Here is a 41,519-nt window from a genome sequence, read left to right on the forward strand (position 1 = left end):
ACCCAGCCCACCACCACGTCCTCGTCCGCCAGGTCATCGGCATCGACGTCGACCTCGGCCTCCGCCAAGACCGACCCGTTGCGGCCGCGCAACTCCGGCTGGACCGTGATCAAGAACGACAAGGCACGGCTGATCTACGAGGTACCTCCGGCCTGGCGGGTGGTCGCGAACGGGACGCTGGCCAGCGAGCAGCTGCCGGACGTGAAACTGAGCTCGCCCGCCGACATCGGCTCGTACAAGTGCGAGAACAACAGCTACAGCCGGGGCGGCCTGGGCGCCGGGACCGTGGCCAAGACCGACGCGGCCAAGCAGGCAGGCGACATCGCGAAGGCGTTCGGCGCGCAGTTCTACAGCAGCGGCACCGCCACCGTGCAGGTCGGCGAGCCCAAACAGGTGACGCACAAGGACAGTGACGGCAAGTCGATGAAGGGCGTGCAGGTCGACGCGATCATCACCACCACCGGCAACACCTGCCTGGCCACCAAGGGAAAGGTGTCCGTGCTGGTCTTCGAGTCCGGTACCGACCTGCAGTACTTCGTGGTCAACGGCGACCTGGAGGGCGGCCCGGCCGACCCGCCGCCGCCCACCGAGGCCGACCTGCAGAAGATCGTCGACAGCGCCCGCGGTTAGAGCATGTCCCGTGCATCTCGATCGCGACAGCCGAGCCGAGGCGGCCTGGCGGCACGCTCTAGTCGTCGTGTCGGGCGACGAGGGCGCGTAGGGCGGCGATCTCGTCGGCCAGCGCCTTGCGGCCCGCGTCGGTGATGCTCACCCAGGTCCGCGGCCGTTTGCCCTCGTAGCCCTTGTGCACGTCCACCAGACCCGCCTCGTGCAGCACGGTGACGTGCCGGGAGAGGTTGCCCGCGGTGAGGTCCAGCGCCTCGCGGAGGTAGCCGAACTCGACCTGCTTGGACTCCGCGGCGATGGTGAGGATCCCGAGCCGGTGGCGCTGGTGGACGAGGTCGTTCAGGTCATTGGTCGGATACGCGCTCATGCGAGGGCCCGGCGGGACATCAGCAGCGCGATCACGCCGCCGATGATAAGCACCCCCGCGGGCAACGCCAGATCAGCCAGCACCATCACCCGGCCGTCGTCGGTGTAGGGGACCAGCTGCGCGAACCCCTGCAGGTTGGCGTGGATCGACGCCGCGGTGAATAGCGCGGCGGTCACCGCGACCAGGTGACTGCGCTCCACCCAGGCCAGCACCAGCATGGCCACCGCGATGACCAGCAGGGCGCTGTAGCCGTTGACCAGGTAGACCCCGATCGCGGCAAGCGTGATCATGCCCAGCACGGTCCCGGCCAGGACGGCGACCGGCCGCCAGTGCGCCCGGCGCGTGCCCAGGAAGAACGCGACCACCGACCCGGCCGCCGACCCGAACGCGATGGGCAGGTTGACCTCCGGCGTCGAGTACAGCGAGTTGCTGACCGTGACGGTCTCCGCCAGGACCGGCACGCCGAAGACCACACCCACCAGCCCGGCGCCCGCGGCGGCGAGGTAGCCGCTGAGGTCGGTCTCCACGCCCACCTGCGCGGCCCGGCGGCGGTACCACCACATGGTCGCGCCGAACCCGGCCAGCAGGGCCAGCATCCAGTACCACTGCACGAGCACCTCGTGCTTCAACGGCAGCCAGATGTACCGGAACACCGGGAACGGCCCGGCTGCCCGCTCGTAGACCTGTCCGATCTCCGGCCGGATCGTCTCGTAGCACAGCGGCGCCGCCAGGATCAGCATGCCGAACAGCAGCAACGGGAACGCGCAACCGCTCCGGTCGCGCCGGACCTTGCGGCGCAGCTGCCTGAGGTCGCCGAGCAGGGCGGCCGGGTCGTCGGTCACCGGGTCGTCCGGTACGCGTTGATGATGGTCTGTTCCACTGTGCTGCCGAACCGGTCGGTCGCCTTGGCGCGCAAGGAGACCAGCCTGGTTTTGGCGGGGTGGTGCACGATCGCGACGTTGCCCGCGAGCTGGGCTGGAGTCCACGTGGCGCCCGCGTTGTAGGACACGTCGACCGTCAGGTTCGTTGGCACGCGGTCGGTTTCGCTGTGCTGGTCGCGCAGCCAGACCGGGATCACGAAGTCGCGCCCCGCCCCGGCGGCGTCGTTGTCGTCCAGCTTGGGCGCGAACCGCATGGCGGACAACGCAACCAGGCCGCGCTGGTCGTCGCTGGACCGGAATGTCCAGGCCACGCTGACCTTCGGGCTCAGCTCGGCCACCCCGGTCCGGCTCGCCTCGGTCTCCAGCCGGAAGGTCGCGGGCTTGCCGGTCACCGCGAAGTATCCGGAGCCGGCCTCGGGGTTCTCGCCGACCTTGACGCCGTCCTGGTACAGCGTGGTCCGCTCGCTGTCCATTGTGGAGTATCCCGGATGACCGGCGCCGTCCGCGAACATCGGGACCAGCACCGAAAGCGCGCCCGGCACGCGCTCGATGCCGACACTGAACGGCCACCCCTCGGCCAGCGCGGGCCCGGAAACGGCCGTGTCAAAGGTTTCCTCCTCGTCGGCACCGGCCCGGTGGTGACGGATCGGGCTGGTCAGCATGACCTCGATGTCGCCCGGGTTCGGCGGGTCACTGGGCTGCAGCTGGTACAGGCGGTGCTGCCAGGGCGCCTCGTTGTAGTACGCGATGCGCTCACTGGGCAGCTGGACCGGGACGGCACTGGCGAACCCCTGCAGGTTGCCGCTGACCGGCATGGTCACCGCCCAGCCGAGCTTGCCCTTGGCCGGGGCACCGAACCGTTCGTGCACCTTGGCCAGGTCCTTCGGCCGAACCGCCCGCCGGAACCCGGTGGGGACGCCGCCTTGCTGGAACCAGGCCAGGTCGTAGAGGTTCCGGCCCTGCCATTCGGTGTGCACCATCGACTCCAGCTTCCGGTCGGCCGGAACGCCGCCGAGGTGCGCGGTCGCGACCTTCTCGGTGCCCTCGAAGGTGATCCCGTCAACCAGGTAGTCGTTGCCGAACTCGAGCAGGAAGAACACCTCGCCCGAGGTCAGCCGCACGTCCGGCGCGGGCGGGGCGACGTCCACCGGCTTCGCCAGCCTGGCGTCCAGGTCGACCTCGGTGTCCTTGTCCAGCACGAGATCCGGGTACGACAGGTAGTCCTTGCCGTCCGGGCCGGGAATCGTGGTCTGCAGGATGTACCGGCCCGCAGGCAGCCGGGTCGTCCCCTCCTCGACCCGGCTGCGGTCCCATGTCGCGGTGTTCACCAGGCTCGTGTCGTGCTCGGCCGCCGGGCGCCCATCGCGGCCGATGTGCTTGACCGTCAACGAGAAGGTGTCTTCGGCGGCGGTCGCGGCGGTCCCGCTCAGCAGCAGGACCGCGACGAGCGGCAAGGCTCGCAGCATCTCTGTTCCCCCAGTTTGATTGCAGTGCAATTAGGTTTGCATTGCAAACCTGAAGTGTCAAGTGCATGCGACACGCCGATGACCTCGCCCGATCATGTCACTATGAGCGAGTGGGTAACCGAACGCTCGTACTGTGGGACATCGACCTGACCCTCGTCGACCTGACCGGCATCGGCCGTGAGTGGTACTCGGCTGCCTTGCTGAACGCCACGGGCGTGACGTTGGCGCACCTGCCCGCGTTCCCTGGACGCACCGAACGGGCGATCACCTCGGAGCTGCTGACCGCGCACGGCGCGCAGGTCACCGAGGAGACCATCCAGAGCGTGTTCGCCGAGCTGGTCGCGATCGCGCAGGCCGAGCAGCACCTGCTCGCCGGGCGCGGGCGCGTGCTGCCCGGGGTCGCGGAGATCGTCACCTCGCTCGGCCGGCGCGACGACGTGGTGCAGTCCCTGGTCACCGGCAACCTGCCCGAGGTGGCCGGCGTGAAGCTGGCCCCGTTCGGCCTGCTGGACCACATCGACCTGGAGATCGGCGGGTACGGCTCGCTGTCGGCCGACCGGCACGACCTCGTCGACGCGGCGATCCGGCTGGCGAGCGGCAAACACGGCGTCGAGTTCCACCCGTCGGATGTCGTGGTCATCGGCGACACCCCGCACGACGTCAATGCGGCCCTGCACCACGGGGCGTTCGCGATCGGCGTGGCCACCGGCCGGCACAGCCTCACCCACTTACGCGAGTCCGGTGCGCACGCGGCGTTCCGGGACCTGTCCGACACCGCCGCGGTCCTTTCCGCCGTTCTCGACCGCCGGGCGCCGGACGGCCATTAGTCTGAACGCGTGAGCGCGCCAACTGGGGGATACCAAGGGCTGGGGTTCTACGGCGGCGGGCAAACCCCGCCCCCGCCGAAGAAACGCGGCAACGGCCTGGTCATCGCGGTCGTCCTGGCCGCGGTGGTGCTGATCGGCGTCACCACGACGCTGCTGATCATCTCGCCGAAGACGGTGACCCCCGGCCAGGCGATGCCGGTCGCGAACATCACCACGAAGCCGTCGGGCTCCTCCTCGTCCTCGTCGAAGAAGGGCAACGACCCGCTGTCGCCGCAGGCCACCGGCGCGCCGATGGTGCCGGGCTGGAAGGTCATCCCGATCAACGACGGCGACCAGATCAACTCCACCAAGGCGTTCGACGTGCCGCCGGCCTGGGAACCGGTGGTCGGCCTGGGCAACTCGGTGATCCTCGGCAAGGACGACCACACCGCGCGGATCTACCTGCCGGTGACGTACATGAAGGGCTACTGCCCCGGCTCGGCGACCTCGTTCCGGTCCATGGCCGGGCTGGTGCTGTTGCCCAACAAGGACGACATCGCCACGCAGATGACCACCGTGGCCAAGAAGATCGCGGACGCGGTGTACACCGTCGACGAGGGCACCAAGCCGACGCTCGCCATGGGCACCCAGGAGCCGGTGAGCGTCAACGACGGCAAGAAGGGTTACGTGCTCACCACCAAGGCGACGGTCGCCCAGACCGCGAACAAGTGCGACGGCCCTTCGGGCACGGTGACGATCATGTTGCTGGAGCCCAAGAAAGAGGACCCCAACAGCCTGTTCCTGGTCGCGGTTGCCGATCAGGGGTTCCCCGAGGCCACCGCCGAGGAGGACCTGAAGAAGATCGTCACGAGCATCCACCCAGCCAACTGACATGAAGCCGATCTTCGCCGTCGCGGTCGCCCTCGTCGCGGCCATCGGGGTCGCCGCGACCCTCCTTTTCGTCCGCGTGCCCACCCCGGTCGCCGGCGCGCCGCTGGCTGGGGCCACGTCTTCTTCCGCGAAGGATCCCTTGGCGCCCAAGGCCTCCGGCACACCCCAGGTACCGGGCTGGCAGGTGATCGAGATCAACAACGGCGCCGCCCTCGACACCGACAAGGCCTACGACGTGCCGCCGGCCTGGCGGCCGTTCGGCGGCGGCCTGGTGATGTTCGGTGACCACAACGAAGTGAGCCTCGTGGCGCCCTCGGTGTACAAACAGGGGTACTGCACAGGCGAACCGAAGTCCTGGCGCGCCATGGCAGGCCTGATGGTGGCGCAGAACAAAGGTTCCCTGGAGAACACCGCCGCGGCCACGGCCCAGCTGATCGCCAACACCGTGTTCACCACCAAGGACCGTGTCCAGCCAGAAACGTTCCTCGGCGACCCCCGCCCGGTGACCATGAAGGACAACAAGAAAGGCGTCCTCGTCGTCGCCAAGCTGACCATCCCCGTGACCACAAAGGACACCTGCGGCAGCGCCAAGGTGAGCATCGCCGTCCTGGTCTTCGAGATGAAGAACCCCACCGACGACAACGCAACCCTCATCGCCATGGCCGACCAAGCAGTGCCGGACGCGGTGTCCGAAGAGGACCTCCAGAAAATAGTCACCAGCTTCCACACCGCCACAAGCTAAAAGCGACACCCAGCCACGACACCTCTTGCCCAGACGGGGTTTTGGACCCGGTTGGGGTGCGAATCAAAGGGGGCGCGGATGAGGCTGGCGTGGCCGCCGGGTTGGGGGCGCGACCTGGGAACGGACGAAGGGGATTCGCCCCGCCGCATGCTCAGTTCAGCGCCCGGATCTGCGACGGCCGGAAATCCCGGGGGCGCCGCCTGGGAACGCGGCCGGGCCGGGATTGGTGCGCGGCTCGATTTGTGCGGGGTGGCGGCGCACACAAGCTTTCCGGCGGGGCAGGTCGTCAGACCTGCCCACTTTTTGTGCCTGCCCGTGCGCCGCAGGGGTCCCCGCGCAAAATCGAGCCGCGCACCAAACCCAAAAGCGCCAACACCCACACCACCCCAAGCCACGCCTCGTCCGCGCCCCCTGCCCAAGCCACCCCAAGCGCCGCCGCCCTCAGGCCACGCCGCAACGAGGGTCCCCTCCCGGGGGATCCCCGAATTTCACGCTAGCAGTGGAGGCGGACGATTCCGGGTGCCTGGGGATGAGCTGTCCACAGGGGAGTGCAGCAGACACGGCTCCACTCCCCCAGTAGTTCAGCTGTTGACGAGGGCCTTGAGGTGCTCGACGGCGTCGCCGATCTCCACCTCAGTCCGCTCCCCGCTGCGACGGTCCTTGACCTCGACAACGCCCTTGGCCAAACCCCGCCCCACGACAACGATCGTCGGCACACCGATCAGCTCGGCGTCGGCGAACTTCACGCCCGGCGACGAAGTGCGGTCGTCCAGCAGCACCGAAACGCCGGCCGCGTCGAGGTCCGCCGCCAGTTTCTCGGCGCCCGAGCGGATCGCGTCGTCCTTGCCCGCGATGACCACGTGGAGGTCGAACGGGCTGACCAGGCGGGGCCAGATGATGCCCTGCTCGTCGTGGTTCTGCTCGACCAGCACGGCCACCGCACGCGAAACGCCGATGCCGTACGACCCCATGGTGATCCGGATCGGCTTCGAGTCCGGGCCCAGCGCGTCCAGCGAGAACGCGTCCGCGTACTTGCGGCCCAGCTGGAAGATGTGGCCGATCTCGATGCCGCGCGCGGCCACCAGCGTGCCCGTGCCGTCGGGGGCTGCGTCGCCCTCGCGGACCTCGGCCGCCTCGATGGTGCCGTCCGGCGTGAAGTCGCGGCCCACGACCAGGTCCACGACGTGGTGGTCGGCCTTGTCCGCGCCGGTCACCCAGGCGGTGCCGCGCACGATCCGGGGGTCGACGAGGTAGCGCACACCGTTGGCCGCGAGCGCGCCCGGGCCGATGTATCCCTTGACCAGGAAGGGGTTCGCGGCGAAGTCGCTCTCCTCCAGCAGCGCCACCTCGGCCGGCTCCAGCGAGGCCTCGAGGCGCTTCATGTCCACCTCGCGGTCGCCCGGGATGCCGACGCCCAGCAGCGTCCACTCCTTGGCGCCCGGCTGGCGGGTCTTGAGCAGCACGTTCTTCAACGTGTCCGCCGCGGTGAACTTCCGGCCCAGATCGGCCGCGTTCAAGAAGTCCACAAGGGACTCGATCGTGGGGGTGTTGGGGGTGTGGTGCACCTGCGCGTCGGGCTTGTCCTCAATGGACTGCTCCGGGGGCGCGGGGGTGACCACGGCCTCGACGTTGGCCGCGTAGTCCGAACCGGTGCTGCGGACGTAGGTGTCCTCGCCCGAGGGCGCGACGGCCAGGAACTCCTCCGACGCCGACCCACCCATCGCGCCGGACGTGGCCTTGACGATCACGTACTCCATGCCGAGCCGGTCGAACGTGCTGATGTAGGCCCGGCGGTGCAGCTCGTAGGAGTTCGCCAGACCCTCGTCGTCCAGGTCGAACGAGTACGAGTCCTTCATCACGAACTCGCGGCCGCGCAGGATCCCCGCGCGGGGCCGCGCCTCGTCGCGGTACTTCGTCTGGATCTGGTACAGGATGACCGGGTAGTCCTTGTACGAGCTGAACTCGCCCTTCACCGTGAGGGCGAACAGCTCCTCGTGGGTGGGGCCCAGCAGGTAGTCGGCGCCCTTGCGGTCCTTGAGCCGGAACAGGTTCGGGCCGTACTCGGTCCACCGGCCGGTGGCCTCGTAGGGCTCGCGGGGCAGCAGCGCGGGGAACTGGATCTCCTGCGCGCCGATGGCGTCCATCTCCTCGCGCACCACGTTCTCGACCTTGCGCAGCACCCGCATGCCCAGCGGCAGCCACGAGTAACCGCCCGGGGCCACCCGGCGGACGTAGCCGGCGCGTACCAGCAGCCGGTGGCTGGGTACCTCGGCGTCCGCCGGATCCTCACGCAAGGTGCGCAGGAACAACGACGACATCCTGGTGATCACGGCGTTCACATCCTCATGGCTGGTGTGCCCCAAGAGGGTAGTGAACGCCGTAGGCGCACTTCCAACCGGTTAAACGACCCGCTCGTTGCCGCCGTCGACGGGGACCTGCGCGCCGGTGGTGCAGGCGAACGTTTCCGAGCACAGTTCGGCGACCAGACGGCCGACGGCGGTGCTGGTGACCTCGACGCCCAGCAGGTTGCGGCGCTTGTACTCCCCGATCGGCATGCCGTAGTGCGACGCGCGCTGTTCGAGCAGTTCACGGGTCCACAGGCCGGTGTCGAACACCGCGTCCGGGTGCACCATGTTCACCCGGATGTGGTCCGCGGCCCACTCCAGAGCGGCAACACGAGCCAGTTGGGTGACCGCGGCCTTGGACGCCGAGTAAGCAGCGGCGCCGGGGCCGGGAGCGGGCACGTTCTTCGACGAGATGACGACAACGCGTCCACCCCGCGGCGAGACCTTCAACAAAGGGTGGACCAGCGTGAACAAGGCGGCGACCGCGTCGGTGTTCACCGCCATCGTGCGTCGCCAAGCCGCCGGGTCCAGCTCGGCGATGGGCACACTACCTGGGAAAACACCAGCGGACGGCACCACGATGTCGATACCCCCGAACCGTTCGACACCCTGCTGGATCGCCGATTCCATAGCCTCGGCGTCAGTCACGTCCACCTGCAGGCCCAGGTAGTCGGCGGACGACTCCGAGGCGGTCAGGTCGAGGCCGATCACGCTCGCGCCCTTGGCCCGCAGCGCGTCGGCGCAGGCCTTGCCGATGCCCGAGGCCGCGCCCGTGACCAGCGCGACCTCGCCCGCGAACTCCGGCGGCGAACCGCCGAGCCGGAGTTTGGCCTGCTCCAGCTCCCAGTACTCGACGTCGAACAGGTCCTGCGCGGGCAGCGCCTGGTACGAACCGATCCGCGAGGCCTGTTCGATGATCTTGATGGTGTGCAGGTAGATGTCCCGCGCGATGTCGGCGTCCTTGGCGCGCTTGCCGACGGTGAGCATGCCGAGGTCGGCGTCGAGCAACACGCGTGGCGCCGGATCGAGCATGGTCAGGCCAGGTTTGGCGTGTTCCTCGAAGTACGCACGGTAGGCCGCCAGGTAGTCGCTCACCACGCGACCGATCAACGGCAGCCGCTTGGTCCGGATGACGTGATCGGGCGTTGCCGGGCCACGAGTGGCCACGTCGGCGAGGTCGTCTCGCGCCACGAACGACATCACCGCGGGTGTGGTGGTCCGGCTGACGATCACCGGCCCACCCACAGCGTCGGAGATCTCCGCACGCAGCTCGGCGATCGCCACCGCGGGCACGAACGGCGCCGCCGCGCCCCGCGGCTCGTACCCGCCCAAGTGCTCCTCGGCCAGGCTGACCAGCTCGATGTGCCGGTCGTAGGCCTCCTTGGTGGTCTCGCCGAACGTGAACAGCCCGTGGTTCATCAGCACCATGCCGATGGTGTTGTCGGTGACCAGCTCCGGGAACAGCTCAGCCGCGCGCCGAGCCAGCTGGAATCCCGGCATCACATAAGGAATCACGACGACCTTGTCGCCGAACACCTCCCGCACCACCGGCTTGTCCACATTGGACAGAGCGATCACCGCGTCGGCATGGCTGTGCAGAACCGCCTTGTGCGGCAGGAAAGCGTGCAGCAGCGTCTCCACACTGGGGTCCGGTGCCTTGGCGTCCAGCAGGGCACAGCGCAGCTCGTTCATCATCGCGCTGTCGGTCAGCTCCGGCAGCTGGAGCAGCTCGAGCGACCGGTTCAGCCGCAGCGGGGCGAACCCGGGCCGCTCGATCGACGCCAGATCCCAGCCGCTTCCCTTGACATACAACACTTTCACCGGCGCGCCGGTGATGTCGTCCACAGTCACCTTCACGGACGTGTTGCCACCGCCGTGCAACACCAGATCCGGGTCGGCGCCCAGCAGCCTGGAGCCGTACACGCACTCGTCGAGCGGGTCGGCGACGGTCTCAGCCCAGCGGTTTTCCATGGATAGTCCGTTCGTCGGTGACGATGGCGGTGACCAGATCAGCTGGCGTGACGTCGAAAGCCAGGTTCAGCGCCGGAGTTCCCGCGGGCGCGCCCAGTTCGGCGGGGTCGCGCTGCTCGATGTGCACGCTCGCCCCGTCCGGGGTGGCCAGGTCGATCACCGACTCCGGCACGGCGACCACGAACGGGATCCCGGCCCGGGCGGCGGCCAGGGCCAGCGGATACGTGCCGATCTTGTTGACCACATCGCCGTTGGCCGTGATCCGGTCGGCGCCGACGACCACCGCGTCGGTCAGGCCGCGGGCGATCACCGTGGCGCCCGCCGAGTCAACGATGACCGTGTGTTTCACGCCCATCTGGGCGAGCTCCCACGCGGTCAGCCGGGCGCCCTGCAGCAGCGGGCGCGTCTCGTCCAGGTAGACCTCGCCGAGGGCGTCCCGGTCGCGCAGCACCTGGACCACGCCGAGCGCCATACCCATCTCGACGCAGGCCAGCGCACCCGCGTTGCAATGGGTGTGCACGTTGATCTTCTTGTCCGGCAACCGGGACTGCAGGAAGTCGGCGCCACGCTCGCAGACCGCGCGGTTGCGTCGCACGTCGTCCTCCAGGATGAAGACCGCCTCGTCGACCACCGCTTGAACGCCCTCGTCCAGCTTGGCGAGCACCTTGTCCACGGCCCAGGCCAGGTTCACCGCGGTCGGGCGGGCCGCGCGCAGCTGGGCGGCCTCGGCGCGGACATCACCACCGTTCAGGGCGGCCAGCGCGACGCCAAGCGCCCCGGCCACGCCGATCGCGGACGAGCCACGGATGGACAGCCGTTTGATCGCCAGCACGAGTTCGCCCACGGTATGAATACGGAGAGTGACAAGATCACCCGGCAGCTGGGTCTGGTCGATGGCAGTGATGTGCCCGCCGGTCCAGTCGATGGTCCGCATTCCCCATGTCTAGCGGACGTGACCCGGTTTTGTCGGTGCCTGTCGCTAACGTGCCGGGCATGACACTGACGCACGCCATGACGACCATCGACTCCAAGGACCCGAGGGAGCTGGCCAAGTTCTGGACCGCCGCGCTGAACGCGCAGGTCAAGCAGGATTTCGAGGGCTATTTCGTGATCCTCGACTGGGAGGGCGGCCCGGCCATCGGGCTGCAGAAGGTGCCGGAGGAGCCGGCCGGGAAGAACCGGGTTCACCTCGACCTGCACACCGACGACCGGCACGCCGCGGTCGGCCGGCTGGTCGGACTGGGCGCGGCGATCGTGGACGAGCAGAAGGTGCCCGGGATGAGCTGGACCGTGCTCGCCGACCCCGAAGGCAACCTCTTCTGCGTGGGACAACCCGGGTAAGCTCACCGTCCGTGCTCGTGCTGCTTCCGCCGTCGGAGACCAAGGCCGAGGGCGGTAGCGGCCCGTCGTTCGACCATGGCGCGTTGTCCTTCCCGGAGCTGGAGCCGGTCCGAGAGAAGCTGCTGTCCGCGCTGGTGGACCTGGCCGGCGACGTGCCGGCCAGCCTCGCCGCGCTGGGCCTGTCCGAGCGGCAGTCGGGCGAGGTGCGCCGCAACGCCGAGCTGCGCCTCTCGCCGACCATGCCCGCGCTGACCCGGTACACCGGTGTGCTCTACGACGCGCTGGACGTGGCCGGGATGACCGCTGCCGAACGCCGCCGGGCGACCGGGCGGCTCGCGGTCGCGTCCGCTTTGTTCGGTTTGCTGCGAGCCGGTGACCTCGTGCCGTCCTACCGGCTGTCCGCGTCCAGCGCGGTGCCCGGGATCGGCCCGCTGGGGTCGTTGTGGCGCCCCGCGCTGGAACCGGTACTGGCCTCGCTGGACGATCTGGTGGTGGACCTGCGGTCCGGGCCCTATGCCGGGCTGGCGAGGATTCCCGGCGCGGTGACGGTCAAGGTGGTCAGCGAGGGACCGGGTGGACGGCGGCTCGCGGTGACGCATTTCAACAAGGCGCACAAGGGAAAGCTCGCGCGTGCGCTGGCTTTGGCCTCGCCCGCGCCGGGTTCGCTCGCGGCGATGGTCAAAGTGGCCGCGAAGGCGGATCTTCGCCTGGAGCGGACGGCGGACCGCGGCTTCGAGCTGGTGATCCGATAGTCGGGTTGGTCACAGCCCCGGCCGCGGGTCGAAAGCCGCGTGCACGCATGGGGTAAACTGATCTAGTACCGCAAAGGTTCTCCGGTACTTCCCATCCCAGCGGCACCAGCGAGTGCCGGGCTCGCCCGAAACACCATCCTCGGGACGTGCCAACTTCCGAGAGGTTTTCGTGCTGCCCACGTTCGACCAGCTGGGTCTCCCCCAGCCGCTGATGAATGCTCTGTCCCAGGCCGGAATTCGTGAGCCGTTCCCGATCCAGGCCGCCACCCTGCCCGACGCGCTGGCCGGCAAGGACGTGCTCGGCCGCGCCCAGACCGGGTCCGGCAAGACGCTCGCCTTCGGGCTCGCGCTGCTGGCCCAGCTCGACGGCGGCCGCGCCAAGCCCAAGCGGCCGCGCGCGCTCATCCTCGTGCCCACCCGTGAGCTGGCCATGCAGGTCAGCGACGTGCTCTCGCCGCTGGCCCGCGCGCTCGGCCTGTGGTGCCGCGCCGCGGTCGGCGGGATGTCGTTCGTCAAGCAGGCCGAGGCGCTGCGCCGCGGCGTCGACCTGCTGATCGCCACCCCCGGCCGGCTGTCCGACCACGTCCGCCAGGGCACCGCGATCCTGCACGACATCCAGTACACGGCCATCGACGAGGCCGACCAGATGGCCGACATGGGCTTCCTGCCCCAGGTCCGCGAGATCATGGACCTGACCGACCCGACCGGCCAGCGGCTGCTGTTCTCGGCCACCCTGGACGGCGACGTCGACCAGCTGATCAGGCAGTACATGAAGGACCCGGTCACGCACAGCGTCGCGCCCGCGACCGCCAGTGTGACCACAATGGACCACCACGTGCTGCTGGTGTCCCGTGAGGACAAGCCCGCCGTGATCGCCGAGGTCGCCGCCCGCGAGGGCCGGACCATCATGTTCGTGCGCACCAAGCACCACGTCGACCGGCTGGCCACCCGGCTGCGGTCGATCGGGGTGAACGCCGGTGCGCTGCACGGCGGCAAGGCCCAGGGCGCGCGGACCCGCGTGCTCGCCGAGTTCAAGGACGGCCACACCCCCGTGCTGGTCGCCACCGACGTCGCCGCCCGCGGCATCCACGTGGACGACGTCAGCCTCGTCGTGCACGTCGACCCGCCCGCCGACCCCAAGGACTACCTGCACCGCGCCGGCCGCACGGCCCGCGCGGGCCAGTCCGGCACGGTGATCACCCTGATCACCCACGACCAGCGGCACAGCGTCCGCCGGATGACCGACCGCGCCGGCGTGCGTGCGCACAACGTCCGGGTCCGCCCGGGTGACGCCGAGCTGGTCCGCATCACCGGGGCGCGTGTCCCGAGCGGCGAGCCCGTGCCCGAGCGTCCCGCCCCGGCGCCCTCCACCCGGCCCAAGCGGGCTGCCGGTGGGTTCAAGGGCTCGGGCGGCTTCAAGGGTTCCGGTGGGTTCAAGGGCGGCAACCGCAAGTTCGGCGGCGGCCACCGCTCCGCCGAGGGCACCGGCCGTGACCGGGACCGCGACCGCGAGCACCGTCCATCCGCCGACGGCAAGTTCGCCGGCCCCAAGCGCGACCGCGACCACCGCCCCACCCGCAACAAGCGCCCCCACCACGAACACACCCGCTGAGCAATGACGTGTGGTGACTCCACATCGCTTGGAGTCACCACACGTCTCTCATGTGCTAGCACGTGACTTGCAGTCGCCACTAGGCGGCTGAAGCGACCCGGCAGCCTTCCGGACGGTGGGTGGGCCGGGTATCGCGCTATTTGGGCAAAGTTCGCACTTCCGCGACGAGATCCCGCACTCGCTGCCGCCAGGCGCCGCCGCGTTGCCAGCACCACGCGACCGCATCCGGAATCGCGAGCAGTGGTTCCTCATGAGCGCGCAGATGCTGATACCGCAGTTCGAGGCAGCCATGCTCACGAATCTGTTGGTACAGCACCCGATTGTCCATGTCGGCAATGGAATCGTCGCGCTCCAGCACCAGCATCCGAGCCTCGATCGCCGCCACATCCGCGACCAGCGCACGCAGACACGCTTCGCGCTGTTGCCTGCCTGGCAACGCAGAAGCGCCGTAGACGGTCACCGACGGCTCCAGTTCGGTGACCGCGTCCAGAATCTTCTTCCGGGTCTCGTCAACGAAAACGTGCGCGGACATCCGCCAATTGTGCGCGGCGGCAACGACACTCTCCGATGTGGACTAGAGGTGTTTCTCGGCCAGGGCGGCGACGGGGCCGATGATGATCACGGCGGGTGGGCGGATTCCTTGGGCCGCTATCTCTTCCGCGATGGTGCCGAGGGTGGCGTGCAGGACTCGTTGGGTGCGGGTGGTGCCTTCCTGGACGACGGCCGCTGGGGTGTCGGCGGGGCGGCCGCCTTCCACCAGCGTTGTGGCGAAGGCGGCGATGCGTTCGACGCCCATCATCAGCACGATGGTGCCGCGCAGGCGGGCCAGGGCGTTCCAGTCCACAAGGGACTGTTCGGAGTCGGGGGCGACGTGGCCGGACACGACGACGACCTCATGCGCCACGCCGCGGTGGGTGACCGGGACGCCGGCGACCGCGGGTGCGCCGAAAGCGCTTGTGACACCAGGGACGACGGTCACCGGGACGCCCGCTTCGGCGCAGGCGATCAGCTCCTCGAACCCCCGCCCGAAGACGTAAGGGTCCCCGCCCTTCAACCGCACGACGAACTTCCCGGCCAGCGCCCGCTCCACCAACACGGAGTTGATGAAGTCCTGGCTCGCCGCCCGCCCGTAAGGGATCTTGGCCGCGTCGACGACTTCCACCTGCGGCGCCAACGACTCCAGCAACTCCCGGGGCGCAAGCCGGTCCGCCACAACGACATCAGCCCGCGCCAGCAGCCGCTGCCCGCGAACCGTGATCAACTCGGGGTCACCGGGACCGCCACCGACCAAAGCCACCCCCGGCAACGGTGACACCACCGGCCGGTCGGAGACCCGCCCCTCGCGCAGGGCATCCATGATCTCGTCGCGCACCGCGCCCGACCGGCGGTACTCCCCGCCCGCGAGCACACCAACCAGCAGCCCGTCGTGGTCGCCGACCGCGGGGGTGACCGCGCTGCCCTCCGCGCCGGAGTCCGCGCGCACACAGAACACCCGGGACCGGTCCGCCTCACCGGACACCGCCGCGTTCACGTCGGTGTCCGACGCGCAGCTCACCACGTACCAGGCGTCGGCCAGGTCGCCTTCCTGGTACGGCCGCTGGTGCCAGGTGATCTCCCCGTTGTCGGCCATGGCCTGGACGGCGGGCGTGGCGTGCGGGGCGATGACCTCGACAAGGGCGCCGGCCGCGACCAGGCGGGGCAGGCGGCGCTGGGCGACCGTCCCCGCCCCGACGACGACCACCCGGCGCCCGGCCAGCGACAGCCCGGCCAGGTAGTGGAGCTCTGTCTGCATGCCCGACAGCATGCCTCACCTGGCCTCTTCGACTACGTCACACTCCGGGTTAGTGTGCACGCGTGACCGAATACGACGTGCGGACGCTGGAGCTCGCCGGTGGCAAGGTGGCCACGCTGGTGAAGCTGGCGGCGGAGAACGCGACCAAGGCCATCCTGTACGTGCACGGGTGGTCGGACTACTTCTTCCAGGAGCACGTCGCGGCGCATTTCACCGCGCAGGGCTACGACTTCTACGCGCTGGACCTGCGGGGGTACGGCCGGTCGCTGCGGGACGGCGACCTGCCCAACTTCACGCTCGACATCACCGAGTACTTCGAGGAGCTCGACGCGGCCGCGGCCAAGCTGCACGAGGACGGCCACGAGAGGTTCGTGGTGATGGCGCACTCGACCGGTGGCCTGATCACCCCGTTGTGGCTGAACGAGCGGCCGGACGTGAAGGTCGACGCCCTGGTGCTCAACAGCCCGTGGTTCGAGCTGGCCGAGCCGGGCGTGATGAAGGGCGTCGGCACCTCGGTGGTCAAGCTCGTCGGCCGGATCGCGCCGAAACTGGTGCTGCGCAAGGGACTCGGCCCGGTGTACGGGCAGAGCATCCACCGGGACCACCACGGCGAGTGGGAGTTCGACCTGCGGATGAAGCCGCTGATGGCGTTCCCGGTGCACGCCGGGTGGCTGCGCGCGATCCGGCTCGGGCACGCGCGCCTGCAGCAGGGCCTCGACATCACCGCGCCGGTGCTGATCCTGCACTCCAGCCGCAGCCACCTGCACGCGAAGGCGTGGTCGCAGGACGCCATGGTGGCCGACACCGTGCTGGACGTGGCCGACATGATCAAGTTCGGTCCGGGGCTGGGCAAGAACGTCACGCTCGTGGAGATCACCGACGGCCTGCACGACCTGTTCCTGTCCGCCGAGCCGGTGCGGACCAAGGCGCTGGCCGAGGTGGACGCGTTCCTCGCCAAAGTGTCCTGATCACAACCGATCACATGTTCGCCGCCGAACGCCGCCAGGTCATCCTCGAGCTCGTCCGGTCCAACGGGGCCGTGTCCCTGCGCGAGCTGGCCCGGATCGTGAAGACCAGCGAGGTGACCGTCCGCCGGGACCTGCGTCAGCTCGAGGCCGAGGGGATGCTGGCGCGGCGGCACGGCGGAGCGGTGGCCAACGACCGGACCGCGTACGAACCCAGCTACACGGAGAAGGCCGGGGTGGCCGCCGACGAGAAGGCGGCCATCGCCGACCTGGCCGCGGACCTGGTCAGCCCCGGCGACGCGGTGGTCATCGGCGCCGGGACGACCACCCTCGCGCTGGCCAAACGGCTGGCCCGGATCGCCGAGCTGACCGTGGTCACCAACTCCCTGCTGGTCACGCAAGCGCTTGCGCGCGCGTCCGGGATCGAGGTCCTGGTCACCGGTGGGCTGCTGCGCGGCTCGATCTTCGCCCTCGTCGGGACCGCCGCCGAGGACAGCGTGAAGAGCCTGCGAGTGCGCCGGGCGTTCATGTCCGGCAACGGCCTCACCGCGGCACGCGGAATGTCCACCCCGAACGGAGCCGTCGCCGGGATCGACCGCGCGCTCGCGGCCACCGCCAAGGAAGTGGTGGTCCTGGTGGACAACACCAAGATCGGCGTCGACACCATGTACCAGACAGTGCCCACTCAGGACATCACCCACGTGGTGACCGATACCGGCGCCGATCCCGATGAACTGGCCGCATTCAAGGCCGCCGGCATCCAGGTGCACATCGCCCAATCCGGCGGTTGAGTCGCGTAATAGGGAACAAAACGTCGTTTTCAATGACCATTTCCGGCTCCTGTAACGGTCATTTTCGATCGATCGACGAACACTCTTGACGGCCGGTCCAGCCCCAGTGACTAATAGGACACACGCCGTGACTGAGAGGAGCTACGCCGGCCGGCCCAGTCCGACTGGTCACTGTGGACCTGTCCACCGGCCCCGGGTTTGGACCATTTGCTTCGCCAGAACCATGAAGTTTCTTTGCGTTCGGGCCGGCAGGTGCCACCATCGTCCATATCGGGCAAGCAGGATGCCTGCTGATCGGCCTACTGGGAGGACCTTTTGCTCGAAGCCGCGCGGGTCACCAAACGCTTCGGCGGCGTGCCCGCCTTGCGGGGTGTGGACTTCCTGCTCGAACGCGGGCAGGTGCACGCCCTGGTGGGGGCGAACGGCGCCGGGAAGTCCACTCTGGTCAAGGTGCTCTCCGGGGTCTACTCCCCGGACGAGGGCCTGGTGTTCCACCGCGGCCGCCCGGTGCGGTTCACCGGGCCGCAGGACGCGCAGCAGCGCGGAATCAGCGCGGTATACCAAGAACTCAGCCTGGTCGGCTCGATGTCGGTCAGTGCCAACCTGTATCTCGGCAAGGAGCCACGAAACCGCCTGGGGATGGTGAGTTTCCGCCGGATGCACGCGGATGCCGAGCGGCTGCTGGACTCCCTGGGCATCGAGGTCGACCCGAGGCGTGAACTGCGTTCACTAACCCTTGGGCAGCAACAGATGGTGGCGATCGCGCGGGCGGCGAACACGGACAGTCGCGTCGTCATCATGGACGAACCGACGTCCTCATTGGAACCCGACGAGGTCGAGACCCTGTTCGAGGTGATCCGGCGGCTCAGCGAACGTGACGTGTCTATTGTCTACATCAGTCACCGGCTGCTGGAACTGTTTCAGATCTGCAATACAGTGACGGTGCTGCGCGACGGCCAGGTCGTCCACACTGGACGGATGTGCGACATCGGGCCGGTCGAGCTGGTCTCCAGCATGCTCGGCCGGGATGCCGCGGACATCCGCCGCACCGGCACAACGGCGTTCACGCACGAGCACACCCCTGCGGCGCAAGAGGTTCTCAGCGCGCGGCAGCTCGGCGGCAGTTCGCATGCCGACAACGTCGCCATCGATGTGCACGCCGGCGAGGTCGTGGGTCTGGGCGGGCTGGCCGGCTCCGGCCGCACCGAGACGGTGCGGGCGCCGGCCGGTCTGCGGCACCCCGGCCGGGGCACGGTGGAGGTCCAAGGTAGACAGGTCCGGACCGGATCACCTTCGGCCGCAATAGAAGCGGGCATCGTGCTGGTACCGGAGGACCGAACCGGGCAGGGACTGGTGCCGCACCTGTCGGTCCGGGACAACATCGTGCTGGCCGCTCTGCCGCGGCTGTCCCGGTTCGGCCTGGTGTCACAGTCCAAACAGGACGGACTGGTGCACACCCTGATGCGGCGGCTCGGAATCCAGGCGACCGGGCCGGACCAGCGGGTGAGCGAGCTGTCCGGCGTCAACCAGCAGAAGGTGATGCTGGCCAGGTGGCTGGCGCTGAGCCCGAAGGTGCTGCTGCTGGACGAACCGACGCGGGGAATGGATCTCGATGCCAAGGCCCAAGTGCAGGCGCTGGTGGAGGAGCTGGCCGGCCAGGGCCTGGGGATCGTCCTGGCGTCCGGCGATCTGGCCGAGCTGGTCGAGGGGGCCGACCGGGTGATCGTGTTGCGGGAGGGTGCCGCGGTGGCGGAGTTGCAGGGCGACCAGGTGACGGCGGACGCGGTGCGGGCGGCGATAGCGGAGCGCGGGACATGACCCGCGGGCCGGTGCGCCGGAAAGGCGGCGCATGACCATCACCCAGTCCCGGCTGAGTGCGTTCACCCGTGACTATGGGGTCTATGCGGCTCTTGTGCTCCTGGCTCTGTCGAATGTTCTTGTCACGCGGGACTTCCTCACCGTGGAGACCTTGCGCGAGCAGGTGATCCTGCTGGTTCCGGTGCTGATCGTGGCGCTGGGCATGGCTTTGGTGATCGGCACCGGCGGCGTCGACCTGTCGGTCGGGGCGGTCATGGCGCTCTCGGCGGCCGTGCTACCCCTGTCGCTGGACTATGGCGTGGTTCCGGCGGTCATGGCCGGTGTGCTGACCGGTGTCCTCACCGGGATGCTGAGTGGTTCGCTGGTCGCTTTCCTCAAGGTGCAACCGATTGTGGCCACGCTTGCGGTTCTTGTGGTCGGGCGTGGGATCGCGTTGGTGATCGCCGACGGCGAGACTCCGGGCACGGGACTGGGCGTGGACGTGCCGACTCTCGTGCTGGTCGCGGTGGCGTTGATCGTCGTGGTGTCGGTGCTGGCCGGCCAGACGACCTTCGGCCGCCAGCTGGTCGCGATCGGCGGGAACCGCACCGCCGCCCGGTATTCGGGTCTCCCGGTGAACCGGGTGCTGCTGACCAGCTATGTCCTTTGTGGATCTTTCGCCGCGGTCGCCGGGATGTTCACCCGGCTGACCACGAGCGACCCGTCGCGGACCGGCGAGCTGATCGGGCTGTCCGCGATCACCGCCGTCGTCGCGGGCGGGACACCGTTGTCCGGCGGCCGGATCCGGGTGCTGGGCACGGTCGCGGGCGCCGTGCTGATCCAGCTGGTCACGGCGACTTTGCTGGAGAACGGCGCGCCCGCGTCGGTGGCCCAGATGGTCCAGGCGGTGATCATCATCGCCGCGGTGGTGGTTCAGCGAGGCACGCGATGAGGGCACGCAGACTGGCCGCGTTCGCCCAGCGGCACGGCGCGCTGCTGATGGTCATGGTGCTGCTGACGTTCGGCGGCGCCCAGGTCACCGGTTTCCTCACCGGCGAGAACCTCGGCGCGATGGCGGTGCGGGCGTCGTTCCTGGCGATCGTGGCGCTGGGCCTGACGTTCGTCATCGTCAGCGGCGGCATCGACCTGTCGATCGGCGCGGTGTACTCGCTTTGCGGTGTGCTGGCGGCGTATTCGTCCCGCTGGGGCTCGGCCGCGGCGCTGGCGGTGCCGGTGGCCGTGGGTCTGGCGTTCGGCCTGGTTCAGGGCTGGCTGATCGGCAAGCTGCGGCTGGCGTCGTTCATCGTGACCGCGGGCGGGTTGTTGTTCGCGCACGGCCTGGTGCTGTTCATCACCGCCGAAGGCCAGGAAACCTTTACCGTGCCCAAGGGTTCGACGTTCCTGGAACTCGGGCACGGCGCCGTGCCGGTGGTCGTGACGATCGTGCTGTACCTGCTCGGCGGCGTGCTGTTGCAGCGGACACCTTTCGGGCTGCGGCTGTTCGCGATCGGCAGCAGCGAGGACGCGAGCAGGCTGATGGGCTTGCCGGTGGCGGGCACGAAGATCGCGGTCTACGCCGTGTCCGGACTGCTCGCCGGGCTGACCGGCGCCCTGTCCACCGCCCAGGCCGGCACCGGCGTGACCACGATCGGCCTCGGCGTCGAGCTGGCCGCGATCGCCGCCGTCGTGCTGGGCGGGACCGTGCTCGCCGGCGGCTCGGGCGCGGTCAGCGGCACCCTCGCCGGCGTGGTCCTGCTGGGCCTCGTCCACGGCTTGCTGACCCACACGCGCGACCTCTCCACCAGCATGCACGCCCTGGTCAGCGGCACCACCCTGCTCGTGGTCCTGGTCGTCCAGGCCCTGCTCTCCCGCGCCCGCAACACCGACTAGCCCGATCAGACGAGCAGCTATCTCAGCGTTTGCGCAGGCGCAGGGAGTTCCAGCTGCCGTCGGCGGTCCAGCCGCCGTCGACCGGGAGGGCCACGCCGTTGACGAAGCCGGAGGCCTCGGGGTCGGCGAGGAAGGCGACGGCGGCGGCGATGTCACCCGGGAAGGCGAACCGGCCCATCGGGTTGACGCTGGTGATGTCCTCGTCGGTGTAGCCGCCGCTGGCCTGGTCGGCCACGTCCATCTCGGTCTTCACCCAGCCGGGGCACACCGCGTTGACCCGCACGCCCCGGCCGCCCCACTCGGCCGCCAGGGTGCGGGTGAGGCCGATCAGCCCGTGTTTGCTGGCGTTGTAGGCCGCGCGGTCGGCGATCCCCTGCAGACCCGCGATCGAGGCGATGTTCACGATCGAGCCGGTGCCCGCGGCGAGCATGTCCTGGCCGAACTCCTGGCACAGCAGGAAAGGACCGGTCAGGTTCACGTCGAGGACCCGCCGCCACTGGTCGGCCGTCGTGGTCTCGGCGGGTTGCAGCAAGGAGATGCCCGCGTTGTTGACCAGCACGTCCACCAGGCCGAACTTGGCCCGCACGCGTTCGCCCAGCGCGGCGACGTCTTCCGCCGAGGACACGTCCGCGACGAACGCGTTCTCCCCCGGAAGTTCTTGCAGGTCAACGAGAACCGTCGAGTACCCACGGGTGGCGAGGAGTTCGGCGACCGACCGGCCGATGCCCTGGGCGGCACCGGTGACCACCGCGACCGGGGCGGTCATCCTTCGAAGGCGAACGGGATGAGCTGGAACGCGATCGCGGGCTTGCCGCCGAAGCGCTCGCCGTTCTCGACCGCGAACCGCCGGATGAACGACGGGTCGGACATCGGGCCCGGCCCGAGCCCCTCGAGGTAGGCCTTGTGCGCGGCCAGCGACGCCATGCCAAGGTCCAAAGTGGACTCAACGGCCACCGCGTGGGTTGCGTTCGGCGAACCGGACACCGCGACCCAGCGCACGCCGTTCCACGGCTCCAGGCCGAGCTCCGGGAAGATCCACCGGTTGCCCGCGTCGCCGACCGCGTCCATCAACGCCTGCGCGACATTGCGGTGGTCCGGCGAGTTCGGCCGCCCACCGGGCCAGGGATCGCCGTTCAGCGTCACGATGAGCTCGGGACGGTGCCGCCGGATCGCGGCCGCCAGGTCCCGGCGCAGCGGCAGGCCGTACTCGATCACGCCGTCGTGGTGGTCCAGGAACTCCACAGTGGACACACCAACGACCCGCGCGGCCTCGATCTGCTCGCGTTCCCGCAGCGGGCCGCACTCCTCGGGCGGGATGCCGTCGATCCCGGCCTCACCGCGCGTGGCCAGCACGTACGCCACCGACTTGCCCGCCTCGGTCCAGGCCGCGATCGCCGCGGAGGCACCGTATTCCAGGTCGTCCGGGTGGGCGACGACGCCGAGGGCACGCTCCCAATCGGACGGCATGGGATCGAAGTCGGTCACACCCGCCTCCCCCGCTGCGGCTGCGCCTGTCCGGTCGCCTTCTTCACGGGCGTCTTGGCTTGGGTCTTCGCCGGTTGCTTGGCCGCGGCGGCTTTCGCGGCAGCGGCCGTCTTCGCGGCGTTGGTCCGCGGGACGGGCTTCTTCGCCTGTGCCGTCACGGTTTTCGTCGCGGTGCTGGCGGCGGCCGCCTTCGCCGGAGCCGGTTTCCTGGCCGGAGCCTCGGCCTCGGCCGGGGCGGCGGGCTCGGGAACCTCGATCGGCTCCGCGACAACGGTCACCCGCTGCGGCTTCGCCACCGGCTCCGGTTCGGGGGTGACCTCGGGCTCCGGCGCGGGAGTCGCGCGCTTGGTCCAGCTGGACCGGTTGCGGGACCAGCGAACCACGCCATCACCGCTCGACGACCGGCGCGAAGCGTCGCCCGCGGACCGGGTCTTGCCGGCGCGGACAGCCCCGCCGACAAGGAAAAGCGTGTGCCGCCACAACCGGTGCTGCTTCACGGTCACCAGCAGCTCGCCGATGGTGGTCCGCGCGACGATCTCGTCCGGCCAGCTCACCTTGTAGGCCGCGACGACCGGGGTGCTGTCGTCGAAACCCCCGGCGCGCAAGGCATCCGCGAGCTCACCGGCACGCGCGGCCGGGACGACGACGGCCATCGTCGTGCCGAACTGGGCGTACTGCCGGATCTGCTCCAGATCGGGCATGCCATTCGTCTCCTGGCCCGCGGTGATCACCGAGTCGGCGAAGTCGGGCTCGGTGAGCGAAACGCCCACAGACGCGGCCGTGGCGGACATCGGCGACACACCGGGCACGACCTCGGCGGGCAGCTGCAGCCGCGCGCACAGCTCGAGCTGCGCCCGCAGACCGCCCCACGACGCCAGGTCACCCGCGTGCATCCGCACCACGCGCAGCTTGTCCCGGACCGCGCGCCGGTAGATCTCGGTGATCTCGTCCTCGCCCAGCCGGGCCAGGTCGACCAGGTCCGCGTCCGGTCTGGTGTTCTGGCGGACCCACCCGGCGTCCACGATGCTCGGCGTCCACAGCACCACGTCGGCCTCACCGATGTGGCGCGCGCCTCGCAGCGTGATCAGGTCCGAAGCCCCGGGACCGGCGCCGACAAAGCTGATTCCTGCGCTCACGCGGCGACCGTACCGTGGCGCCCGGCACGCCCCGATCGCGGCCCCGGGGCCCAACTGTCACCCCCGCCACACTCCACAACGGCCGCGCGATGCGACACTCGCGGGCGTGACTTCCACTGGCGAGCAGGTCTTCGACTGGATCGACGCACGGGCTGAGGACCGCCGCAAGGCGGGACTGACCAGGCAGTTGCGTCCGCGCCGGGCCGACAGCACGCTGCTCGACCTGGCCGGCAACGACTATCTCGGGCTGTCCAGGGACAAGCGGGTCAGCGGCGCGGCGGCCGCGGCGGCGTTGCGCTGGGGCGCGGGCTCGACCGGATCGCGGTTGGTCACCGGCACCACCGAGCTGCACTCCGAACTGGAGCACGCGCTCGCCGCTTTCTGTGGCACACAAGCGGCTTTGGTGTTCTCGTCGGGCTTCGCGGCCAACCTCGGGGCGATCACCGCCCTGTCCGGAAAAGGTTCTGCGATCGTTACCGACGCCTACATCCACGCCTCGCTGATCGACGGTTGCCGCCTGTCGCGCGCGGATATCGCTGTGATGAACCACAACGACGCGCCCGCGATCAAGCGCGCGCTGGCCACCCGGCGCACCGAACACGCCCTGGTGGTGACCGATTCGGTGTTCTCAGTGGACGGAGACCTCGCGCCGCTCGGCGAGTTGGCGGAAGCCTGCCGCGAGCACAACGCGGGCCTGGTGATCGACGACGCGCACGGGTTCGGCGTGCTCGGCGAGGGCGGCCGGGGCGCGGTGCACGAGGCCGGGCTGATCAAGGACCCGAACGTGGTCACCACCGTCACGTTGTCGAAATCCCTTGGCGCGCAAGGCGGAGCAGTCCTCGGGCCGCGCCGGGTGATCCGGCACCTGCTGGAGACCGCGCGCACGTTCATCTTCGACACCGGTTTGGCGCCCGCGAGCGCCGCCGCGGCGCTGACCGCGTTGACCGTGCTCAAGGAGGAGCCGGAACGCGCCGAGCGGGTGCGTGAGGTGGCGATGAACCTGTCCATGTCGCTCAAGGCGGCCGGGTTCCAGGTGACCGTGCCGGACGCGGCGGTGATCGCGGTCCGCGCCCCGTCCCCGGAGACCGCGCTGGCGTGGGCGGACGACTGCCGCGCGGCGGGCGTGTGGGTGGGCTGCTTCCGGCCGCCTTCGGTGCCGGACAAGGTCTCCCGCCTGCGGCTCACTGTTCGGGCCGACCTCACCGACGGCGACGTCGAGAAGGCGGTCGAGGTGATCACCCGGTGTGCGCCGCGCGGCGCATCGTGATGTGCGGGATGCCGTCCTCGATGTACTCCTCGCCCTCGGCTACATACCCGAACCGCGCGTAGAACCCCTGCGCGTACGTCTGCGCCTCCAGCACGCTGCGGGCGTCACCCAGGTCAGTGACAGCGGCGGCCATGACCTTCTCGCCCAGACCCGAGCCGCGGGCGTCCTTGGCGGTCACCACCCGGCCGATCCGCCGCTCGCCGTCCGGTTCGGTGAGGGTGCGGGCGTAGGCGAGCAGGGCGCCATCCTCGATCAGGTAATGCGTCGTGCCCGGCTCCAGGTCGCGGCCGTCCACGTCGAGGTACGGGCTCTGCTGTTCGACGACGAACACCTCGGCCCGGAGCCGCAGGATGGTCTGGAGATCGACCGCCGACAGTTCCGGGCCGCGAATCGTGCGAAGGTTCACCCGATCAAGCTACGGCGTGACCGGGTTGACCTGCAGGGCCAGGTCCGGGGCGTACGTGGACACCCGCGTGTACACGCCGGGCTTGTTCGGCAGGCCGCAGCCCTCGCCCCACGAGGAGATGCCGATCAGCCGGTCCTTGACCACCATCGGGCCGCCGGAGTCGCCCTGGCAGCCGTCGATCCCTCCTTGGGGGTAACCCGCGCAGACCATCGCGTCCGGGTTGTACTTGCCGAACGCGGTCTTGCAGTCGGCGTCGCTGACCACCGGGACGTCCGCCTTGAGCAGGTACTGCGAGGTCGGGCCGCCGGACGCGGTGCGCCCCCAGCCCAGGATCGTGGCCATCGTGTTGGTCTCGTACAGGTCCTCGTCGGCCGAGGTCGCGAACGGCAGCGGCGGGTAGCCGGTGATCCGCTTGCCCAGGGTGAGCACGGCGACGTCGTTGCCGACCAGGGCGTCGGTGTACTTGGGGTGGATCCAGATCTTCTTCACCGGCACCCGCACGCCCGCGGTCGTGGCGTTCTTGTCATCCCGCCCGGCCACGACGTACATGTCCTCCGGCAGCTGGCCCTTGGCGCAGTGCGCGGCCGTGATCACCTTGTCGGGGGTGGTCAGGGTGCCGCCGCAGAACTGGAAGTCGTCCGGGGTGGTCAGGAACACCGCGTACGGGTACTGCTGGGTGCTGGCTCTCGTGCCACCCACGATGCGTGCCGACGACTCCGACGACGAGGCCGGGACGGCGACGGCCGTGATGACCACCGCCAGACTCAGCGCAGCGCCCACCAGCCATCCGAGCTTGGACCTCATCACCGGCTCCTCTTTTCCGCGGCGTCCCCATGTATGACTCCGCCTACGTTAGGTCAGGAACCATCGACGCGCTGTCACTGAACCGGGTGGTCTTCGGACATGATTAGCTAGACCTGTGCGGCCATGGTTGGTGATCTTGCTGGTGGTGGCGGGGTGTGGTGCGCCATCGCCGTCCAACCCTGCCCCGGCGACCTCCGAGACCGCCCCACCACCAGCGGCAACGCCCCAGTCGTCGGCCGCGGCGGCACCGCCCGGCGCCCCCGCGGGCCGGAAGGTCTGGCAGGTCGGCAAGGACCCGTTGCCGCTGCGCCCGGATGGGTTCGGCAAGGTGCTGCCCACCCCACCCGAACTGGTGAATCGGTCATTGCCGACAAAGGACACGTTGCCCCCACCCGCCGACGGGAAATACGCCTCCCGGGTCGTGCCGATCCCACCGGACGTGCTGGCGCGCAGCACCTGGCAGGCCGCCTGCCCGGTCGGCAAGGACGACCTGCGCTACCTGACGATGTCGTTCTGGGGCTTCGACAACAAGCCGCACACCGGCGAGATGATCGTCAACAAGTCGGTGGCCACCGCGGTCACGCAGGTGTTCGGCAAGCTGTTCCAGGCGAAGTTCCCGATCGAGGAGATGCGGGTCACCGACAAGTCCGAACTGGACGCCGCACCGACCGGCGACGGCAACGCCACGGCCGCCTTCGTCTGCCGCCCAACCCGTGGCGCCACAACATGGTCAGCCCACGCCTACGGCCTCGCGGTCGACATCGACCCGTTCTGCAACCCGTATCGCAAGGGCGATCTGGTCCTGCCGGAGCTGGCTTCGTCCTATCTGGACAGAAGTACGCCCCGGCCCGGGATGATCCGGGCCGGGGACGTGGTGGAGCGTGCCTTCACGGCGATCGGCTGGACCTGGGGCGGCACCTGGACCTCCCCCAAGGACCTGATGCACTTCTCCCAGACCGGCAAGTAGCTAGCTCTTGTCGCCGCCGCCGGTGCCGCCGTTGTTCTGGTCGTTGTTGTTGTCCTCATCGGACGGACGGCGGCGGAACCCGCTGAAGACCTTGTCCGCCGCGCCGGACAGCGCGCCGCCGACATCGCTGAGCACCTTGATCAGCGGGTCGGTGGAGTTGGTGAACGACTCCTTGTAGGACTTGCCCGCGTCGGCGAAGTCCTCCTTGAGCGGGTTGGCCTGCGGGTCCTGCGCGTCCCGGCGCTTGTAGTCACCGGCCAGGATGGCCCGGTACTCCTCGGTGGCCGCCCAGCGCTGCAGCTGCGAGGCGCGCACGACGGCGAACGGGTGCGGCCGGTCCTCGGTCTCCAGCAGCTTGATGATGCTGTCCCGGATGTCCTCGACCTCCTCGTACTCCTTGGCCTGCTCGAGGAACGAGGGGATGTCGATCTGCGACAGGTCGGTGGCCCCGGCCAGGTACATGTGCGCCCGCAGCGAGGCCGACGGGTCCTGGCAGACCAGCAGGCCGGCCCGGTCACAGCTCAGCTCGGCCTTGCGGCGCCACTCGTACAGCGCGGCGATCACGGCCCGCAGCCCGAGCGCGCCCAGCGGCACCCACTGGATGTTGCGCTGCAGGTTGAGCAGGCGGCGCAGCAGGGTGAGCAGAACCGCGTGCCCGGACAGCACGTGCCCCAGCTCGTGGCCGATCACGAACCGCAGCGCCTCCGGGTCCAGTGCCTCGACCAGGCCCGAGGTGAGCACGATGAACGGCTCGTCGATGCCGATGGTGTACGCGTTGGCCTCGGCCGAGCGGGCGACGTACAGCTTGGGCACCTTCGGCAGGTCGAGGACCTCGGTCGCTTCCTTGTGGATCCGGTTGATCACGGGGTACTGCGTCTCGCTCACCCGCACGAACGACGCGACGGCGAGCAGCCGCTCGGTGCGTTCGTTCCACAGCGAGTTCAAGGTCTTCAGGACATCGCTGATCCCTGGGACGGCGCGCAGCGTGGCCATCGCGCCCTTGTCGGCGGGGTGTTCGTAGGCGCGCGGGCTGATGCCCGGGAACCGGACGCGCGGCGCCGACTGCTGGACGTCTGTTTCAGTCACGGCTGGATACCTCTCCCTGTGGTTACGGCCCAACGTACGCCGAAACGGACACCTTGGGTGCCGGCTGGACCGCAGACCCGGGAGAGACCAGGGTTGTCCCTGAGCGGAGACTAGGGCCGTCCACTGACTGTGGTCCACTCCGGCCCCTCGCGGGGCTCGTCAACCCAGACCGCTGGAGGTTTTCGATCATGAGCCTGGAGCGTCCCGTCGCACCCGACCCCTATGAGCTGCTGCCGGCGGTCGGGTCGTTCACGGTGACTTCCACTGACGTGACCAACGGTGAGCAGCTCCCCAGCGCGCAGGTCTACGAGGCCGGCAACACCTCGCCCCAGCTGAGCTGGTCGGGTTTCCCCGCGGAGACCAAGAGCTTCGTGGTCACCTGCTACGACCCGGACGCGCCGACCCCGTCCGGCTTCTGGCACTGGCTGGCCGTCGACATCCCGGCGTCGGTCACCTCGCTGGACACCGGCGCCGGGGCGAGTGACGAGTCGCTGCCCGAGGGCGCGTTCCACACCCGCAACGACTTCGGCGCGTTCAAGTTCGACGGGGCCGCGCCGCCACAGGGCGACCAGGTGCACCGGTACTACTTCGTGGTGCACGCGGTGGACCAGGAGAAGCTGGGCGTGGACGAGAACGCCTCGGCCGCGTTCGTCAGCTTCAACCTGGTGTTCCACACGCTGGCCAGGGCCATCATCACACCCACGTACGCGCACTAGTCAGGAACATTGCCGGAGCCGGTGCCGTTAGATGTACCTGTGCGGAACTTCGACCTGGTCATCATCGGCACCGGCTCCGGCAACTCCATCCTCGACGCGCGGTTCCGCGACTGGGATGTGGCGATCGTCGAGAAGGGCGTGTTCGGCGGCACGTGCCTGAACGTCGGCTGCATCCCGACGAAGATGTTCGTGCACACCGCGGACCTCGCCGCCACGCCGGGGCACAGCTACCGGCTGGGTGTGGACGAGACGCTGAACGGGGTGCGCTGGCCGGAGATCCGGGACCGCATCTTCGGGCGGATCGACCCGATCGCCGCGGGCGGCCGGGAGTACCGGGTCAGCCACGAGGACAACAAGAACGTCACCGTGTACGAGGGCACGGGCCGGTTCACCGCGCCGAAGACCCTTGAGGTGACGCTGCCCGACGGCACCACCGAGACCATCACGGCGGACAAGTTCGTGCTCGCCGCGGGTGGGCGCGTGGTCGTGCCTGACGTGCCGGGGCTGGCCGATGCCGGGTTCCACACCAGCGACACGATCATGCGGCTGGACGACCTGCCGCGCCGGATGACCATCCTGGGCAGCGGGTTCGTCGCCGCCGAGTTCGCGCACGTGTTCTCGTCGTTCGGCGTCGAGGTGACGGTCGTGGCGCGGTTCGGCGCGCTGCTGCGGTACGAGGACGACGACATCAGCCAGCGGTTCACCGAGCTCGCCAAGGACAAGTGGGATGTCCGGCTGGACCGCAAGGCGGTGCGGGCCGAGCGCGACGGTGACACGGTCAAGCTGTACCTCGAAGGCCCGCGCGGCGCCGAGGTGCTCGAGTCCGACGTGCTGCTGGTCGCCGTGGGCCGGACCCCCAACTCCGACATCCTCGACGTGGCCGCGGGCGGTATCGCGGTCGCGGCCACCGGGCACGTGGTGGTCGACGAGTACCAGGAGACCAACGTCCCGGGCGTGTACGCGTTGGGCGACATGAGTTCCCCGTACGAGCTCAAGCACGTCGCCAACCACGAGTCCCGCATCGTCCAGCACAACCTCCTGCACCCCGACGCCCGCGAGAAGGCCGACCACCGGTTCGTCCCGCACGCGGTGTTCACCTCCCCGCAGATCGCCGCCGTCGGCGCCACCGAGCGGCAACTGCAGCTGCGCGGCGAGCGCTACGTCAAGGCGGTCCAGAAGTACGCGGACATCGCCTACGGCTGGGCCATGGAGGACACCACCGGCTTCGTGAAACTCCTCGCCGACCCCAGCACCGGCAAACTCCTGGGCGCCCACATCATCGGCCCCCAGGCGCCGACCGTGATCCAGCCGCTGATCCAGGCGATGAGCTTCGGCCTCGACGTCCGGAGCATGGCCCGCGGCCAGTACTGGATCCACCCCGCCATGCCCGAGGTCATCGAAAACGCCCTCCTCAACCTCGAAATCGACTGAAGCCTGTCCTTTTTTTGCCCACCAAACAATTCACGAATTAGTACTTCTGGCTGCTTCCGACCGGCCTCATCCTGGGTGTTGTCGGGCTGATTGCCGGATTTTCCTGCATGGCAAGAACGCCCCGCAGGTCGATTCGTGCGGCACCAAGCTGGGCCTGGCCCATCAATTGGTGTCCGGCACGTATCGGACGACCTGTGCGTCCGCGAAGGCCATGATGACCACCGGAAACGTGCTGATGATCGCGGGTGGGCTGATCAGCGCGGTCATTGTGATCCTCGGTATCGCGTACTTCGTCACCAGGACGTCGGCGCAGCCGGCGACCTGAATCAGCGGGTCGACGGAATGGGTCTGGCGGCGGGGGTGGGGGTGTTCGGGGCGTTGTAGGCCTCCATCACCGCGCGCCAGATCGCCGCGGGTTCGGCGAAGGGGGTGATGTCCGCGCCGGATTTGTTCTTGATCGCCTTGAGCTGGTCGGAACCCATCCACACGACGGTCGCGAGGTCGTGGGTGTAGCCGGTCATCCAGGCCTTGGCGACGGCGCCGTTCTCGCCGAACGGACGCACCCCGGGCCGGATCGCCCCGACGAGACCCTTGGGCGAATTCATCGCCTCGGTGACCTGGCGGGCGACCCGCGGCGGAACCACCTGCTGCGACGTCAAAGTGGCGCGGTACCGGATGTTGCCGGAGCTGTATTCGACGCGGTCGACGAAATGCGGGTTCGTGCGGACACCGTCGGCGGCGAGGGTCGCGTAGGCGGTGGACATGTCGATCGGGCGGGCGATGGTCGAGCCCATGCCGATCGCGATCCGGGTGTCGGGTTTCTCGCCCAGCGTGGGTTTTCCACGCAGTTCCCGCGGGATCCCCAGCTGGTAGGCGATCTCCGCGACGAAGTCCGGGCCGATCTTGTTGGCGAGCCCCGCGATGGCGGTGTTCACCGGTTGCTGCAGCGCTCGGCGCAGGGTGCACGGCGAACAGTCGGCGCCGGGCGGGTTCGTCATCGGGATGCCGCCGATTGTGCGCGGCGAACTCCCCTCGAGCGGGCTGTCCAGCCGGAACCCCTGGGTCAGCGCCGCGGCGCCGGTGAACGGCCCGAACGCGGTCCCGGGCTCCTGCCAGGTCTGCGCGTAGTCGAGGCCCTTTCCGTTGCCACCGCCGTGATACGCGATGATCCCGCCGGTGTTCGGGTCGATGGACACCACCGCGGCCCGCAGGTAGTCCGGCTGACCGTCCATTGTGGTCTTGACGGCCTGCTCGGCGGCCTGCTGGGCGGCCCGGTCGATGGTCGTGATCACGCGCAGCCCCTTGGCGTGCGCCTCATCGCGCGGCAGGTCGGCGCGTTCCTCCAGCTCGGCCAACACCTGGTTCTGGATCTGCAGCTCGGCGCTGCTCGTCCCGGCGTCGCGCGGCAGCGTCGCCGGGAACGCAAGACCGTCCTTGCTGGGCAACCACTTCTGGTTCACCATCTGGTCCAGCACGAAGTTCCACCGGCGCTCGGCGTTCTCCCGGTCCACGTCCGGGTCCCAGAACGTCGGCCGCTGGATCACGCCCGCGAGCAGCGCCGCCTCGGACACATTGACCTGCTGGATGTCCTTGCCGAAGTAGGCCCGCGCCGCGGCCTGGATCCCGTTCGCTCCGCGTCCGAAGTAGACGGTGTTCAGGTACGCGGTGAGCAGGTTCTCCTTGCTGTAGGTGTCGGTGATCTTCTTGGCCAGCACCAGTTCCCGCCACTTGCGGGAGAACGAGTGGTCCTCGTTGCCGGTGGCCTTCTTGATGTACTGCTGGGTGATGGTCGAGCCACCGCCGGACGCGCCGATGAGGTTGTTGAACGCGGCCCGCATGATCCCGGTGACGTCGAACCCCGAATTGGTCCAGAACGAGTTGTCCTCGGCCGCCAGCACCGCGTTCTGCACGTGCTGCGGGATCTGGTCGAACCGCACCAGGGTCCGGTTCCCGCCACCGCCCGGCGGCAGGATCCGGCCCAGCTCGGTCTTGCCGTCCGAGTAGTACAGCGTGATCGTCTGGTTCTGCGCCAGCGTGACCTGCATCGGGTCCGGCACGTCGAACATCTGGTAGCAGATGTAGAACGCCGTCACCGGGGTCGCGACCGCCAGGAACAGCAGCACGTAGCAGGTTCTACGGACCCGGCGCCAGATCCGCTTGCGACGCGGTTTTCGCTGGTCAGGAACGGCAAAAGGCTCGGTTGCTGGTTCATCGGCGGTCACCCGCGGTCGCTCCCCGGCGTAGATCGACTCCATTTCGTGACCTACACGCGCCAGGTCACGAAAAGGTTGAGCCGATCCGCCGGGGTTTGCCTATGCCGAGGTCAGCGCGTCGATCGCCCGGTAGATGCGCTTGTCCGACACCGGGTACGCGGTCTTGATCGACTGCGCGAACAGGCTCAGCCGCAGCTCCTCGATCATCCACCGGATCTTGCGCGTCTCCGGGCCTACCGGCAGCTGCCGGTAGGCGTCCCAGACCTCCTGCACGTCCTGCGTCCACTCGAAGTCGCGGTCCGGCCGCTCGGGCAGCTTGTCCAGCCGCAGCTCGATGCCCTGCAGGTAGCGGACGAGGCTGGGCAGCTGGTCGTACCCGGTGGCAGTGACGAAACCGCGGTACACCAGCCTGCCCAGCTGCGCCCGGATGTCCTGCAACGAAGGTTCCAGCCTCGGACTGTTCATTGTGGACAGCCGGGCCCGCACGCTGTTCGACGCGGTCAGCGCCTTCTGGACGTGGTTCACCACTTCCAGCGTGGTCGGGTTCAGCCGGGCCCGTACGTCGTCGCGCAGCTTGGTGAACGCGGCCTCGTCCCAGGCCGGTCCGCCGTTGTCGATGATGATCTTGTCCACCGCGCAGTTGACGCAGTCGTCGAACAGGTCCTGCATGTCGCGATGCGGATTTGTCGACAAGGCGAGCTTGGCCGCGTTCGGCATCCGGCCGAGCACGTACTTCAACGGCGACGGCACGCCGATCAGCAGCAGCCTGCGGGTGCCCTTCCACATCGAGACCCGTTGCTCCCCAGCGGTTTCGAACATCCGCACGGCCACGGTCTCGCCCTCGTCGACCAACGCCGGATACGCGGTGACCACGAACCCGTGCTGTTGCTCACGCAGTGTCTTCGGCAGCGTGCCGATCTCCCAGGCGCGCAAACCTTTGCGCTCGATCTGACCAGCGGCCTCGGACAACGTCTCGCGCATCTTGGGCTGCAACTGGCGTTTGAGGTCGGTGAGGTCCTTGCCGGTGGCCAGCACCTTCCGGCTCTCGTCCTCGATCCGGTAGGTGACCTTCAAATGATCGGGGATCTTGGTCAGATCCCAGTCCTCACGCGTGATCACGACACCTGACAACGCCTTGATCTCCGCGGACACGACGTCCAGCAGCGACCGTTCCCCCAGGTCGCCGACCCGGTGCAGGATCGCCTTGGCCCAGTCCGGCGTCGGCACGAAGTTGCGGCGAAGCTGCTTGGGCAACGACTTCAGCAGCGCGGTGACGATCTCCTCGCGCAGACCCGGGACCTGCCAGGCGAAGTTGTCCGCGGTGACCTGGTTGAGCACCGGCAGCGGGATGTGCGCGGTGACACCGTCATCCGTGCGCCCGGGCTCGAACTGGTACGTCAGCCGCATGGTCAGCCCGTCGCGCCGCCAGTCGTCCGGATAGGCCTGCTCGGTGACCGTGGACGCGTTGGCGTTGACCAACATCTCGCTGGTGAACGTGAGCAGCTCCGGCTCGGTGTGCCGGGTCTTGCGCCACCAGGTGTCGAAGTGCCGCGCGGACACGACCTCGGCCGGGACGCGCTTGTCGTAGAAGTCGTACAGGGTCTGGTCGTCCACCAGGAGATCCCGGCGGCGGGCGCGGTTCTCCAGCTCCTCGACCTCGGTGAGCAGCTTCCGGTTGTCGTGGAAGAACTTGTGCCGGGTCTCCCAGTCGCCCTCGACCAGCGCGTGCCGGATGAACTCCTCGCGAGACAGCTCCGGGTCGATCCGGCCGAAGTTCACCCGGCGCTGGGTGACGATCGGGATCCCGTACAGGGTCACGCGTTCGGTCGCCATCACGGCGCCTTGCTTGCGTTCCCAATGGGGTTCGCTGTACGTGCGCTTGACCAGGTGTTCCGCCAACGGTTCGACCCACTCGGGGTCGATCCGCCCGGCGATCCGGCCCCACAGCCGGGTGGTCTCGACCAGTTCGGCGGCCATCACCCACTGCGGCGGCTTCTTGAACAGCGCCGATCCCGGGAAGACCGAGAACCGCGCACCCCTCGCGCCGATGTAGTCCTGCTTCTGCGGGTCACGCAAACCGATGTGCGACAACAAACCCGCGAGCAGCGACTGGTGTACCCGCACCGAGTCGACCTCGCCGGGCTCGTTCAGCGTGACGCCCAGGGTCTTGGAGATCTGGCGGAGCTGCGAGTAGATGTCCTGCCATTCGCGGACCCGCAGGTAGTTCAGGTACTCGGCCTTGCACAGCTTGCGGAACCGGTTGCCGGAGAGCTCCTTCTGCTTCTCCCGCAGGTACTCCCAGAGGTTGAGGTAGGACAGGAAGTCCGAGGTCTTGTCGGCGAACCGGGCGTGCGACTGCTGGGCCTGTTCCTGCTTGTCCTGCGGGCGTTCCCGGGGGTCCTGAATGGACAGTGCGGCCGCGATCACCATGACCTCGCGGACGCAGCCGTTGCGGTCGGCGGCCAGCACCATCCGGGCCAGCCTCGGGTCGACCGGGAGCTGCGCGAGCTTGCGGCCCAGCGAGGTCAGGCCGCCCTCACCGAGCGCGCCCAGTTCCTGCAGCAGGTTCACGCCGTCGGCGATGTTGCGGCGGTCCGGCGGGTCGATGAACGGGAACGCGGCGATGTCGCCCAGCCCGGCGGCCGTCATCTGCAGGATCACCGACGCCAGGTTGGTGCGCAGGATCTCCGGATCGGTGAACTCCGGGCGCGCGTCGAAGTCGTCCTCGGTGTAGAGCCGGATGCAGATGCCCTCGGAGACGCGGCCGCAGCGGCCCTTGCGCTGGTTGGCCGAGGCCTGCGAGATCGCCTCGATCGGCAGCCGCTGGACCTTGAGCCGGTTGGAGTACCGGGAGATCCGCGCCATGCCGGGATCGATCACATATTTGATACCGGGAACGGTGAGCGAGGTCTCGGCGACGTTCGTGGCCAGCACGATCCGCCGGCCGCGGTGGGACTGGAACACCCGGTGCTGCTCGGCGAACGACAGCCGTGCGTACAGCGGCAGGATCTCGGTGCCCTTGAAGTCCTCTTTGGACAGTGCGTCCGCGGTGTCCCGGATCTCCCGCTCACCGGACAGGAACACCAGGATGTCGCCGGGGCCCTCGGCCATCAGCTCACGGGCCGCGTCGATGATCGCCTGGGTCTGGTCGCGGTCCTCGTCGGCGTCCGGGTCGTCCGGGTCGACGACCGGCCGGTAGCGGACCTCCACGGGGTACGTGCGCCCGGAGACCTCGACGATCGGTGCGTCGCCGAAGTGCCGGGAGAACCGCTCCGGGTCGATGGTGGCCGAGGTGATGATCACCTTGAGGTCCGGCCGGCGCGGCAGCAGCTGCTTGACGTACCCGAGGATGAAGTCGATGTTGAGGCTGCGCTCGTGCGCCTCGTCGATGATCAGCGTGTCGTACTGGCTCAGCGAGCGGTCGGACTGGATCTCGGCGAGCAGGATCCCGTCGGTCATCAGCTTGACGAGCGTGTCGTCGGAGACCTGGTCGGAGAACCGGACCTTGTAGCCGATCGCGTCGCCCAGCTCGGTGCCCAGCTCCTCGGCGATCCGCTCGGCGACCGTGCGGGCCGCGAGTCTTCGCGGCTGCGTGTGGCCGATCGTGCCGCGGATGCCGCGGCCGAGCTCCAGGCAGATCTTGGGCAGCTGGGTCGTCTTGCCCGACCCGGTCTCCCCGGCGACGATCACGACCTGGTGGTCGCGGATGGCCGCCAGGATGTCCTGGCGGCGCTGGCTGACCGGCAGCTCGTCCGGATAGCGGAGTGCGGGCACGGCGGCCCGCCGCGCGCCGACCCTGCGTTCGGCGGCGGTGATCTCGGCGTCGATCCTCGCGGCGACTGCCTGCTGTTGCGCGGGCTTGCGGACCTTTCGCGCGCCGTCGATCCGGCGGCGCAAGCGGCGCTCGTCGCGCAGGGTCAGCGCGGGCAGGCGGTCCGCTAGACCATTCAGTGGCGTTCCCATCTCACCTACAAGGATAGGCAACACCTGTGATCAGGGCGCATGGAATTAAAACCGGGAGGCTCTACGCGAAACCAGTCGTGGGATGGCACTCTGTTCTCCTCGACGATTCCACGTTCCGGACATCGTCACGACTACTGAAACAGACGTAGGGTGTTCGGTTGTCTGAACATCCACGTGGGGAGGATGACACCGTGCCGTTGGCCACGACCCGGCGTGCCGGCCTTGTCGACCAGGTGATCGACCAGATGCGATCGGCGATCACCACAGGAGAATGGCGGGTTGGCGAGCGAATCCCCACCGAACCAGAGCTTGTCACCGCGTTGGGGGTGGGTCGCAACACCGTCCGCGAGGCGGTACGCGCCCTCGCCCACGCCGGGCTGCTGGAGGTTCGCCAAGGTGACGGCACGTTCGTGCGCGCCACGAGCGAACTCTCCGGTGCCGTCCGCCGGTTGTGCGGGCCAGAGCTGCGCGACGTCCTCGAGGTCCGCCGGACCCTCGAGGTCGAGGGCGCCCGGCTGGCCGCGGCCAACCGGACGGAGGCGCAGCTGGAGCAGCTCACGGCGTTGCTCGCCGCCCGCGACGACGCCAACGCCGGCAAGCAATGGGCTCGGTTCATCGACGTCGACGCCGACTTCCACCACCTGGTCGTTGTCGCGTCGAACAACACGCTGCTCGCCGAGCTGCACGCTGGGCTCACCGAAGTGATCAAGGCCAGCATCGAGGCGCTGGACAGCTCACAGCCGGACACCCGCAAGATCGACCACCGGGGTCTGCTGTTCGCCATCCGCGACCGCGACCCCGAGCGGGCCGTCCAGGAGGCGGGCGGCTTCCTGGCCGAGGCGCTGACCTACCTGGCCGAGAACCCAGCGTGACCGTCCCGGCCCGGCACTCAGGCGGGTGGCGGACCTGAATCCGAGCCGAACGGTCTAATTCGAATACTGCGTATGAGCCGGCATAGCGTCGGCTCATACGCATGTCCGGGGGACCTCCGCGGGAAAGATAATCGCCTTCTCCCCCGCGAGGGTGATTCTCGCCAAATGGCAATCGAATGCATTCCCCCTAAAAGCCTTAAGAAACGTCAGCCGTTCGTCGAATGAAATCGTTTCAGCAAGTCGAGTCATCCGAGCTTTACCCCGCGTGACCGGTCACGATCCGAACCTGACACCCGGCCGACGCCCGGAAGGCGACTCAGCCGAACGGCCGATCACCGCCGCCCCAGGGCGCTCCGAGGTGAGGGCCGCGCCCGCTGACCCGCTACGGCAGCGTGAGGATCTCCGCGCCGGACTCGGTGACGACGATGGTGTGCTCGAACTGGGCGGTCCAGCTCTTGTCCTTGGTGGTGACGGTCCAGCCGTCGTCCCAGATGTCGTAGTCGATGCCGCCGAGGGTGATCATCGGCTCGATGGTGAAGGTCATGCCGGTCTCGATCTCGGTGCTGACCGACGGCTCCTCGTAGTGCAGGATCACCAGCCCGCTGTGGAACGAGCGGCCGATGCCGTGCCCGGTGAAGTCGCGGACCACGCCGTAGTCGAACCGCTTGGCGTAGGACTCGATGACGCGGCCGATGACGTTCAGCGCCCGCCCCGGCCGCACCGCCTTGATCGCCCGCATGGTGGCCTCGTGGGTCCGCTCGACCAGCAGCCGCGCCTCCTCGGACACCTCACCGGCCAGGAAGGTCGCGTTGCAGTCGCCGTGCACGCCGCCGATGAACGCGGTCACGTCGATGTTCACGATGTCCCCGTCCTCGATCACGGTCGAGTCGGGGATGCCGTGGCAGATCACCTCGTTCAGCGACGTGCAGCAGGACTTGGGGAAGTTCCGGTACCCCAGCGTGGACGGGTAGGCCCCGTGGTCGAGCAGGAACTCGTGCACCACCGCGTCCACGTCGTCGGTGGTCGCGCCCGGTTTGACCGCCTTGCCGCCCTCCTGGAGGGCCTGCGCGGCGATCCGGCCGGCCACGCGCATGGCCTCGATCACCTCGGGCGTCTGCACGTACGTCGGCTCGGTGTTGCGCGCCGGAGCGGGCTTGTCGACGTACTCGGGACGGGCGATGGTGACGGGGACCTGGCGGCGCGGCGACTGCTCACCGGGTGTCAGAGGGGCACGCATATCCCCAGATTACGTCTCACCCCAGACCGCGCAGGAACCTGTCGGCCGCTTCGACCGCCGGGGCAGACGCGCCCGCGTCGGTGATGAGCAACGAGAACGCCAGATCGCCCTGGTACCCGGCGAACCAGCCGTGTGCGTGGGTGCCGTCGCCGAACTGCGCGGTCCCGGTCTTGCCCCGCACGTCGTTGAGTTTGCCCAGCGTGTTGGCCGCGTTGGTGGTGACGACTTCGCGCATCATGCCTTGCAGCGCGGTGGTCACGCCGGGCGGCAGCGGCGGCGGGGACGCGTTGACCTTGGTCTCCTGGCCGCGCACGAGCACCGGGATCGGCATTGTGCCTCTCGCCACAGTCGATGCCATCAATGCGAGTCCGAACGGCGACGCGAGAACCTTGCCCTGCCCGAACCCGTCCTCCGCGCGTTCGGTGAGGTCGTTGGCGGGCGGCACGGATCCGCTGACCGTGGTGACGTCCGGGATCACGAAGTCCACGCCCAGCCCGAACTGCTTGGCGGTGGTGGTCAACGCGTCCGGCTGCAGACCCGAGGCCAGCTTGGCGAAACTGGTGTTGCAGGAGAACGCATAGGCCGCGTGCAACGGGATCGTGCCCTTGTCGAACTGGTTGGCGTTCGGGATCACCCGTGGGCCAACGGTGATCGTGCCCGGGCATGGCACCGGCGAGTCCGCGTTCACCGCGCCTGCCTGCAATCCCGCGGCGGCGGTCACGGTCTTGAACGTCGACCCTGGCGGAAACCTGCCAGTCAGCGCGATGGCGCCCTGCGCGTCCGCGGGTGCGTTCTGCGCCACGGCAAGGATCTCACCGGTCGACGGCTGGATCGCCACCAGCGCGGAAGCCTGTGGGATGGAGTCGATCGCGGCCTCGGCGGCGCTCTGTACCTTGCGGCTCAACGTGACGCTCGCGGTAGTGCCCGCTTCCGCGTCCTTCGCGAACAGTTCGGCAACCTCACCACCGGCGGCGTTCAACGTGACGATCCGGAACCCTGGTTTGCCGGCGGTCTGCGCCTCGAACATCTTGCGCACCGCGGGCAGGATCTGCGATCCGAGGTTCTTCACCGCCGGCAGCATCCGGGTCGCCCCGGCGAACCGGACACCGGGCAGCTCGTAGATCGCGGCCTTGGCGGCCTGATAGTCCGCGTCCCGCAAGGAGACCACGGTGTAGGGCTGGTTGTTCGCCTTGGCGACACCGTCCACGATGGACTGCTGGGTGATCGTCGGGTCGTACTTGTTCACCGCTGCGGCAAGGGCTCCGGCGACCTGGGGAACGTTGCCCGCCTTGGCCGGGTCGATGATGACCGAGACCACCCGATCGGGTGCCAGCAACGGCGCTCCGTCCCGGTCCAGCACCGGCGCCATCGACGGTTCGGTGTCGCGCAGGCCAATGGTCTGCTGCGCGCCGAGTTTCGTGTGCACAGCGGTGGGCGACCAGTGCACCTTCCAGGAGTCGTTGTCCTTGCGCAGCTCCACTTCGCCCTGGTAGTTCCAGTGCCGGTCGCGGCCGAGGTCCCAGTCTGCGGTGAACCGGACGACGGTGGTGGTGTCGTCCTTCTTCACCGAGCTGTCCACGTGCATGGCCACACCGGCCGGCTTCAACGCGCCACGAACGTTGTCCAGCAACGTCTTGGCCGAGTCGGCGGAGTCGGTCCTCCCCGCCGCGCCCGCGGTGTCCCCGCTGGCGAAGGCGTTGAGGAACTGCCCGGCGAACTCCTCGGCGCTCGGCCCGGAGGAGAACAGCCCGCACCCGGCGAGGGGCAGGACCAGCAGAACCGCGGCGATGATCCCTTTTCGGCTCACTCGGCGCAGTCTGTCAGAACAACACCGTCGCGTACCTGCCTACTTGCGTGAAACCAATCTTTTGGTACGCGGCCCTGGCCGGGGCGTTGTAGGAGTTCACGTACAGGCTCGCGGTCCGGCCCATGCCCTTGACCAGCCGGTCCACCACGGCGGCGGTGCCCGCGGCGCCCAGGCCGCTGCCCCTCCGGTCGGGATGCACCCACACACCCTGGATCTGCCCCACCGACCGGGACAGTGCCCCGATCTCGGCCTTGAACACCACGTCGCCGCCCTCGAACCGGGCGAACGCGCGGCCGCCCGCGATCAGCTCGGCGACCCGGGCGCGGTAGCCCGCCCCGCCGTCCCCGATCCGCGGGTCCACGCCGACCTCCTCGATGAACATCGAGATGGCCGCGGGCAGGTAGCGCTCCAGTTCGTCCGGCCGCACCGGGCGGACCAGCGGGTCCGGCTTGACCTTGGCCGTACTGGTGATCGCCATCAGCGGCTGGTCGGCCCGGATCTCCCGGGGCGGCCCCCACTCCGACTCCAGCTCGGCCCACATGCCCAGCACCTGGTCGGCCGGGCCGACCAGGCTGGAGCAGGTCCGGCGGCGGCGCAGCGCGCGGTCGGCGAAGCAGCGCAGCGCCGCCCGGTTGCCGCGCAGCGGGATCAGGTTCGGCCCGACGTAGCAGAGCCCGTCGAGCCGCCCGTTGCGCATCGGCCGCACGTCGGCGCCCCACAGCTCGCCACCGAGCCGCCACGCGTCGACCCCCACGGCTTCCACCCTGGCGGCGACCATGCAGCAGGCCACGGGGTCGGCGGCCAGCACAGCCCGCACCGCCATCCCGTCCCGTTCGTCGAGTAACCGCGCGGAAGCCATCCGGAGCACCTAGTAAGCGTGCCAGATGAACCGGCGAATCGAGGAGTGCAACTCGTCAGCAGGCGTGCGGTAGGGGTCAGGAGACGGACACGACCGGGGTGCCCCCGGCCTCCTGCGGGTCCATGTCCTCGGCGATCCGCATGGCCTCCTCGATCAGCGTCTCCACGATCTGGTGCTCGGGCACGGTCTTGATGACCTTGCCCTTGACGAAGATCTGGCCCTTGCCGTTGCCGG

The 41,519-nt window shown here is 69.0% G+C and carries 36 protein-coding genes and 1 pseudogene (1 of these 37 running past the window's edge); 17 read left to right on the forward strand and 20 right to left on the reverse strand.

Annotated elements, in window-relative coordinates:
* A protein-coding gene (locus tag AB0J95_RS49200) for a hypothetical protein (protein ID WP_364773485.1) crosses the window boundary here: on the forward strand, positions 1–630 show its 3' portion. 195 nt of this gene lie to the left of the window's left edge; 630 of the gene's 825 nt are visible here — the last part of the coding sequence; the start codon falls outside the window, past its left edge; the stop codon is at positions 628–630.
* Between the two features lie 58 nt (positions 631–688).
* On the opposite strand, the gene AB0J95_RS49205 is transcribed toward AB0J95_RS49200, so the two are convergent.
* The 3 genes from AB0J95_RS49205 to AB0J95_RS49215 are packed head-to-tail and all read right to left on the reverse strand — an operon-like array spanning position 689 to position 3,341.
* Positions 689–994: a transcriptional regulator gene (locus tag AB0J95_RS49205; protein ID WP_364773486.1), complete on the reverse strand. Its 306-nt coding sequence runs from the start codon at positions 992–994 to the stop codon at positions 689–691.
* The gene (locus AB0J95_RS49210; RefSeq protein WP_364773487.1) at positions 991–1,836 is read right to left on the reverse strand and encodes a hypothetical protein; all 846 of its coding nucleotides are present in this window, start codon (positions 1,834–1,836) and stop codon (positions 991–993) included. Before AB0J95_RS49210 ends, AB0J95_RS49205 begins: the two co-directional genes overlap by 4 nt.
* Complete coding sequence (locus tag AB0J95_RS49215; RefSeq protein WP_364773489.1) at positions 1,833–3,341, reverse strand: hypothetical protein; 1,509 nt, start codon at positions 3,339–3,341, stop codon at positions 1,833–1,835. The genes AB0J95_RS49210 and AB0J95_RS49215 overlap by 4 nt, the downstream gene beginning before the upstream one ends.
* 110 nt (positions 3,342–3,451) lie before the next feature.
* Between AB0J95_RS49215 and AB0J95_RS49220 the strand changes: the two genes are divergently transcribed.
* Genes AB0J95_RS49220 through AB0J95_RS49230 form a run of 3 tightly spaced genes read left to right on the forward strand, consistent with a single transcriptional unit; the run spans position 3,452 to position 5,780 of the window.
* On the forward strand, positions 3,452–4,168 hold the full coding sequence (locus AB0J95_RS49220; protein ID WP_364773491.1) for a haloacid dehalogenase-like hydrolase: 717 nt from the start codon (positions 3,452–3,454) through the stop codon (positions 4,166–4,168).
* 9 nt (positions 4,169–4,177) lie between these two features.
* Positions 4,178–5,038, forward strand: a complete 861-nt coding sequence (locus tag AB0J95_RS49225) for a hypothetical protein (RefSeq protein WP_364773493.1) — start codon at positions 4,178–4,180, stop codon at positions 5,036–5,038.
* 1 nt (position 5,039) lies between these two features.
* Positions 5,040–5,780, forward strand: a complete 741-nt coding sequence (locus tag AB0J95_RS49230) for a hypothetical protein (protein ID WP_364773494.1) — start codon at positions 5,040–5,042, stop codon at positions 5,778–5,780.
* A 581-nt stretch (positions 5,781–6,361) separates the two neighbouring features.
* Here the strand turns inward: AB0J95_RS49230 and AB0J95_RS49235 are convergent.
* The 3 genes from AB0J95_RS49235 to mtnA all read right to left on the reverse strand — a co-directional run bounded on the left by AB0J95_RS49235 (position 6,362) and on the right by mtnA (position 11,030).
* A complete protein-coding gene (locus AB0J95_RS49235; RefSeq protein ID WP_364773496.1) occupies positions 6,362–8,110 on the reverse strand; it encodes a proline--tRNA ligase in 1,749 nt (582 codons plus the stop codon).
* Between the two features lie 69 nt (positions 8,111–8,179).
* Entirely contained in the window at positions 8,180–10,096 is a 1,917-nt protein-coding gene (locus tag AB0J95_RS49240; protein WP_364773498.1) for a bifunctional aldolase/short-chain dehydrogenase, read from the reverse strand.
* Positions 10,077–11,030 (reverse strand): S-methyl-5-thioribose-1-phosphate isomerase, encoded by a 954-nt coding sequence (gene mtnA / locus AB0J95_RS49245; protein WP_364773499.1) that lies wholly within the window; start codon positions 11,028–11,030, stop codon positions 10,077–10,079. Before mtnA ends, AB0J95_RS49240 begins: the two co-directional genes overlap by 20 nt.
* 59 nt (positions 11,031–11,089) lie before the next feature.
* Between mtnA and AB0J95_RS49250 the strand changes: the two genes are divergently transcribed.
* The 3 genes from AB0J95_RS49250 (at position 11,090) to AB0J95_RS49260 (ending at position 13,801) form a co-directional block, all read left to right on the forward strand.
* Positions 11,090–11,437, forward strand: a complete 348-nt coding sequence (locus tag AB0J95_RS49250) for a VOC family protein (RefSeq protein WP_364773501.1) — start codon at positions 11,090–11,092, stop codon at positions 11,435–11,437.
* Positions 11,438–11,448: 11 nt separating this feature from the next.
* Positions 11,449–12,189, forward strand: a complete 741-nt coding sequence (yaaA, locus tag AB0J95_RS49255) for a peroxide stress protein YaaA (protein ID WP_364773502.1) — start codon at positions 11,449–11,451, stop codon at positions 12,187–12,189.
* A gap of 211 nt (positions 12,190–12,400) precedes the next feature.
* Positions 12,401–13,801 carry a DEAD/DEAH box helicase gene (locus AB0J95_RS49260; RefSeq protein WP_364773537.1) on the forward strand — a complete coding sequence of 467 codons (1,401 nt, stop codon included), beginning with the start codon at positions 12,401–12,403 and terminating at the stop codon, positions 13,799–13,801.
* A 136-nt stretch (positions 13,802–13,937) separates the two neighbouring features.
* Here AB0J95_RS49260 and AB0J95_RS49265 read toward each other — a convergent pair whose 3' ends face one another.
* Together AB0J95_RS49265 and cobA are read right to left on the reverse strand one after the other, a co-directional pair.
* Positions 13,938–14,333, reverse strand: coding sequence for a hypothetical protein (locus AB0J95_RS49265; RefSeq protein WP_364773504.1), 396 nt, complete (start codon positions 14,331–14,333; stop codon positions 13,938–13,940).
* A gap of 42 nt (positions 14,334–14,375) precedes the next feature.
* Complete coding sequence (cobA, locus tag AB0J95_RS49270; RefSeq protein WP_364773505.1) at positions 14,376–15,593, reverse strand: uroporphyrinogen-III C-methyltransferase; 1,218 nt, start codon at positions 15,591–15,593, stop codon at positions 14,376–14,378.
* A gap of 62 nt (positions 15,594–15,655) precedes the next feature.
* On the opposite strand from cobA, the gene AB0J95_RS49275 reads away from it, so the two are divergent.
* The 5 genes from AB0J95_RS49275 to AB0J95_RS49295 all read left to right on the forward strand — a co-directional run bounded on the left by AB0J95_RS49275 (position 15,656) and on the right by AB0J95_RS49295 (position 21,036).
* On the forward strand, positions 15,656–16,561 hold the full coding sequence (locus AB0J95_RS49275) for an alpha/beta hydrolase (RefSeq protein ID WP_364773507.1): 906 nt from the start codon (positions 15,656–15,658) through the stop codon (positions 16,559–16,561).
* A gap of 14 nt (positions 16,562–16,575) precedes the next feature.
* A complete protein-coding gene (locus AB0J95_RS49280; protein WP_364773508.1) occupies positions 16,576–17,349 on the forward strand; it encodes a DeoR/GlpR family DNA-binding transcription regulator in 774 nt (257 codons plus the stop codon).
* A 315-nt stretch (positions 17,350–17,664) separates the two neighbouring features.
* On the forward strand, positions 17,665–19,167 hold the full coding sequence (locus AB0J95_RS49285) for a sugar ABC transporter ATP-binding protein (protein ID WP_364773510.1): 1,503 nt from the start codon (positions 17,665–17,667) through the stop codon (positions 19,165–19,167).
* Positions 19,168–19,198: 31 nt separating this feature from the next.
* Positions 19,199–20,098 carry an ABC transporter permease gene (locus tag AB0J95_RS49290; protein ID WP_364773512.1) on the forward strand — a complete coding sequence of 300 codons (900 nt, stop codon included), beginning with the start codon at positions 19,199–19,201 and terminating at the stop codon, positions 20,096–20,098.
* Positions 20,095–21,036 carry an ABC transporter permease gene (locus AB0J95_RS49295; protein ID WP_364773514.1) on the forward strand — a complete coding sequence of 314 codons (942 nt, stop codon included), beginning with the start codon at positions 20,095–20,097 and terminating at the stop codon, positions 21,034–21,036. The genes AB0J95_RS49290 and AB0J95_RS49295 overlap by 4 nt, the downstream gene beginning before the upstream one ends.
* A 22-nt stretch (positions 21,037–21,058) precedes the next feature.
* On the opposite strand, the gene AB0J95_RS49300 is transcribed toward AB0J95_RS49295, so the two are convergent.
* Genes AB0J95_RS49300 through AB0J95_RS49310 form a run of 3 tightly spaced genes read right to left on the reverse strand, consistent with a single transcriptional unit; the run spans position 21,059 to position 23,657 of the window.
* Positions 21,059–21,802: an SDR family oxidoreductase gene (locus AB0J95_RS49300; RefSeq protein ID WP_364773515.1), complete on the reverse strand. Its 744-nt coding sequence runs from the start codon at positions 21,800–21,802 to the stop codon at positions 21,059–21,061.
* Positions 21,799–22,521: a PIG-L deacetylase family protein gene (locus AB0J95_RS49305; RefSeq protein WP_364773516.1), complete on the reverse strand. Its 723-nt coding sequence runs from the start codon at positions 22,519–22,521 to the stop codon at positions 21,799–21,801. The genes AB0J95_RS49300 and AB0J95_RS49305 overlap by 4 nt, the downstream gene beginning before the upstream one ends.
* On the reverse strand, positions 22,518–23,657 hold the full coding sequence (locus tag AB0J95_RS49310) for a cobalt-precorrin-4/precorrin-4 C(11)-methyltransferase (RefSeq protein ID WP_364773517.1): 1,140 nt from the start codon (positions 23,655–23,657) through the stop codon (positions 22,518–22,520). Before AB0J95_RS49310 ends, AB0J95_RS49305 begins: the two co-directional genes overlap by 4 nt.
* Positions 23,658–23,763: 106 nt before the next feature.
* Here AB0J95_RS49310 and AB0J95_RS49315 point away from each other — a divergent pair, with 106 nt between their 5' ends.
* Positions 23,764–24,924, forward strand: a complete 1,161-nt coding sequence (locus AB0J95_RS49315) for an 8-amino-7-oxononanoate synthase (RefSeq protein ID WP_364773518.1) — start codon at positions 23,764–23,766, stop codon at positions 24,922–24,924.
* On the opposite strand, the gene AB0J95_RS49320 is transcribed toward AB0J95_RS49315, so the two are convergent.
* A complete protein-coding gene (locus AB0J95_RS49320; protein WP_364773519.1) occupies positions 24,893–25,330 on the reverse strand; it encodes a GNAT family N-acetyltransferase in 438 nt (145 codons plus the stop codon). The genes AB0J95_RS49315 and AB0J95_RS49320 overlap by 32 nt on opposite strands.
* 9 nt (positions 25,331–25,339) lie before the next feature.
* Positions 25,340–26,134, reverse strand: coding sequence for a serine protease (locus tag AB0J95_RS49325; RefSeq protein ID WP_364773520.1), 795 nt, complete (start codon positions 26,132–26,134; stop codon positions 25,340–25,342).
* 115 nt (positions 26,135–26,249) lie between these two features.
* Here AB0J95_RS49325 and AB0J95_RS49330 point away from each other — a divergent pair, with 115 nt between their 5' ends.
* Complete coding sequence (locus tag AB0J95_RS49330; RefSeq protein WP_364773521.1) at positions 26,250–27,101, forward strand: M15 family metallopeptidase; 852 nt, start codon at positions 26,250–26,252, stop codon at positions 27,099–27,101.
* Here the strand turns inward: AB0J95_RS49330 and AB0J95_RS49335 are convergent, their stop codons facing one another.
* The gene (locus tag AB0J95_RS49335) at positions 27,102–28,187 is read right to left on the reverse strand and encodes a M48 family metallopeptidase (RefSeq protein WP_364773522.1); all 1,086 of its coding nucleotides are present in this window, start codon (positions 28,185–28,187) and stop codon (positions 27,102–27,104) included.
* A 188-nt stretch (positions 28,188–28,375) separates the two neighbouring features.
* Between AB0J95_RS49335 and AB0J95_RS49340 the strand changes: the two genes are divergently transcribed.
* Both AB0J95_RS49340 and AB0J95_RS49345 read left to right on the forward strand, forming a co-directional pair.
* Entirely contained in the window at positions 28,376–28,903 is a 528-nt protein-coding gene (locus tag AB0J95_RS49340) for a YbhB/YbcL family Raf kinase inhibitor-like protein (RefSeq protein ID WP_364773523.1), read from the forward strand.
* A 39-nt stretch (positions 28,904–28,942) separates the two neighbouring features.
* On the forward strand, positions 28,943–30,334 hold the full coding sequence (locus tag AB0J95_RS49345; RefSeq protein WP_364773524.1) for a mycothione reductase: 1,392 nt from the start codon (positions 28,943–28,945) through the stop codon (positions 30,332–30,334).
* Positions 30,335–30,660: 326 nt separating this feature from the next.
* On the opposite strand, the gene AB0J95_RS49350 is transcribed toward AB0J95_RS49345, so the two are convergent.
* Together AB0J95_RS49350 and hrpA are read right to left on the reverse strand one after the other, a co-directional pair.
* On the reverse strand, positions 30,661–32,457 hold the full coding sequence (locus AB0J95_RS49350; protein ID WP_364773525.1) for a transglycosylase domain-containing protein: 1,797 nt from the start codon (positions 32,455–32,457) through the stop codon (positions 30,661–30,663).
* 189 nt (positions 32,458–32,646) lie between these two features.
* Positions 32,647–36,510 (reverse strand): ATP-dependent RNA helicase HrpA, encoded by a 3,864-nt coding sequence (hrpA, locus tag AB0J95_RS49355; protein WP_364773526.1) that lies wholly within the window; start codon positions 36,508–36,510, stop codon positions 32,647–32,649.
* A 191-nt stretch (positions 36,511–36,701) separates the two neighbouring features.
* On the opposite strand from hrpA, the gene AB0J95_RS49360 reads away from it, so the two are divergent.
* Positions 36,702–37,382, forward strand: coding sequence for a FadR/GntR family transcriptional regulator (locus tag AB0J95_RS49360; protein ID WP_364773527.1), 681 nt, complete (start codon positions 36,702–36,704; stop codon positions 37,380–37,382).
* Positions 37,383–37,764: 382 nt separating this feature from the next.
* On the opposite strand, the gene map is transcribed toward AB0J95_RS49360, so the two are convergent.
* The 4 genes and pseudogenes from map to AB0J95_RS49380 form a co-directional block, all read right to left on the reverse strand.
* A complete protein-coding gene (gene map / locus AB0J95_RS49365; protein WP_364773528.1) occupies positions 37,765–38,619 on the reverse strand; it encodes a type I methionyl aminopeptidase in 855 nt (284 codons plus the stop codon).
* A 16-nt stretch (positions 38,620–38,635) separates the two neighbouring features.
* Positions 38,636–40,426 carry a penicillin-binding transpeptidase domain-containing protein gene (locus AB0J95_RS49370; protein ID WP_364773529.1) on the reverse strand — a complete coding sequence of 597 codons (1,791 nt, stop codon included), beginning with the start codon at positions 40,424–40,426 and terminating at the stop codon, positions 38,636–38,638.
* A 13-nt stretch (positions 40,427–40,439) separates the two neighbouring features.
* Positions 40,440–41,294, reverse strand: a complete 855-nt coding sequence (locus AB0J95_RS49375) for a GNAT family N-acetyltransferase (RefSeq protein ID WP_364773530.1) — start codon at positions 41,292–41,294, stop codon at positions 40,440–40,442.
* Between the two features lie 67 nt (positions 41,295–41,361).
* Positions 41,362–41,519, reverse strand: a pseudogene (locus AB0J95_RS49380) (4-hydroxy-3-methylbut-2-en-1-yl diphosphate synthase); the annotation flags it as partial.

The sequence above is a fragment of the Actinocrispum sp. NPDC049592 genome (assembly GCF_040675465.1).
GTDB lineage: Bacteria > Actinomycetota > Actinomycetes > Mycobacteriales > Pseudonocardiaceae > Kibdelosporangium.

Coding starts and splice junctions, on each gene's coding strand:
- AB0J95_RS49290 (WP_364773512.1), top strand. CDS start 19,199: ATGACCATCACCCAGTCCCGGCTGAGTGCGTTCACCCGTGACTATGGG.
- map (WP_364773528.1), bottom strand. CDS start 38,619: ATGCGTGCCCCTCTGACACCCGGTGAGCAGTCGCCGCGCCGCCAGGTC.
- AB0J95_RS49265 (WP_364773504.1), bottom strand. CDS start 14,333: ATGTCCGCGCACGTTTTCGTTGACGAGACCCGGAAGAAGATTCTGGAC.
- cobA (WP_364773505.1), bottom strand. CDS start 15,593: ATGCAGACAGAGCTCCACTACCTGGCCGGGCTGTCGCTGGCCGGGCGC.
- AB0J95_RS49215 (WP_364773489.1), bottom strand. CDS start 3,341: ATGCTGCGAGCCTTGCCGCTCGTCGCGGTCCTGCTGCTGAGCGGGACC.
- mtnA (WP_364773499.1), bottom strand. CDS start 11,030: ATGCGGACCATCGACTGGACCGGCGGGCACATCACTGCCATCGACCAG.
- AB0J95_RS49300 (WP_364773515.1), bottom strand. CDS start 21,802: ATGACCGCCCCGGTCGCGGTGGTCACCGGTGCCGCCCAGGGCATCGGC.
- AB0J95_RS49325 (WP_364773520.1), bottom strand. CDS start 26,134: ATGAGGTCCAAGCTCGGATGGCTGGTGGGCGCTGCGCTGAGTCTGGCG.
- AB0J95_RS49295 (WP_364773514.1), top strand. CDS start 20,095: ATGAGGGCACGCAGACTGGCCGCGTTCGCCCAGCGGCACGGCGCGCTG.
- AB0J95_RS49240 (WP_364773498.1), bottom strand. CDS start 10,096: ATGGAAAACCGCTGGGCTGAGACCGTCGCCGACCCGCTCGACGAGTGC.
- AB0J95_RS49205 (WP_364773486.1), bottom strand. CDS start 994: ATGAGCGCGTATCCGACCAATGACCTGAACGACCTCGTCCACCAGCGC.
- AB0J95_RS49230 (WP_364773494.1), top strand. CDS start 5,040: ATGAAGCCGATCTTCGCCGTCGCGGTCGCCCTCGTCGCGGCCATCGGG.
- AB0J95_RS49280 (WP_364773508.1), top strand. CDS start 16,576: ATGTTCGCCGCCGAACGCCGCCAGGTCATCCTCGAGCTCGTCCGGTCC.
- AB0J95_RS49260 (WP_364773537.1), top strand. CDS start 12,401: ATGAATGCTCTGTCCCAGGCCGGAATTCGTGAGCCGTTCCCGATCCAG.
- AB0J95_RS49250 (WP_364773501.1), top strand. CDS start 11,090: ATGACACTGACGCACGCCATGACGACCATCGACTCCAAGGACCCGAGG.
- hrpA (WP_364773526.1), bottom strand. CDS start 36,510: ATGGGAACGCCACTGAATGGTCTAGCGGACCGCCTGCCCGCGCTGACC.
- AB0J95_RS49340 (WP_364773523.1), top strand. CDS start 28,376: ATGAGCCTGGAGCGTCCCGTCGCACCCGACCCCTATGAGCTGCTGCCG.